General features: G+C 63.2%; 48 protein-coding genes (2 of these 48 cut by a window edge). 15 read left to right on the forward strand and 33 right to left on the reverse strand.

From position 1 onward, the window contains the following. On the reverse strand, nt 1-200 hold the start of the coding sequence (locus tag IPM16_09690; GenBank protein MBK9123374.1) for a hypothetical protein. It extends 1,369 nt beyond the left edge of the window; 200 of the gene's 1,569 nt are visible here — the first part of the coding sequence; its start codon is at nt 198-200; its stop codon lies off the left edge, out of view. 177 nt (nt 201-377) lie between these two features. Between IPM16_09690 and IPM16_09695 the strand changes: the two genes are divergently transcribed. Then, nucleotides 378-1,337 (forward strand): fructokinase, encoded by a 960-nt coding sequence (locus IPM16_09695; GenBank protein MBK9123375.1) that lies wholly within the window; start codon nt 378-380, stop codon nt 1,335-1,337. 150 nt (nt 1,338-1,487) lie between these two features. Here the strand turns inward: IPM16_09695 and malZ are convergent, their stop codons facing one another. Then, the gene (gene malZ / locus IPM16_09700) at nt 1,488-3,350 is read right to left on the reverse strand and encodes a maltodextrin glucosidase (protein MBK9123376.1); all 1,863 of its coding nucleotides are present in this window, start codon (nt 3,348-3,350) and stop codon (nt 1,488-1,490) included. Nucleotides 3,351-3,469: 119 nt separating this feature from the next. Between malZ and IPM16_09705 the strand changes: the two genes are divergently transcribed. Further along, nucleotides 3,470-4,255 carry an SDR family oxidoreductase gene (locus tag IPM16_09705; GenBank protein ID MBK9123377.1) on the forward strand — a complete coding sequence of 262 codons (786 nt, stop codon included), beginning with the start codon at nt 3,470-3,472 and terminating at the stop codon, nt 4,253-4,255. A 4-nt stretch (nt 4,256-4,259) separates the two neighbouring features. On the opposite strand, the gene IPM16_09710 is transcribed toward IPM16_09705, so the two are convergent. The 4 genes from IPM16_09710 to IPM16_09725 form a co-directional block, all read right to left on the reverse strand. Then, nucleotides 4,260-4,730, reverse strand: coding sequence for a hypothetical protein (locus tag IPM16_09710; protein ID MBK9123378.1), 471 nt, complete (start codon nt 4,728-4,730; stop codon nt 4,260-4,262). 8 nt (nt 4,731-4,738) lie between these two features. Continuing rightward, nucleotides 4,739-5,509, reverse strand: a complete 771-nt coding sequence (locus IPM16_09715) for a glucose 1-dehydrogenase (protein MBK9123379.1) — start codon at nt 5,507-5,509, stop codon at nt 4,739-4,741. Nucleotides 5,510-5,635: 126 nt separating this feature from the next. Further along, nucleotides 5,636-6,892 carry an oligosaccharide flippase family protein gene (locus IPM16_09720; GenBank protein MBK9123380.1) on the reverse strand — a complete coding sequence of 419 codons (1,257 nt, stop codon included), beginning with the start codon at nt 6,890-6,892 and terminating at the stop codon, nt 5,636-5,638. Next, entirely contained in the window at nt 6,885-7,187 is a 303-nt protein-coding gene (locus IPM16_09725; protein MBK9123381.1) for a zinc ribbon domain-containing protein, read from the reverse strand. The genes IPM16_09720 and IPM16_09725 overlap by 8 nt, the downstream gene beginning before the upstream one ends. A 171-nt stretch (nt 7,188-7,358) precedes the next feature. On the opposite strand from IPM16_09725, the gene IPM16_09730 reads away from it, so the two are divergent. Both IPM16_09730 and IPM16_09735 read left to right on the forward strand, forming a co-directional pair. Next, nucleotides 7,359-8,738, forward strand: coding sequence for a M20/M25/M40 family metallo-hydrolase (locus tag IPM16_09730; GenBank protein MBK9123382.1), 1,380 nt, complete (start codon nt 7,359-7,361; stop codon nt 8,736-8,738). A 15-nt stretch (nt 8,739-8,753) separates the two neighbouring features. Beyond that, on the forward strand, nt 8,754-10,121 hold the full coding sequence (locus IPM16_09735; protein ID MBK9123383.1) for a hypothetical protein: 1,368 nt from the start codon (nt 8,754-8,756) through the stop codon (nt 10,119-10,121). On the opposite strand, the gene IPM16_09740 is transcribed toward IPM16_09735, so the two are convergent. The 4 genes from IPM16_09740 to IPM16_09755 all read right to left on the reverse strand — a co-directional run bounded on the left by IPM16_09740 (nt 10,118) and on the right by IPM16_09755 (nt 18,590). After that, complete coding sequence (locus tag IPM16_09740) at nt 10,118-11,410, reverse strand: FAD-dependent monooxygenase (protein ID MBK9123384.1); 1,293 nt, start codon at nt 11,408-11,410, stop codon at nt 10,118-10,120. The two genes, IPM16_09735 and IPM16_09740, sit on opposite strands and share 4 nt — an antisense overlap. A 133-nt stretch (nt 11,411-11,543) precedes the next feature. Next, nucleotides 11,544-12,002: a nucleoside-diphosphate kinase gene (ndk, locus tag IPM16_09745; GenBank protein ID MBK9123385.1), complete on the reverse strand. Its 459-nt coding sequence runs from the start codon at nt 12,000-12,002 to the stop codon at nt 11,544-11,546. Between the two features lie 71 nt (nt 12,003-12,073). Next, nucleotides 12,074-14,302: a hypothetical protein gene (locus IPM16_09750; GenBank protein MBK9123386.1), complete on the reverse strand. Its 2,229-nt coding sequence runs from the start codon at nt 14,300-14,302 to the stop codon at nt 12,074-12,076. A gap of 28 nt (nt 14,303-14,330) precedes the next feature. Then, nucleotides 14,331-18,590 carry a tetratricopeptide repeat protein gene (locus tag IPM16_09755; protein MBK9123387.1) on the reverse strand — a complete coding sequence of 1,420 codons (4,260 nt, stop codon included), beginning with the start codon at nt 18,588-18,590 and terminating at the stop codon, nt 14,331-14,333. Between the two features lie 97 nt (nt 18,591-18,687). Between IPM16_09755 and IPM16_09760 the strand changes: the two genes are divergently transcribed. Beyond that, the gene (locus IPM16_09760) at nt 18,688-19,809 is read left to right on the forward strand and encodes a hypothetical protein (protein MBK9123388.1); all 1,122 of its coding nucleotides are present in this window, start codon (nt 18,688-18,690) and stop codon (nt 19,807-19,809) included. Here the strand turns inward: IPM16_09760 and yjjX are convergent. Together yjjX and IPM16_09770 are read right to left on the reverse strand one after the other, a co-directional pair. Continuing rightward, a complete protein-coding gene (gene yjjX, locus IPM16_09765) occupies nt 19,786-20,346 on the reverse strand; it encodes an inosine/xanthosine triphosphatase (GenBank protein MBK9123389.1) in 561 nt (186 codons plus the stop codon). The two genes, IPM16_09760 and yjjX, sit on opposite strands and share 24 nt — an antisense overlap. Before the next feature lie 4 nt (nt 20,347-20,350). Then, nucleotides 20,351-21,103: a CPBP family intramembrane metalloprotease gene (locus tag IPM16_09770; GenBank protein MBK9123390.1), complete on the reverse strand. Its 753-nt coding sequence runs from the start codon at nt 21,101-21,103 to the stop codon at nt 20,351-20,353. A 170-nt stretch (nt 21,104-21,273) separates the two neighbouring features. Between IPM16_09770 and IPM16_09775 the strand changes: the two genes are divergently transcribed. Beyond that, the gene (locus tag IPM16_09775; GenBank protein MBK9123391.1) at nt 21,274-22,419 is read left to right on the forward strand and encodes a mechanosensitive ion channel family protein; all 1,146 of its coding nucleotides are present in this window, start codon (nt 21,274-21,276) and stop codon (nt 22,417-22,419) included. Here IPM16_09775 and IPM16_09780 read toward each other — a convergent pair. Then, entirely contained in the window at nt 22,416-24,182 is a 1,767-nt protein-coding gene (locus tag IPM16_09780) for a putative DNA binding domain-containing protein (protein MBK9123392.1), read from the reverse strand. The two genes, IPM16_09775 and IPM16_09780, sit on opposite strands and share 4 nt — an antisense overlap. Before the next feature lie 4 nt (nt 24,183-24,186). Further along, the gene (locus tag IPM16_09785) at nt 24,187-24,516 is read right to left on the reverse strand and encodes a response regulator (protein MBK9123393.1); all 330 of its coding nucleotides are present in this window, start codon (nt 24,514-24,516) and stop codon (nt 24,187-24,189) included. A gap of 209 nt (nt 24,517-24,725) precedes the next feature. Between IPM16_09785 and IPM16_09790 the strand changes: the two genes are divergently transcribed. Beyond that, nucleotides 24,726-25,700 carry a 6-phosphofructokinase gene (locus tag IPM16_09790; GenBank protein ID MBK9123394.1) on the forward strand — a complete coding sequence of 325 codons (975 nt, stop codon included), beginning with the start codon at nt 24,726-24,728 and terminating at the stop codon, nt 25,698-25,700. Nucleotides 25,701-25,716: 16 nt separating this feature from the next. Here the strand turns inward: IPM16_09790 and IPM16_09795 are convergent, their stop codons facing one another. From IPM16_09795 to IPM16_09830, 8 genes are all read right to left on the reverse strand, one after another. After that, nucleotides 25,717-26,931, reverse strand: coding sequence for a phenylacetate--CoA ligase family protein (locus IPM16_09795; GenBank protein ID MBK9123395.1), 1,215 nt, complete (start codon nt 26,929-26,931; stop codon nt 25,717-25,719). A gap of 77 nt (nt 26,932-27,008) precedes the next feature. Beyond that, complete coding sequence (locus tag IPM16_09800) at nt 27,009-27,803, reverse strand: ABC transporter ATP-binding protein (protein ID MBK9123396.1); 795 nt, start codon at nt 27,801-27,803, stop codon at nt 27,009-27,011. A gap of 89 nt (nt 27,804-27,892) precedes the next feature. After that, the gene (locus tag IPM16_09805) at nt 27,893-29,263 is read right to left on the reverse strand and encodes an ABC transporter substrate-binding protein (GenBank protein MBK9123397.1); all 1,371 of its coding nucleotides are present in this window, start codon (nt 29,261-29,263) and stop codon (nt 27,893-27,895) included. A gap of 115 nt (nt 29,264-29,378) precedes the next feature. Next, nucleotides 29,379-30,491: a branched-chain amino acid ABC transporter permease gene (locus IPM16_09810; GenBank protein MBK9123398.1), complete on the reverse strand. Its 1,113-nt coding sequence runs from the start codon at nt 30,489-30,491 to the stop codon at nt 29,379-29,381. Between the two features lie 156 nt (nt 30,492-30,647). Further along, nucleotides 30,648-31,865, reverse strand: coding sequence for a branched-chain amino acid ABC transporter permease (locus IPM16_09815; protein MBK9123399.1), 1,218 nt, complete (start codon nt 31,863-31,865; stop codon nt 30,648-30,650). Then, on the reverse strand, nt 31,865-33,835 hold the full coding sequence (locus tag IPM16_09820) for an AMP-binding protein (GenBank protein ID MBK9123400.1): 1,971 nt from the start codon (nt 33,833-33,835) through the stop codon (nt 31,865-31,867). The genes IPM16_09815 and IPM16_09820 overlap by 1 nt, the downstream gene beginning before the upstream one ends. 5 nt (nt 33,836-33,840) lie before the next feature. Beyond that, nucleotides 33,841-34,614 carry an ABC transporter ATP-binding protein gene (locus tag IPM16_09825; GenBank protein ID MBK9123401.1) on the reverse strand — a complete coding sequence of 258 codons (774 nt, stop codon included), beginning with the start codon at nt 34,612-34,614 and terminating at the stop codon, nt 33,841-33,843. 159 nt (nt 34,615-34,773) lie between these two features. Continuing rightward, nucleotides 34,774-35,598, reverse strand: coding sequence for an alpha/beta hydrolase (locus IPM16_09830; GenBank protein MBK9123402.1), 825 nt, complete (start codon nt 35,596-35,598; stop codon nt 34,774-34,776). Between the two features lie 86 nt (nt 35,599-35,684). Here IPM16_09830 and IPM16_09835 point away from each other — a divergent pair, with 86 nt between their 5' ends. Both IPM16_09835 and IPM16_09840 read left to right on the forward strand, forming a co-directional pair. Beyond that, nucleotides 35,685-36,152 carry a YbjN domain-containing protein gene (locus IPM16_09835; GenBank protein MBK9123403.1) on the forward strand — a complete coding sequence of 156 codons (468 nt, stop codon included), beginning with the start codon at nt 35,685-35,687 and terminating at the stop codon, nt 36,150-36,152. 1 nt (nt 36,153) lies between these two features. Beyond that, nucleotides 36,154-37,167 carry a hypothetical protein gene (locus IPM16_09840; GenBank protein MBK9123404.1) on the forward strand — a complete coding sequence of 338 codons (1,014 nt, stop codon included), beginning with the start codon at nt 36,154-36,156 and terminating at the stop codon, nt 37,165-37,167. A 182-nt stretch (nt 37,168-37,349) separates the two neighbouring features. Here the strand turns inward: IPM16_09840 and IPM16_09845 are convergent, their stop codons facing one another. From IPM16_09845 to IPM16_09855, 3 genes are read right to left on the reverse strand one after another with little or no spacing between them, the layout of a single operon-like run. Continuing rightward, a complete protein-coding gene (locus tag IPM16_09845; GenBank protein ID MBK9123405.1) occupies nt 37,350-38,339 on the reverse strand; it encodes a hypothetical protein in 990 nt (329 codons plus the stop codon). 4 nt (nt 38,340-38,343) lie between these two features. Continuing rightward, nucleotides 38,344-38,787, reverse strand: a complete 444-nt coding sequence (locus tag IPM16_09850) for a response regulator transcription factor (GenBank protein ID MBK9123406.1) — start codon at nt 38,785-38,787, stop codon at nt 38,344-38,346. Between the two features lie 13 nt (nt 38,788-38,800). Next, on the reverse strand, nt 38,801-40,756 hold the full coding sequence (locus IPM16_09855) for a PocR ligand-binding domain-containing protein (protein MBK9123407.1): 1,956 nt from the start codon (nt 40,754-40,756) through the stop codon (nt 38,801-38,803). 207 nt (nt 40,757-40,963) lie between these two features. On the opposite strand from IPM16_09855, the gene IPM16_09860 reads away from it, so the two are divergent. Together IPM16_09860 and IPM16_09865 are read left to right on the forward strand one after the other, a co-directional pair. Continuing rightward, nucleotides 40,964-42,559, forward strand: coding sequence for an SH3 domain-containing protein (locus IPM16_09860; GenBank protein MBK9123408.1), 1,596 nt, complete (start codon nt 40,964-40,966; stop codon nt 42,557-42,559). A gap of 37 nt (nt 42,560-42,596) precedes the next feature. After that, complete coding sequence (locus IPM16_09865) at nt 42,597-44,255, forward strand: WD40 repeat domain-containing protein (protein MBK9123409.1); 1,659 nt, start codon at nt 42,597-42,599, stop codon at nt 44,253-44,255. A 127-nt stretch (nt 44,256-44,382) separates the two neighbouring features. Here IPM16_09865 and IPM16_09870 read toward each other — a convergent pair whose 3' ends face one another. Next, entirely contained in the window at nt 44,383-45,228 is an 846-nt protein-coding gene (locus IPM16_09870; protein MBK9123410.1) for a sulfurtransferase, read from the reverse strand. Nucleotides 45,229-45,390: 162 nt separating this feature from the next. Between IPM16_09870 and IPM16_09875 the strand changes: the two genes are divergently transcribed. Genes IPM16_09875 through IPM16_09885 form a run of 3 tightly spaced genes read left to right on the forward strand, consistent with a single transcriptional unit; the run spans nt 45,391 to nt 46,946 of the window. Next, nucleotides 45,391-45,603 (forward strand): hypothetical protein, encoded by a 213-nt coding sequence (locus tag IPM16_09875; protein MBK9123411.1) that lies wholly within the window; start codon nt 45,391-45,393, stop codon nt 45,601-45,603. Between the two features lie 5 nt (nt 45,604-45,608). Next, on the forward strand, nt 45,609-46,097 hold the full coding sequence (locus tag IPM16_09880) for an aminoacyl-tRNA deacylase (protein ID MBK9123412.1): 489 nt from the start codon (nt 45,609-45,611) through the stop codon (nt 46,095-46,097). 6 nt (nt 46,098-46,103) lie between these two features. Further along, complete coding sequence (locus IPM16_09885; GenBank protein MBK9123413.1) at nt 46,104-46,946, forward strand: DMT family transporter; 843 nt, start codon at nt 46,104-46,106, stop codon at nt 46,944-46,946. A 2-nt stretch (nt 46,947-46,948) separates the two neighbouring features. On the opposite strand, the gene IPM16_09890 is transcribed toward IPM16_09885, so the two are convergent. The 7 genes from IPM16_09890 to IPM16_09920 all read right to left on the reverse strand — a co-directional run bounded on the left by IPM16_09890 (nt 46,949) and on the right by IPM16_09920 (nt 55,614). Further along, nucleotides 46,949-47,359 carry an FHA domain-containing protein gene (locus IPM16_09890; GenBank protein ID MBK9123414.1) on the reverse strand — a complete coding sequence of 137 codons (411 nt, stop codon included), beginning with the start codon at nt 47,357-47,359 and terminating at the stop codon, nt 46,949-46,951. Further along, nucleotides 47,349-51,296 carry a tetratricopeptide repeat protein gene (locus IPM16_09895; GenBank protein ID MBK9123415.1) on the reverse strand — a complete coding sequence of 1,316 codons (3,948 nt, stop codon included), beginning with the start codon at nt 51,294-51,296 and terminating at the stop codon, nt 47,349-47,351. The genes IPM16_09890 and IPM16_09895 overlap by 11 nt, the downstream gene beginning before the upstream one ends. Before the next feature lie 24 nt (nt 51,297-51,320). Then, nucleotides 51,321-51,569 (reverse strand): YggT family protein, encoded by a 249-nt coding sequence (locus tag IPM16_09900; protein MBK9123416.1) that lies wholly within the window; start codon nt 51,567-51,569, stop codon nt 51,321-51,323. Between the two features lie 45 nt (nt 51,570-51,614). Continuing rightward, a complete protein-coding gene (locus tag IPM16_09905; protein ID MBK9123417.1) occupies nt 51,615-52,349 on the reverse strand; it encodes a YggS family pyridoxal phosphate-dependent enzyme in 735 nt (244 codons plus the stop codon). 81 nt (nt 52,350-52,430) lie between these two features. Next, nucleotides 52,431-53,489 (reverse strand): bifunctional DNA-binding transcriptional regulator/O6-methylguanine-DNA methyltransferase Ada, encoded by a 1,059-nt coding sequence (gene ada / locus IPM16_09910; protein MBK9123418.1) that lies wholly within the window; start codon nt 53,487-53,489, stop codon nt 52,431-52,433. Further along, nucleotides 53,486-54,628: a tRNA epoxyqueuosine(34) reductase QueG gene (queG, locus tag IPM16_09915; protein MBK9123419.1), complete on the reverse strand. Its 1,143-nt coding sequence runs from the start codon at nt 54,626-54,628 to the stop codon at nt 53,486-53,488. Before queG ends, ada begins: the two co-directional genes overlap by 4 nt. Then, nucleotides 54,628-55,614: a hypothetical protein gene (locus IPM16_09920; GenBank protein MBK9123420.1), complete on the reverse strand. Its 987-nt coding sequence runs from the start codon at nt 55,612-55,614 to the stop codon at nt 54,628-54,630. Before IPM16_09920 ends, queG begins: the two co-directional genes overlap by 1 nt. A gap of 207 nt (nt 55,615-55,821) precedes the next feature. Between IPM16_09920 and IPM16_09925 the strand changes: the two genes are divergently transcribed. After that, on the forward strand, nt 55,822-57,671 hold the 5' portion of the coding sequence (locus IPM16_09925) for an ATP-dependent Clp protease ATP-binding subunit (protein MBK9123421.1). The gene runs 613 nt beyond the window's last position; only the first 1,850 of its 2,463 coding nucleotides appear in the window; its start codon is at nt 55,822-55,824; its stop codon lies off the right edge, out of view.

Genomic DNA, 57,671 nt, shown 5'->3' on the forward strand with positions numbered 1-57,671 from the left:
AGCGGGTCGGATTCCGCAGCGGTGGGGTCTCCGAACAGCGCCTCGAGTTCATCGTCGTGCGGGGCGTCGTGGGCCTCCGGCTCGGGATGAGTCACGTATCCGCACCACACGCACGAGATTACTCCCCCACTCAGCCGGAATGGTTTGACGGCGCTGCAGTTCGGACAGCGTTCGAGTGCAGGCGTACTTGCGCTTGTCATGGTTCCCCCGCCGTTTGTCAGCGACGCTTCTATCAGTGTAACCGATGTCCCCGCACGCCCGAGTCGTCAATTCTTGAGGGAGCGGCCGGAACGTCCTCAACACTCCGCGCCCGATTGCTTTACACGGTGCGGCGCGTATGCCACAATCCGCGCCGATATGCGGTGCGAGACAGGAGACTGGCGATGACCGTCGTATGCATGGGTGAACTGCTGATCGATTTCGTCGCCAACGAGACGGGCGTCGAGGTCGGGCAGGCATCGGGCTTCATGAAAGCACCGGGTGGCGCACCGGCCAACGTCGCCGTCGCCATCAAGCGGCTTGGCATGGACAGCGCGTTTATCGGTCAGGTCGGTGACGATCCGTTCGGGCACTACCTCGCCGGCGTGCTGATCGAAAACGGTGTCGACGCATCCGGCCTGCGATTTATCACCGAGGCGCGTACACCGCTGGCATTCGTCAGCTTGAAGGCCGACGGAGAGCGCAGTTTCGTGTTCTACCGCCATCCCAGCGCCGACATGCTGATGACGCCGGACGACGTGAACTATGCTCTGATCGACAACGCGCGGGCGTTTCATTTCGGCAGCTTGGCGCTGGTCGCCGAGCCGATGCGGTCGGCCACGGTCGCGGCGGCCAGCTACGCGCTCGAAAAAGGCGTGTTAGTGAGCTACGACCCGAACCTGCGGCTCAATCTGTGGCCGAACGCAGACACCGCGCGTACCGAGATCACGAAGGCGCTCGCATACGCGTCGATCCTCAAAGTCAGCGACGACGAACTCGAGTTTCTCACAGGCGGCGACGTCTACGCGCTGTGGCGCGAATACACCCGCGTGATCGTCGTGACGCGCGGACGGCACGGCTCGGCGGCCTATACCCGCGACGGCACGTTCCTGCTGGCTGAGGGCCAAGGCGTCCCGACCATCGACACCACCGGCGCGGGCGACGCGTTCGTCGGCGCGCTGCTGGTCAAGCTGCTGTCATCCGAGGACTTGGACGGCCTGCTAGAGACGGCCACCAACCTCGGCGACGTGCTGCACTTCGCCAACACCGTCGGGGCCATCACGACGACCAAGCGCGGGGCCATCCCCGCTCTGCCGACCATGGCCGAAGTCGAGGCCCTGATGCACAGCGCGGGGTAACTAGCTGCCGAGCAGAAGGCGCAACCGGAAGCGTACAGGTCCCTCTGACGCGGCACCTGTCGGCTGCTGCGACAGAAGGGGTCAAACGCGACTGCGTTTCACCTCTTCTCCCTGAAGGAGAAGGAGTTGGGGGATGAGGGCCCGATCGCTCTAGTACCCAACCTCTAGCACGACCATCTCCAACGCAGCGACGTCGAGCGTGACGTATCCGTTGATGACGGTGTAGGCTGCCCCGCCGACCATATCCGTAAGCGTCGTGCCATCCGCTACGCCCGCCGCACGCACGTTAAGCTGGAACGCGCGATACGGCCCGTCGCCGCGATGCGCGATCACGATCACATGCTGTTCGGGCGATTGACGGCCGAAGGCATACGTGTTGCCCTGCGCATGCAAGTCCTGAAAACCGCCGGTTTTGAGCGCCGGACTGCCGCGCCGCAGCGCGATGAACGTCTTGTAGTGCGCCAGCAGGTCGTGATCCCACTTGGCCTCGTCCCACGGCATCGGCCGGCGGTTGTCCGGGTCGGTGCCGCCGGGCAGGCCGATTTCGTCGCCATAGTAGACACACGGCACGCCGGGATAGGTCATCAGGAGCGCGAGGCCAAGCTTGACTTTGGCCGTGCTGCCGCCGCACATCGTCAGGAAGCGCATCGTGTCGTGGCTGCAGAGCTGATGGAACTGCTGATTGGCGATGATCCACGGCACCGCCGCGCGGAAGCGTCGAAGCTGTTCGGCGAACGCGTCGGTCGGCATCGGCACCGGATCTTTGCTGCCCTCGGCCCAGCTTCCGCCGTCGTAACCGGCGATCCAGCGCCAGATCGGCACGTTCAGCCCTTGATAGTCCATCACCGCGTCGAACTCGTTGCCTTGCAGGTGCGGCGTACTGTCGAAGAAGTGCTCGCCGATCAAGTAGGCTTGCGGATTCTCCTCTTTCACCGCCGCGCGCATCCCGCGCCCGACCTTGTGGCCGACCTGCACCGCACCCTGCCGCCCCGCCATGTTCGCCACGTCAAGCCGCCAGCCGTCGATATTGAACGGTGGCCGCAGCCAATAGCGCAGCACGCTGCCTTGGCCGGCGTACATCTGCTCGCGCAGCTTCTCGCTTTGATAGTTGAGCTTGGGCAGCGTCCTGACGCCCAGCCACGACTCGTAGCCGTCCGGACGGCTGTGGAACGTGTAGTAGTCGGCAGTCGGCGCGTTCGGGTCTTCACGTGCGGCGATGAACCACGGATGCCGGTCGCCGGTGTGGTTATGCGTCACGTCCAGCATCAGGTACATGCCACGCTCGCTCAGCGCGTTGCGCAGATCGACAAGCGCCTGATCCCCGCCGAGGTGCGGGTCAACCGAGTAGAAGTCGTGGATATTGTAGCGGTGGTTGCTGTAACTCGGGAAAATCGGCGTCAGATAGACTGCGTTGACGCCGAGCGCTTCGAGATAATCGAGCTTTTCGCGTACACCGATCAAATCACCGCCGAAGAATTCGACTGCGCCCGACTCGCGCCACGGGCGCGGCATTTCGTCCCATGCCCGCCGCGTGACCTTGATACCACCCTCGTCCCAAGCGCCTTCCGGCGGCGTGATCGACGGATCGCCGTTGGCGAAGCGGTCGGGGAAGATCTGATAGAAAACGGCCTCGTGCACCCATTCCGGTGTCTGCAAGTCGGCCGCGAGGATGAAGTCGCCCCAGTCCGGGCCGTCATACTGCGCGATGCCGTTCTGATACAGGTGGAACGCGCCGTGCGGTGTGAGCAGCTTGAACCGATAGTTGTTGCGCGGCTGATGCACCTTGAGCGGCCCCTCCCAGAACACGCTCACGGCGTCCTCGCGGACGGGTGTCAACGCGGCAAAGTGCGCCTCGCCATCCGGAACCGTGCGGACAAATACCGCGGTCACCGGCGCATCCTTCGGCACGCGCACGGTGACAGTCACGACCTCGCCCAAGCGGGGGATCGGGTTGGAAACGTATACAGAAGATCCGTCGTGATGCACGCCGGATGCCCAATGCGGTGTGGTCATTTCCACCTCCCATGCGATAGGACCACGGCTTATGCTATCCGGTTGGCCGGGCGATCACAATGCCATCGCCGCTGTCTTCATACGGTAGAATGCACAAATCGCACACGGGAGCTTGTCGGATGACCGAAGCGGTCGATCGGAAGATTGTGTTCATCACCGGCGCGTCGAGCGGTGTCGGGGAGGCGTTAGCGCTGGCGTTTGCGGCGCGCGGATGCGCGGTCGCCGGCACCTCGCGCGATGCCGCCCGGCTTGACGATCTCGCGCAGCGAATCGCGGCGGCTGGCGGGCAATTTCTGCCGCTGGCGTGCGATGTCCGCGATCGAGCGTCGGTCCTTGCCGCCGTCGAAGCAGCAGTCGCCGCATTTGGCCGGTTGGATGTCGTCGTCGCCAATGCCGGGATCGGCCACCGCGGCAGCACCATCGACGCCGAATGGGACGATCTCGAAACCGTGCTGCGGACGGACATCGACGGCGCGCTGCATACGGTCCGCGCCGGGGTGCCACACCTGCGCCAGCACGGCGGGCATGTCGTCATTATCTCGTCGATCGTGTGGAATCTGGTGTCCCCGTTCGCCGCCGTTTATGCGGCGAGCAAAGCCTTCGTCGCCAGCCTTTCGCGCTCGATGCGCCATGAGCTGCGCGCGCACGGCATCCGCCTGATCGAGGTACGGCTCGGGCGGGTTGCCACCGAATTCAATACCCGGCGGCTCGGGGGCGGCAAACGCACGTCGGCAGGGTTCATCCCCGAGATGACGCCGGAGTTCGCCGCTGCTGCGATCGTACGCGCCGTGCTCGACCGGCACGCCGACATCGTCAACCCGCGCTTGATCGACCGCCTGATCGTCCTCGCCAACCGTCTTGTGCCGGACCTGATCGCGCGCTTCGCGGCGCGCCAATACAAGTAACGCGCTACTTCTTCCCGTTGGGCTTTTTGGGTGGCTTGGGAGACGCCTTGCACTGCCGTTCCAGCTCCAGCAGCAAACGGTCGCCGTTGTAGTAGTCGCCGCGCAGGATCAGCCAGAGGAACACCAGCAGGCCAGCCACCACGACGGCAGGGATCGGCGCGCCGGTGAGCGTCAAGAACGCGGCCACGATCGGCGTCGCGATCAGCAGTTGGCGCTGGCGCTGCGGGCTTAATCCGTCCGGGGCGCTGCCATAGATGATCGTCTGCCCGCCTTCGCGCACGATCTGGCCTTCGATCCACGTCTGGCGCTGGAATCCGAGTGCGACCGGCGCCCTCATGCCCAACGTGAATGTACCGGATTTCTCCGCCTTGCCGTCGATTTTGAGACGCGACGCGGTGCCGGGTTGGGCGATGCGTTCGTTCAGCGCCTTGACGCACTCGGCGATCGGGCGCTCGCTGTACAGGGTGTAGCGCACGTTCGGTCCTACAGCATCGGAATCGTCACGCCGCCGTCAACCACCATGACCTGCCCGGTCGTGTAGCTCGAAGCGGGCGACGCGAGGTACAACGCCATGCCGGCGATCTCGTCCGGCTCGCCGATCCGGCGTGCGGGCGTGCGCGACGTGACGGCCTCGAGGATGTCGGGGTTCGACCACAGCGCCTCGGCGAACTTGGTCTTGATCAGGCCGGGCGCGATCGCGTTCACCTGAATGTTGTCCGTCGCGAGTTCCATCGCCAATGTCTGCGTGAGGTTGATGACCGCCGCTTTGGTCGCGCTGTAAATGCCCTGCATCGTGCCCGGTCGCAAGCCGTTGACCGAGGCGACGTTGATGATCTTCCCTCCGCCACGCTGACGCATCATCGGCACGACGGCCTGCGCCAGCCATACCGGTCCCATGATGTTGACTTCCAGCGTCTTATGCCACATCGAGTCGGGCGCGTCGAGAAGCGTACCGAAATGCGGGTTGGTCGCGGCGTTGTTGACCAGCACGTCCACGCCGCCATAGTGCGCGGCAACAGCCTCGACCATCGCGATCAGCGCGGCTTTATCGCCGTTGTGCGCCGCGATCGGCAGCACGTCGCCGCCGTTTGCGCGCAACGTCTCGGCGACAGCGTCGAGCGCATCCTGCTTGCGGCTGACCAGCGCGACCTTCATGCCGGCCTGGGCGTACCGCGTGGCGATCGCCTGCCCGATCCCGCGCGACGCGCCGGTGACGATCGCGACCTTGCCTGTAACATCAAACAACTCAGTCATAACGCACTCTCCTCTGCCGGTTGCGATTATCCGACAGCAGCGGGCGAGTTTCAACCGACGCAACGCCATTGCAGACCAAGCGTTCCGCCTAATATGCCCGGGCGAGGCCAAGTGCCTTGCATTCGTTCAGGCGGGCACGTCGGTCGGTTCGGATTGGGGCATCTTGGGCACGGCGAACCACAGCACCGCCGCCGCGATCGACTCGCTGACCAGCGCGACCCAGGCCGCGCCCATCGGCCCGTAGACCGGAATCAGCACGATGGCCGCAACTCCCTGCCCGGCCAACGCCAGCAGCGACACGGTGTTCACCCAGTCCTCGCGCTTGTGGGCGTACCAGTACAGCCCGCGCAGGTATTTGAGCGACATCGGCAGCAGCGACCACGCGAGGATGCGCAGCACCTCGGCCGAGTCGTCGAACTGTTCGCCGAAGAACGCGCCGATCAGCACATAGGCAAGCAGCCATACCAGCGCACCGAACGACAATCCGTACGCGATCAGCCCGCGGCGCGCCCAACGGAACATCTGCTGGAAGCGTGCCGGTTCGGCCGCCATCAAAGTCAGGAACGGCAGAAGCGCGTCGAAGGCCGCCTGCGGCACCAATCGGCCGGCTTCGATGAAACGTGCCGAGGCCGCGTAACTCCCCGCCGCCTCCTGCGATACCTGCTGTTCGAGGATCAGCAGGTTCACGCGCATCTGCAGCGCGGCGATCACCGCGGCGATGGCGAACGGCAGCGCGCGGATGAGCAGCTCGCGGGTCGGCACAACCTCACCGGTCGGCGCTTCTGCGAACGCCACCCGCCAGATCGCATACCCGGCGGCGAGCTGGGCGGCGCTCGTGAGCGTGTTGACCCACAGCGCCGTCTCGACCCCATACCCGGAGCCGAATACGATCGCGGTCAGGACGACCTGCGCGGTCAACATGCCAACGTTGAGCGCGGCCGCGGGGCGCATCCGGCGCTGCGAACGAAACACCGCAGTAAACGACGACACCAGCGGGTTGATGACGATCAGCGGGGTCGAAATCGCGATGCCGCGCGCGACCGCCTCGCTGCCGGCCAGTACTGGCGCGGCCAGAAGTACGGCAGCGATCAGTGGCAGTCCGACGATCAGGCGCACGCGCAGGCCCGCCGCCAAGTAGGCGCGGGTCGGCGGGTCGTTCCGATATGCCAGATCGCGGCTGATCAGCGTGCCGACGCCGGCGTCGACCAGCAGGCCCAGCGGGAACACCCACGCGACCGACGCCGCGTAGACACCCAAGCCCGCCTCGCCAACCGCACGTCCGATCAATACGGACAGGCCGAACGCGAGAATCGCGCCCAGCACGTTGCTGCTCATCAGGGTCGCGATCGACCCGCGCAAGCTGCGCGGCGCGGCCTCAGTCATTGTCGAACAGCGAGGGTGCGTTCTTGCGCACGACATCTTCCCCCAGTTTGTCGCTGAGCTTCTGGCGCAGCTTGGGCGTCTCTTCGGCCCACTTGCTCCTAAGTTGTTCCTTGGATGCGCCGCGCGAATCGCCGGCGTTGGTCGCCATGCCCCCGGCCACCGCCGGCACGGTCGTGATGCGCTTGACCGGCGCGGCAAATCCGCATTTGGGGCACGGCGGCGCGTCCGCGTTCATCGCGTGATGCGCTTCGAACAGATGCCCGCAGTCCGGGCAGCGGTAGTCGTACAAGGGCATTCGCATCACCTCCACGGGTGTTTCGGGTGCTGCAAGTGTGTTGCGCAATTATACCTGAAACGGGCCGACGCGACGGTCAATCGCCGATCATGTGACGATTTGGCAACGTCACCTGACGTTCTGCGCATACAATGATAGAATCCGCGCTGTACGCTGAACGACTGAGCATCGATGAAACGACTCTTCACCCTATGCTTGCTGCTGGTGGTGGCGCTGGCAGGCTGCAATCTCGGCATGACCGATGACGCCGGCCCGGCAACTATACAGCCGCGCCCGCAGATCACCGATCAGCCGCTGCCGACGCTGGGCTACAGCACGCAGATTCCGCAGGTTGGCGGCACGCCGGCCCCGACGCCGATCTCGCAGATTTCCGGCGCCCAGCTCTACACGCTGCTCAATCAGGTGACGGCCAACAGCCTGCTCAATACGATCACAACGCTGCAGAACTTCAAGACGCGTCATGTCAACAGCACCCAGTCTTCGGCAACGGAGGGAATCGGGGCAGCAGCCAATTGGCTGTACGGCGAGTTCCTCAAGATTCAGGATCAGTCACGCGGGAACCTGCAGGCGTTTACGCATCCGTTTCGCGCGACGTTCAACGGGCAGACCACTGACCAGCGCAACATCGTCGGCATCATCAACGGCACGCTGCCGAACACACCGGCCATTGTCATTGGGGCGCATTACGACAGCCGCACCGACGACTTGACCGACGCGACCGGCGTTGCGCCGGGGGCGGATGACAACGGATCAGGCGTTGCCGCCGTGTTGGAGATGGCGCATGTCCTGAGCCAACTGCGCCCGCGCAGCACGATCATTCTCGTCCTTTTCTCGGCAGAAGAAGTCGATCGGCAGGGCAGCAAAGCGTTCGTGCGCGACTACATCAGGTTCTACAACATCCCCGTGCGGGTGATGATCAACATCGACACGGTGGGCAGTACCAACGACCGCTTCGGCAACGTCAACGACCGTGAACTGCGTATCTTCAGCGCCGGGCCGGACACGTCGCCCTCGCGCGACATGGCGCGCATGATCGACTTCATCACCGATAACCACAGCACCGACCTCAAGCTGATCTTCGTCGAGGACATCGACCGCGAAGGCCGCTTTGGCGACCACTTCTCGTTCAGTGAAGCCGGCATCCCCGCCGTCCGCATCATCGAGGCGCTAGAGGACAACGTTAACCGCGAAGGACGCGACTGGGTTCAATACGTCGAGCCGGAGTATCTGCGCAAGAGCGTCCGAACGTTGACCACGATGGTGCTGGCGCTGGCAGACGGCCTACCCTACCCCGAGACAGTTGTGTTGCGTGACAACGACGATGGAACGCGGCGGCTTGTCTGGGAAAGGGTCGAAGGCGCGACGGGTTACGTAGTCGCACTCCGTTTTCCAAACGATGTGACGTTTGAGCAGCAGTTCCCTTCCAGCCCGGAGATAACGGTCTACGACTGCGACTGTTTCACAGCCGATCGATATCGTAGTATCGCCGTCGCCGCGATCAACGAGAACGGGATCATGGGGCCGCTGTCGCCCGAGGTCGTCGTCCCGTAGTATGGAGCACGCCTCATGGGCATACGCCTAGATTGGGAGTCCGATTCGGCGTCGGCGGGCAAGTCCGCATACGTCGCCACGGAAGACCCCGCGCTTAAGCGCAAGCGGGCTGCGGCTCGCGCCAAGTTTCTGCTGGTGTTCACCGGCACAGCGATCGTATTCGGCGTGCTCGCGCTGGTCGTCACGTGGCGGTTGAACGAGGCCAACGCCTACATCGAATCACTGCTGCGCGACACCGTCGAGGCCGAATTTGCTGCGATGCGTATCGGCGACTGGAACGCGTTCAGCAGCATCCAGCGCAGCGCGTCCGAAGAGTGGCTAGCCGAGCAGCGCGCGCTCTTCGATGATGTGCAGATCGAGAAGACCAAAGGTACAGTACAGCTCGATGGGGCCGTGCGCTCCATCGATGTCGACGGCACGCGCGGCCGCGTGCTGGTTGATTGGGTTCGCAATGGCGTTGCCATCACACAGGCGTGGTTCTACTGGCGCTACGACGACGGCTGGCGGCATGTGCCCTCCGACCTGACGTTCTGGGGCGAACCGACCGAGCTGCGCGGTACCCTCGTCACCATCGCGCACCGCACGGTGGACGCCGCGCTCGCGCAGACGATGGGCGTGCGGATCGAGTCGTGGATTTCGAGCACGTGCGGCCCGATCCTCGAGTGTGGCGACCTACCGCACATCACGCTCGACATCCGGCCCGACTTCTACCTGACGACGCAGTGGGATGCCCAACAGCCGTGGCGGCTTCTCGTACCGTCTCCCTATGTCGGCGGCGCGTCATCGGCGGTGCCATTCAGCGGCGCGCTGCTGGTCAGCGTCGCGGACGCGATCGCGACGCGGCTTGTCGCGGTCTCGCTGGCGACCAGCCAACCGTACGATCCGGCTACGGATGCGGGTTACATCGCCAATGGTGTACGCCAGTGGCTCGTCGCGCGGTACGCCGGCTACGAGGCGGAGAGCTCGCCGATCGCCAGCCTTGCTGCCCAGCGTGGAACGCCTGCGCTCGGCCAAATGCTGCGCGCGCTATCGCCGGACTCGTCACTGCAAGTGCTCCTCGACGCAATGGGCACGACCGGCCCAAACAGCGGCGAGATCGACTGGCGTGACTTCATTCGGTACCGCATCGTGCTAGAAGCATCGCTGGTGGCGCGCGGTGACCCGAGCGTGTCGCGCCTGTACATCGAAGAGCTGCAAAGTCGCGCGACCGAACAGCGCATCGATCCGTCACAGCCGGTCGACGTGCGGCTGGCGCAAGCCGTGACCGCTCCAGACGGCTCACCTGCGCTGATCGCCTCCGTGATTGTCGGCGAGGGCGCAGACGCACGCGAGGAGTCGGTGTACTACTACTGGCGCGACGGGACCTGGCTGCGCGCCAGCTAAGCGGAACCGCGCAAGCGCCGTAGGCCATCGCGCACTGCGCCGCGCACGACCGCTGCGGCCATCAAGCCCGGCGTGAGCAGGCGCACCGCCTCAGCCGGCACCTGACGCGTGATGTAGCGGCCCATGACCTGTTTCAGAATCGGGTCGTCGCCCATCCAACGCGCCATCAGGTCGGTCATCGGCTGCGGTATCGTGGTATACAGGCTGGCTTGAACGCGGTCGAGCAACTGGCGATACATGCTGTACGTGCGAATTTGCACCGTCTCGTCGTACCATTCGAGCGCGTGCACCCAATCCATCTCGCCATCTCGCCACTTACGGATCGCCCAGCTCAGCGCTTTTGCCGTGTACACCGCGTTGTAGATGCCCTGCCCGTCCAGCGGGTCCTGCTGCACCAGCGCATCGCCGACCAGCGCCCATCCCGGCCCGCCGGCCTGCCGGTAAAGATTGCCGATGCGCTTGATGCCGCGCACGGACGTGACCCTCTCGGCGCCTTGAACACGGCGCCAAACGTCAGGCTGCTGTTTCAGGAACCGTAGATACAACGCCTCGCCGCTGTCTTCCTGTGCCTCAAAGATGTCAGATCGACCTTCGACAACGACGCCGCAGGTACCGTCAGCACTGTCCATCAACAGGTAGCCGATTCCCGGCTCGCCGCCGTACGCGGCCGCGACGGCGCTGCCGTCGTCGAACGGCGCCGTGCCGCGCCAGTACGCGTAGAGGATGGAGGTCGGATGCTCGTCGTGGCGCAGACGTTCGGCGGCGTTCATCTTGCGCGCCACTGTGCTGTAGCGTCCGTCGGCGCCGATCGTCAGCGTGGCGATAATGCGGTGAGTCGTCCTGTCCGGCGCGGTTGCGATCACACCATACGCGCGACCGTCTTCCACGATGACGTCGGTCACCGACCAGCCCGTGCGCCCGTCGACGGTGGGCATCGCCGTCGCCGTGTCCCACAGCGCCGCATCGAAGCGCGCGCGGTCGACGGCATAGGCATAACGGCGTCCTGCATATTCGGGAAGTTCAAAGGGGATCGTCACGCCTGCGCCAAGCGACTGTACCATGCGGGCAATGCGCGGCGTACCGGCCGCGTAGGCCGACTCGTCTGCACCAATCTCGTCAAGCATTTCAAGCGTGGATGCGTTGATCAGCGGACAGCTTACCGCTGGAAGACTTGGAAACGCGGCACGCTCCAAGAGAAGCACGCGCAGCCCTTGCCTGCCTAAACGCGCCGCCAACGTCGATCCCGCAGGTCGCCCACCGACAATGATCACATCGTAATCAGGACGCACGTTTAGCCTCACGATCTTTCTTGGTCATGCCGCCAAGCGTAGCATCAATCGCTGAAGCGCAGATGAACTGCAGCGAAATAGAAAGCGGCCCGCGAGAATCGCAGGCCGCTGAATGCGTGAGTGTCTCACGGGCTTAGTCAGGCCGGCAGATCCACTGGTCCGTGGCGCGTTCGTAGCTGATCAGCTCGGCATCGCTGAACCAGATCGGGACTTCGCGCGCGGCGTCATCTGCGTCCGCCGAACCATGAACGATGTTGCGACTGATGTGGATTGCGAGATCCCCGCGAATCGTCCCGGCAGGAGCCTCGTTAGCATGTGTGTCGCCGATCGTTAGACGGCATGCCTTGATTGCATCCAAGCCTTCCCACACCATGGCAACGATCGGCCCGGACATGAGGTAAGTCACCAACCCGGGATAGAACGGCTTTTTGATGTGCGCGACATAGTGCTTCTCGAGGATCGCCTCGGTCGCCTGCATGAACTTCATGCCGACCAGCTTCAGGCCGCGGCGTTCGAAACGGCTGATCACTTCGCCGATCAAGCCGCGCTGCACGCCGTCGGGCTTGACCAGAATTAGGGTACGCTCAACCATGATGACTCCTGTATCAGACATAACAAACGGGCCTGTTCAGCCCGTTTGCGTTCGGGTTCCTAATGGTGAGATTATAGCAGGTTGAGCGCGGCGCGGTAAGTGTCGAGCGCCTGCTGCAGCTTGCCACGGCGCAACAGTACGTCGCCGTACACGCGCAGCACTGCCGGGTTGGTCTTGTGGACAGGATCGCGCGTCACCCGCTCGACATCGATCTCGACTTCTTCCAGTGCAACCTCTGAGCGGATCAGCCGATCGTACGAGTCGAGCATCGCGTTGACGTCGCCGAGTTTAAGGCTGGCGCGCGCCTGATTGATGACGTTGGCTGCCTCTGACAGCGGGATCGCCGCAAGTCGTTCGGCCGCCGGGCGGGTTGGTTCGCTGCGGCGCGGGGCCGCCGTGCTCGGGGCCGGCGCGATGATCGGGGACGGCTCGGCCGGCGCTGCGTCAGCCGACGGTTCAGGATTGAGAATCTTGTACTCTTCCGTGCTGAGCGACTCGGACAGCCACGATGGCACAGTCCCGACTTCGTCGGACTCTAGCTGCGCCTGTTTCAACCAATCCGGCAGTTCGTCCTCGAGATTGACCGGTGTCGGCATCGCGGTCGACATCGCCGCGCCTTCGTCAATCGTTGACTCATGCTCCATCCAGCTCGGAATCGACTGCGGTTCTCCCGGTGGCAGCTCGTCCTCGACAGGCAGGTCCGCTGTTTCCAACTGAACTGCTGGCATTTCGACGGACTCAGGCTCATCTACTTCAGCCGACGACACCGGCTCGGTCGCGGCGCGCGCGGCCTCGACTTCGTGCGCTGCAGAGTCGTACCATGCCGCCAAGCGCCCCGTATCGGTCAGTCGCTCTTCGCGTTCCAATTCGAACGCTTCGACCCACGGATCATCCATTTGTACGCGGATCGCGCCGGTGTCGAGCGGTACAACCTCGATATCGCTGAAGTCGAGCTCGGGCGCTTCTTCGGCGGCCGGCTGTGCCGACATCTGGTTGAACATCTCTTCGAACTCGGCGCTTTGCTCGTCACTGACCGGCGCCGTGAGCCAATCCGGCAGATCGCCAGTCTCGGCCAACTCGGCGTCGGTCGGCGGAGGACCGACCTGTTCAACCAGCCAGCTCGGCAGATCTTCCTGTACAAGCACGGCCTCGTCATCGAGCGCCTCGGCCGCCTCTTCGTCCTCGTCAACGACGTCTTCGCGCTGAATACCTTGATCGAGCAGCGACCCCATCCACGCTTCTACGTCTTCAGGAGGTACATCCGCTCCGGTCTCCAGCGCATCGCTAACGTCGCCGAGTCCCGGCACTTCGATCGTCGGCAGTGCCGAGCGCACGGCAATCCCCGCCGCTACGTCGACATCGCTCGGCTCGTCATCCTCACGTACACCGAGATCATCGTCGCCGATGCGGTCGAAGAACGCATCGAGGTCGTCGCTGGCATCCAGCACTTCCTTGCTGGCGGCGGCTTGCTCGGCCAATCTTTCCATCGACTGCGTGTCGGCGAAGTCTGACAGCCAGTCCATCGAGTCGTTCAATACCGCCGATACCGCCGAGTCTTCGAGGATGTCGGAGTCTTCCAGCAGCATCTCCTCATCCATCTCTTCGAACGCGTCGGCCTGACCCTCGATGCCAAATTCGAGGTCTTCCTTCAGGGCCTCGGGTTCGTCGACTTCCGGCTCGCTGACAAGACTTTCGAGCCACTCAAGCTGATCGTCGGCGGCGGCAGGTTCGAAGTCGTCCAATCCTTCCAGACTACCGAAATCCAGCGAATCCAATGCACCGAGGTCTGGTGCAGCCTCAAGGTCCGGCATCCAGTCCTCGGCGATCTGACCTGCGTCGGAGATACCGCTCAGCGACGCCAGAATGTCGTCAGCTTCGGGTGCTGTTTCGACGGCGTCCTCACCGATCGCGTCGGGCAGCTCGAACTCGTCAGCTTCCGACACGCCGCTCAGTTCAGCAAGGAACTGCAGCGGATTGGTCGCGTCCGACTCGGGTTCGAGCTCGGGTTCGTGTTCGGCCTGCGGCTCGGGCGCCCCCTTCGTTTCGGAGCGCATCGCAGCGATCCGGGCCGCCCGAGCTTCGTCCTCGACCGCTTTCTTCTGTGCCCACACCTCCGGATCCATGCCATACGGGATATAGCCCGGTTCGTCAATTTCGACTGAACTCGGGTCGATTTCAGGGACGTCCATATCGGCCGACGTGGTCAGGCCTTCGGTCGCGCCTTGCCGCTTGGCGAGGGCCTCCATCCACGCCATCATCTCCTCTGGCGTCATGGAGTCGAAATCCGGCATGTTCTCCATCAAACGTTCCTCTCAGCGTCCCCGAACGCTAGTTCGTCTGGGCGTCGTCGTCGAAGCGCAGCCAATCCGGAAGCGCGTCGTCGTCGTTGTCCGCCGTAGCGACCGGCGCGCTGGTCTGCGTCTCGTCGCGCAGCACACGCAGCCACACGGGCGGTTCGTCAAACGGGAATCGTATCGACCTGCGCGAGGGCGCACCGACCTTCGGCGGCGCCAACTCTTCATCGACGATATTGGTCAGCCAGCTAAAGTCGCTCTTGCCTCCGTTGAAGAATTCGCCACTTTCATCGGAGTCGGCGTCTTCCTGTGCACCAACATTAACCTCCAACCCCGGCACCATAGCGTTAAGCCAGTCCGGCGAGTTGGCGGCGGAAGCGGTCAACGTCTCATCGACAGGCGGTTCGGGCTCAAGCAGGTCTGCGTCGTCCAAGATTTCTCCCGAGAGTTCCTTCTGCACTTCAAGCTGGCCGGAAGGCACGTCGGCATCGAGCATGGCGGCGACCGGCGTGCCGAGTTCAAGCTCGTTGTCCGGCTCCAGCTCGAGCGTCTCTACTGCCTCGGTCGATTCCTCGCCCTCGATGTAGCTCAATTCGTAGCTGGGCTCGCCGGCGTCCTCAAGCTCGGACTGAATGTTGGTGGCGTCGCCAATCACGTTCTGGCTGTCGTCCAGCCATTCCAGATCGCCCGAGTCCGCCGCGGCTTCATCAGCGGCAGGTTCGACATCCTTCAGCCAGTCGGGCGCATCGTCGTCAGGCTCGGCGGCCATGCGGCCCGTGTCAACCTCGGAGAACCAGTCGGGTTCCTGAGGGACGGGCACCGAATCCGCCATCTCCTCGTCTTTGTCCAGCCAATCCAGCGCTTCGTCAGCGGCTTCCGAAGCAGCTACTGCACCAGCACCCGCCGCTGTGAGCCAATCGGGGATGTCGCCATCTTCCGCTTCGGCATCTGCGGCCACAGCCGCAGGACGATCGGAATCGTCTTCGTCGACGGCGTTCAACCAGTCGAGTGATTCGCCGGCGGCGTCGGCGGGTTCACCTATCGCTTCGGCCGCTTCTTCGTCCGCCGAAGTGAGCCAGTCGAGCGATCCGTCCACCTGTTCGCCGGCTTCGCTCGCGACCTCGGCAGCGTCCTGCCCTGCTGTGTTCAGAAAGTTCAGAAAGTCGTCATCCGCGGCTTCGTCCTGTGCCCCGGTATCGCCCGTGACCCCGGACGGCTGCCACTCGGGCGATTCATCTGCGGCTTGCGCGGTCGCGGGCGACCAATCGGTTGAACTGTCTGCGTCGTCCTCTGCGCTGTCTGTTCTGGAGTCCGCCTCGTTCAAGGTGGCCATCCAGTCCGGCATTTCGCCGGAGTCGGCTTCACCCGCTTCCGCGGCGACATCTGCGCTGTCCTCAGGCTTGACCTCGTCCGGCGAGTCGCCGCTCAAGGCAGCAGCGCCAGCAGCGGCCGCCCCGGCAACGCCGATCCAGTCGGCCAGCTCAGAAACGGCGTCACCAGCTTCGGCCGGCTGATCTGGCACGGCATCACCCTCGAACGATTCGGGTTGAATCGGCATCGGTTCGACATCGTCCGATGCTTCCGCTGCCGGTTCGGCCTCGCTAAACAGCCACTCACCGGCCTCGTCAGCCGCCTGTGCCTCAGGCTCGGGCGACTCATCACGCAGCGCTGCTATCCAGTCCGGCACGTCTTCGCCTTCGATTTCATCTGCGCCAGGGTCCCAAAGGTCCGAAACGTTCGGATCATCCGCGGCAGATAAAGCCGCAGCCTCGGCCGCATCCACTGGATTCGACACTTGAGCGAGCCAATCGGGAATCGCTTCGTCCTCGTCTTCTTCTGAAGTTGGCGCTGCATCCCAGTCGATGTCGTCAGATCCCGAATCGGCCGGCGCCGTCGCCATCCAGTCGAATTCCTCCTTGGCCTGCGGGGCTTCGGGCTGAACGTCGCTGGGTTCGCTTTCAGGCTCTTCGCGCGGCGCTTCGTGGTCGCTCATCGGGCTGTCTCCCTCTACGTTTTCGCCATCTGCCTTCATAAAGGCCAGCAGTCCGGTCATACCTGTCGATGTCGCTGTCGGTTCTTCAGTCGTCTCCGGCGTCTTGCGGGGTGCGGCCGGGTCGACCAGCGCCTCGGTCGGCTTGTACGTGACCTCGACGACCTCGTCCACCAGCTCTAGCCCGTCCTCTTTTGCCCACGCGAGCGGGTCGGCCTCTTCATCGGTCTCGCCTTCAACCGTGACGCCCGCTTCCTGCATCCATGCGAGCGGATCGGCTTCAGCGGCATCCAGTTCGACGCCGTCTTCGACATCAAGCGCATCCGACCAGCGACGGCCCGGAGTTTCCTCGCCTTCGACCATTTCGATGTCGTCGTGTTCGCGCAGCCACGCGAGCGGATCGGAATCACTTTCGTCGGTCGCGCCAGCCTCAACGGCGGCCGCGGGTTCGATCGACTCGTCAAGTTCGCGCGCGACATCGCCGGAGTACGCTTCAAGCTCGCCGGTCGGGCTGAGCAAGTCCTCCAACTGCGGCATATCGTCTTCGCTTGCACCCTCAGACGCATACACTTCGTGATCGACCGTGCCGCTGCGCATCCACGCAAGCGGGTCCTCGGGGTCGATGTCGGCGACTTCGGGCGCGACGTTTTGCTCGTCCTGCTCGCCTGCCGCCGCCAGTAAGCCGGTCAGGCCGGTTCGCTCGGCTGAAAGGTCCGGGCGGGGTTCTTCGGTATCCAGATCGCCGAAGGCAGTGAAGTTCTTCAGGAATTCGTCGAAGTCTTCGATCGGCTCGGCATCCGCTTGAGCGTCGATCGCCGACATATCCAGCCAGTCCTCGGCTGCGGGCGGGGTCTCAGGCTCGGCGGCGGCCATTTCAGTCGTCGCGCGCTCCTGTTCCGCCTTCATCGTGGTCATCGACGGCAGCGTATCGCCTTCGTCGGCGGCCTGATCTTCGATCCACTGCTCGACCTCTGGCGTGACGTCCTGCGCGGTGCTCCACGCCGGCACGTTGTCGACCGTCGATTCGTCGGGCGCTTCCGCCCATGACAAGTCGAGATTCGCGTCAGCTGCGGGTTCGCTCTGCGCTTCGTCTTCGACTGGAGTCATCCAGTCGAGGTTGAACTCGCCATCCTCGGCCGCGGATTCTCCCTGCGCCGCGTCTTCGGCCGGTGTCATCCAGTCGAGATCGAACTCGCCGGCTTCTCCGTCCGCGAGCTGTTCGGCGGGTGCGGCACCCATTCCCGAGTCCACGGGTTGTGCACTGTCGGCAGTTTCGGCAGGCGTGGCAGGCTGCTCTTCAAAATTGAAATCTATAGGCTCCGCGGCTGCCTGATCCAACCAGTTGAGGTCGTCCGGCATTTCAATGGCATCGGCTACCCAACCCAAATCCCCAGCGTTGTCCTGATCTAGAACAGGCTCGGCCGACTCGAGCCAATCCGCGGTGGGTTCCGGCTCGGCAATCTGGTCCTCGGCTTCACTTGCATCGGCGATCACATCCAGCCAATCTGGCTGCGCGGCGGTTGATGCCTTGTTCGAGATCGCCCGGAAGTCGTACAGGGGAAGCGTAAACGTCCCGTCTGGAGGCGGGCCGCCTGATGCGATTTCATAAGCCACAAACGGGTCGGCGGATTCAACGCGCGAGATGAACTTCTGCGCGTCGCTGGACCGCCCCTGCTGCTTCCAAAACTCGGCAAGCAGCCGGTTGGCTTCGATGCAATCCGGCATCTTCTTGATGACATCTGTGGCAGACCGTGCGGCGTCGATTTCTGACCCGGACGACTGGTAGATTTGCGCGCGCAGCAGTTCCAGATCCGCGCGGCCCGGCGCGGCGTCAAGGGCGCTCTTGATCGTCGCCAATGCCTGATGCGCCAGACCGCTGCGCCACTGCTGGCGTGCGATCATGTAGGCTGTCTGTGGAAGTTTGGGGTTATGCTGCTCGCGAAAACTGCGATTGGCGTCGATCAGCAGATGGATGACGTCCTGATTGGTTGGTTCGTGCTCAAATGCGCGTTCGAGCAGCGCAATCGCCCGCTCACCATCGCCGCGCTGGCGGGCGACCCAACTCAAGCCCACATACGCATCCGTGCTGCGCGGGTCCATCCCGAGCACTTGCGTGAACGTGTTTTCCGCGTCCTTGTAATGACCGGCTTCGATCTGCGCCTTGCCCAGACGAACGAGTGCTTGCAGGTTGCGGGGAAACCGCGAGAGTATGTGCTTGGCGTGCGCTTCCGCTTCCTCGTAACTCCGCCGTCCCAGCAGATCATCCAAGTGGGCAATATAGGCTTTGAGCGTAATGTCCGCCATGAGTGTGTATGATCCCGCTGGTTGAAAATCACACGGTGCGTTGAGTATAACACAGACATTCGCACACGGCTCACAACCTCTCAATGGTATGACAAGATTGTTTTCCCTCGTAATTCTATTCGGTATCGTCGCCGGAACCCTCGGCGCACAGCCCGCCCCACCGACACTTGCGGACTTCTGGGATGGACGCGCGGATTGGGAACTGATCGCGGTCGACGTCGGGCTGCCAGTCGGTGAGTCCGATACGCTGCAACTGAGCGAGAACCACTTTCGATCGTACCTGCACGCCAGCACGCAGTCGGCCGGCGTAGTCGATCAATGCGGTGAGCCGGTCGCGTTCCCCGGGTGCTTGACGGTGTGGGAAAGCGCCGACGGCGGCATGAGCTTCAGCCTGCCGAACGCCGTTTGCCAGATGCCATGCGGCGCCTGCCCGTGCGACGATGCACGCGATCACACGTCCAGCACACGCGCGGCCCAGCAGTATCCCCGCGTGGTCTTCGACGGCGAGCAGTACTTGATGGCCTATGAATGGCACGCTCAAGTTATGCTGCGCAGGTCGCACGACGGGCTGGTGTGGTCGGACTGGTCGTACCTGCTGACCCCCGGTGGCACATTCCCGTCCAGCTTTGCGCCGTGCAGCGAGACCGAACGCATCGGCCCGCATCCGAATATCCGCGGCCAAGCCGACGACTGTCTGATCGGCGCGCCTCCGGGCCTGTACGTGGAAGGCGATACCGTCTATGTGTTCGCATCCGCGGGTTCGGCCCCCGCACACCTGCGGTGCTACAAGGGAGATCGGCGCGGCGATCTCTCTCAGCTCGAACTCTGCGACACCGATCCGCTGTTTGGCGGCGCACGCGAATACGGCCCAGTCGACCTCCGTGGGGCCGACGCAAACGCCTACTTCGACTTTCGTTATGTGTCGTCGGCCGATGTGCTCAAAGTCGGCGACCGCTACTACATGAGCTACGAGGGCATTCGCGGGCCGGAGTACCTCGAGGCGGGCATGGATACCCAGTACGGGCTTGGCTTTGCGCGCTCGCTAACCGGCGAGATCGACGGCCCGTGGGAGACTTTTCCGGGCAACCCCGTGCTTCAGGACATCGGGTTCTGGGTCGGAATCGGCCACGCCGACCTGCTGATCGTGGACGGCGAAACGCGCATGTACACGCAGACCGGCCCGGAAACGCGCGGGCTATACCGGCTCGTCTGGGTGTAGCGGGTTCAAGTGCGGGAACGTCAGGTTCGGGTTTCGAAACGGGATGAGGGCCATCGTGACGGCAGGCGCATAGTAGTCGGCGCGGGTGATCGCGTCGCCAGTAAGTAGGCCGATCGCGCCGTTCTGCTGTTTGCTGTTGCTGCGACCGAACACCTGATCGTCGGCGTCGCCCATCTCCATGCCCTGATCGATCAGCCGGGCGACTTCCAGCGGCACAAGGAACTGGCCGGTGCACGCCGTCCCGACATGCCCGCCCTCGCTCACAATTGCAACCCACGCCATCGCATACATTTGGCCGCTGTGGCGTTCGACGCCCCCTTCGATACCCACCGCAAACGGGGCATCCGGAAACGCATAGTGCGCCTGCCAAGCCCGGTTGAGCGCGCCGGTCAGCGTCTCCTCGATCCCAACCGGCTGATCCGACACGCCGGACGGCACGCTAAATCCCACAGCCTGAACCGTGCCATACAGCGGCGCGAAGCCCCGCACGGTGCTTTCCAACTTCACCGGATTGGTCGAAGCGACCACGATTTCCATAGCGTCACCCCACCAACGTCAACGCACGGACAAAGAAGAACATGCCGAGGCCGGCCTGAGCGAACATCGACGCTCGGGTCGAACCGGTCACCGCGCGAACTGCGCCGATGTAGATCCCGGCAAGTACCGGCAGGATCAGCGTGTACCACCACGCGATCCAATCCGCGCCGCCGGGAGTCGAGTATGCGACAAGGTGAAAAATGCCATACCACAGCGCGGTGATCAAGAAGCCCTGCACCGGGCCAAGCGTCGCGCGCAGTGCCGGATAAGCCACGCCTCTGAACACCAATCCTTCGGCCACGGGCTGAAACACAACCATCAGAAGACCGGCCAGAATCCACGTCGGGATCGCGTCGCCGCCAAACGGAAGCGGAAATGGGTTGAACAGCGGCGTGAACTCGGCGACAACCGAAGGCGTACCGGTCGCAAGCAGGCTGACCAGATCCAGCGCCGCACCCGCGCCGAAACTCAACAGCAGGATTAGCGGCCATCGTCCGATCGCCTGCGTAATCCCGAGTGCGGCGCCGTCCTGCGCAGTGCGGTTGCGCGTCAGCGTCAGATACAGCGCGATCAGGGTCAGGCCGATCACCCACGCGAGCACGACCCGGAACGGCGTCTGTTCACCGAACAGCGTCACGATCGTCGTGCCGATAATCACAGCCGCGAACGCCCCGATCGTAATGAGCGCGGCATAGATCACCGACCATGGCGGAGGCTGCTGCGGCCGGGCAATTGCCACCAAAATCTGACGGATCATCAAGTTACTCCTGCTCGTCCTTCACGACCGATAGCGTACCCGAACCGCGAACCGCCCGCAATCGCGGTCACAGTCCACTCATTCCGGTGTGCTATCCTCAATCCTTTGTGAATTACCCTAAAGTGCCACCGGCATGCTCCGGCGGCGCTCGCACGACAGAAGGAGTCGCAATGTTCGAACAGCTTCCCGGCTTGTCCAGTCTCTCCCCGGAAATCCGCGAGATCGTGCTCCGGGTGCTGGCCGTCATTATCGTCGTCATTCTGATCTACTTCTCACGCCGCCTCGTGACATTCGCCGTGCTGGCCCCGTTCAAACGATTGGCGGGCCGTACCAACTCTCAGACGCCAGAGAAACTCGCCGACATCGTCGGCGGGCCTGTCCGGTTGGTGCTGGTCGCGGCGGCGCTGCTCGTCACCGCCCGCATTGTCGTGCCCGGCGACGCTGTATTCAACGGCCTCGCGCAGTCCGTTTCGCGGATATTCATCCTGATCGGCGTGCTGCTGCTGGTCTACCGCTCGATCGACATCATACTTCCTACCAGCACGCACCTCGCGACGCTGACCGGCATTGTCATACAGGATCGGCTACTGCCATTCATCCGCGTCGGGATGAAGATCTTTATCATCGCGTTCGGCGGCGTGATCATCCTGCAAGAGTTTGGCTACGATGTCACTGGCTTGATTGCCGGCCTCGGTGTCGGCGGTTTGGCGCTATCGCTCGCCGCGCAGGATACGGTGGCGAACTTGTTCGGATTTGCGTCAATCATCGGTGACAGCCCTTTCTCGGTCGGTGACTACATCCGAACGCCGGACGTCGAGGGGATCGTCGAGCACGTCGGCGTGCGATCCACGCGCGTGCGTCAGCTTGATCAAACGCTGATCACGATCCCGAACAACGTACTTGCCAACAGCGCGATCAGCAATTTTTCGCGTATGCCCCGCCGCCGCATCGACTTCACCGTAGGCGTGACGTATCGCACGACTGCCGCTCAGATGCGTGTGCTGCTCGAACGTCTGCGGGCAATGCTCAAGGAGTGGCCCAGCGCCGACCCGTCCACCGTGCAGGTCTACTTTTCGAAGTTCAATGACAGCTCGCTCGACGTTCTCGTACGCTGCTATGTGCGCAAGCTCACGTGGGACGAGATGATGACCGAAAACGAGGCGATCATGCTGGGAGTCATGGAGATCGTGGAAGAACTTGGCTTGAGCATCGCCTTCCCGACGCGTTCGCTCGTCTTCGAGCCGGACGCGCGTGTCGTCGCGGCGCTCGATCGCGGTGAGTCATCCGGTGACGACCGTCAGCCGGATGAGGGTTAGTTGTCGTCGGAAATGAAGACCTGCCACGGCGACTGCTGCATCGCCGCGTCGCCCACCCCGTAGTAAATCCGAAGCGCTCCGTCCGGCCCGCGTTGGGCGAGGTCGTAACGCGTATCGCCCTTGCTGTTGTAGCGGCGCACCAGCCCGACCTCGCCGGCCCACTGCACCGAGTCTTCGGTGACAGGCTCGGACTCGGCCTGCTTGATCGCGTAATGCCACAACAGGCGCGACGAACTGCGTGTCACGTTGCGCACGATGTTGCCGTTTCTAAGGTCGCGCATCGCGTAGTATATGGTGCCGTCGCGCTCCTCGGTCGAGACGATCTCAACACCGGCGCGAGGCGGTTCGACCAGCTCCTGCGCGGGCGTGGCGGGCGGCGCAACGACCAGAGCGGGCACCTCGGCGGTGACTGTTGCGGTGGGCTGCTGCTCTTGGTCGGACCCGCTGCGCAGCGCCAACCCTTGCGTCACGAGCGTCACGATTTCGTCGCGCCAGGCGAGATTCGTCTCGGCTTCGTCGCGGACGTAGATCTTGCTGTGCTCGATCGCGTACGGGCGCTCTTCGCCAAACGGCACCTGAATGCGCACCACTGGCTTGCCCTGCGTTTCCTGCACGTCCATCTCGACGGCAATCTCCGGCGCGATGGCTTTGCGGATCTCGCGTTCCAACAGCTCCATCGTCGCACGCGCATCGGAGACGCCTGCCGGAGCCTTCTTCTTGTCCGCGCCGACGCCGACGTAGATCGTCCCGCCGTTGGTGTTGGCGAACGCGCACACGTCCCGAATCACGGCGGCCAATGCGCCGTTCTTGCGCTCGCAGGACTCGTGGAACGCTTGAATGACGCTCGGCCCTTCTTCGCGCGCAAGCTGCACGTAATCCTGCGGCTTGAGGTTCGGCTGGTAGGGACGCGAGCGCGAAAAGTCGGCGCTTTGAAACAGCGCCAGCAGCGCCGCGAAACTACGCTCAGGCAGCAGGAACTCGGTCACGCGTTCGCCGATACCAGGGTGCGTGACCCGCCCGTTGCGATCGCGTACCGTGTCAAGACGGTGGGCATCGCTGCCTTGAATACAACGCATCTTGCGCGGGTATTCGGCCTTCGTGCCATCGAAGAAGCGCGATGTCGCGCGCCGGTCGCGACGCGTCAGGTCGGTTACCTCAAGCGCGTGTAGGTTGCGATCCTGCGTGTAGGCGATGCGAGTCTGCCCCCCGAAATCAAGGCCGACCATAGCCACGCCGTGCGTGCTGTTGACGTGCGCCGCGATGCACAATCCGCCCGCTTCGTTGATCAGCCGGTACGCCGTCAATACGTCGGACGACGCGCCAACTTCGCTGCTGCCGACATCCATTGCGTGTGACGGCACGTTGAGCGCCAGCAGCAGATGTTCCAGTACGCGAATCGGCGTGTCCGGCGAAAAGATACCGAGGATGTGGAAGCCGAACGTGGCAGTGAACTCGAATCCGGGCAGCACGAGCAGCCTCTCGAACAGCCGGCGATACTCGGCCAGAAGGCGCAGTTCGTCGGCCTGCGCACGCCCCAATGACTCGAGGAACTCCAGTCGTTCGACCTCGCGCAGCATGGCGGAATAACCGGCGATGGTGTTGTGGTCGGTGAGCGCAATGATGTCGAGGCCGAGCGCGTCAGCACGCCGAAGAATATCGATATACCGAACGCCAGACTCCTGATAGTCGGCAGAGGCCGGCGTATGGAGATGCAGGTCGGCGCGGTACCACGTCTGCTGGCGCGACGATTTACGCGATGCCATAGGGTTAGGTGCGCGGGGCCGCAGCAAGCCGCCTGAGCGCGGCAATCAGGTCGTCGGGTTCGAATGGCTTGAGCAGAAATTCGGTCGCGCCGGCCTTGCGTGCCTCAGGCTCGATATCCTTGCCCGAAGCGACGAGCACCGGTGTAGAGGCTAGATGTTCGCGCTCGCGGAATTTCGAGATCAGCTCGAGGCCGGTCATATCGTTGAGATGGAAGTCGACCATCACGACGTCTGGGGACTGCTGTTCGGTGAGGGCAAGCGCCGCCGCCCCGTTTGGCGCAGACTCGACAGCGAAACCCTCCAATTCAAGCAGCATCTTGAGAAGCCGGGACATCTCGACTTCATCATCTACTATGAGCACACGGTTCAATACTACACCTCTATGTATCGCAGTGCTTGTTCATGAGACAGCACAGTCAATTATGTGAAGTGTACCCAAATCGGGGGGCAGTGTCTATTCCGCGGAGAATCGTCGCTTGTCGTGCGGCCCAAGCGTCGGTTATGCTTTTCGCAAGATGCGTCGCGCAAGGGGGATCTATGACAATTCGGCGGGTTGCGGTAATGACCAGCGGTGGTGACGCACCGGGCATGAACGCGGCGATCCGCGGCGTCGTGCGGGCCGGGCTGTACAACGGTTGGGAGATGTTCGGTATCCGCGAAGGCTTTGCCGGGCTGATGTCTGGAGACTATCGGCCATTGGGCGCCCGCGACGTGGGCGGGATCATCCAGCTCGGCGGCACAATGCTCGGGAGCGCGCGCGCGCCGGAGTTCAAGACCGCGGAGGGTCAAGCGCAGGCCGTCGCCAAATTGTCGCAGGCCGGTATCGATGCGGTCGCCGTGATCGGCGGCAACGGGTCGCAGACCGGGGCGCACGCCCTGAGCCAGCACGGCATTCCTGTCGTTGGCGTCGCTTCGACCATCGACAATGACTTGACCGGATCGGACATCACCATCGGCGTAGATACGGCGCTCAACATCGCACTGGAAGCTATCGATCGGCTCAAGACCACGGCGTCGTCGCACCGCCGCGCGTTTCTCGTCGAGGTCATGGGGCGCAACTGCGGATACCTCGCGCTCATGGCAGGAATTGCCGGCGGCGCCGAAGCGATCTGCATACCCGAGATCCCAGTCACCAATGAAGAGGTCGCGCGGGTGCTGCAAGATGCGTACAAGCGCGGCAAGACACATGGCATGGTCGTCGTGGCGGAAGGCGCGTCCAACGATGCCAACGAACTGGCCCAATATCTCCATCAGCAGACCAGCAACGGTGTCGGCTTCGAAGTCCGGGCGACGACGCTCGGGCACGTGCAGCGCGGCGGCATTCCGACCGCCTATGACCGTCTGCTCGGGTCACGCCTTGCGGCCCATGCGATGGACTGTTTGGCGAAAGGTCAGTACAACGTATTGGCCGGCCAGCTAAGCGGGAAAATGGCCGCTACGCCGTTGGCCGAAATCGCTGGCAAGACCAAGTCGATTCCCGCGGAGCTGTTCGAATTGGCCGAAGTGCTGGCGCGGTAAACACGCCACCCGCGCCCTATTCCCACGTGCGCAGATCAACCACCGTTCGGCCAGCCTCGAGCGTGCCGAGCGGTACGAACTCGACCACATCGACGCGCAAACGTGCCGCGTATTCGACCGCCTGCCGCACCGCGCCCTCAAGCGCCGCCGCGCCGGCCGGGTCTTCGACCTCGAGCCGCAGTGTGACGACGTCGCGGTTCTCGGGGCGTGTGATGACCGCCTGCCCGCCCTTGACGGTGTCTGCGAAACGAGCCAGCGCGAACCGGAACTGGTTTGGATGCAGGAACATCCCGCGCACTTTGACCGCCTCGCCGCTGCGCCCGAACAGGCCAAGTAGCTGCTGCCGCCCGTTGGTGCGCGCGTCAGGTTCGGCCGCCAGCGCGCCGAGGTCACCGGTACCGAAGCGAATCAGCGGATAGGCCTTGTTAAATACGGTCACAACCAGCTCGCCCACCTCCCCGCCGGGGAGAGGTGCGCCAGTCTGAGGGTCGCACGCTTGAATGTGCACAGAATCCATGATAACGAAACCCTGCACGCCGTCCATTGTGTACGCAACGAGGCCGATGTCGGCAGTGCCGTAAGCGCTGGTCGTCTTCATGCCGTAATCGCCCTCGAAGCGGGCCTTCTGAGTCGGCGTGTACGGCTCGGCGCTGAACAGCGCCTTTTTGATCGGGACTTCGTTCTTCGCCAGTCCCATTTCCTCGCACTTGTCGAGGATCGTCATCAGGTAGCTGGGCTGGCCGACAAAGCCGGTCGCGCCCAACCGCGTCATGGCGAGAATCTGGAGCTCGGTGTTGCCCGGGCCGGTCGGGACAACCGTTGCGCCGACCGCGCGCAGGGCGTCGTCGAGCAGTATGCCCGCCGGCACGAGATGATACATGAAGGTGTTCAGCACGCGGTCGCCGCGCCCGAACCCTACGTACCGGAACGCCTCAAGCGATGCTTCCATGCCGTCCGGATTGATCGGCTGCGGGTCGAAGATCGGCCCCGGCGAAATGTAAATCCGCGGCAGGTCGGCCGGGTCGACGGCCAGCATGCCGCCGAACGGCGGGTTGTTCTGATGCAGCTCGACAAGCTGATCCTTGCTCGTGACGGGAATCTTGCCGAGATCGGCCACACCTCGGATGTCCGCCGGTGTGATTCCGGCCGACTCGAACGTAAGACGGACTGCCGGCGCATTGGCATACGCGTGCGTGACGAGATCGTGAATGCGTTCATCAAGCCGGGTCATGCTGCGTACTCCTTCGTCTGTGTGTTAACCGCGTGCCACGATCAGCGTAGCTGCGAGGGGACGGCCCGATCGCTGCGTCAGCCTAGCCAGCGCTTGCGGCGCTTGTAATGCTTGACTTCGCGGTAGCTCTTCCGCTCGCCGAGCTGATTCAGGCCGAGGTAAAACTCTTTGATATCCTCGTTTTCGCGAAGCTGCGCTGCGGGGCCGTCGAGCACAATGCGGCCGTTCTCCATGACATAACCGTGATCTGCAATCGCGAGCGCCGCCCGCGCGTTCTGCTCCACCAGCAGCACCCCAACCCCGGACTCCTCGCGGATCTTGCGCACGATGGCGAAGATTTCCTCGACCAGCATCGGCGCCAGCCCGAGCGAAGGCTCGTCCAGCATGATCAGCTTCGGGTGGCCCATCAGGGCGCGGCCGATAACCAGCATCTGCCCTTCGCCGCCCGACAGATAGCCGCTGACCCGTTTGCGAAGATCCCGCAGGCGCGGAAAGAAATGGAAGACTTGTTCAAGATCGGTCTTGGCATGGCGCGCGCCTTGATACGCCATCGCTCCGGTCATTAAGTTCTCTTCGACAGTGAGGTGACGAAACAGCGGCCGGCCCTCGACCACCTGAATCAAACCGCGCCGGACGATGTCCTCGGCGGTCAGCACGTCGAGCCGTTCGGCGTGCCACGACACGCTGCCACGCGTGATCTCTCCGTTCTCGCCGCGCAGAAGGCCGCTGATGGCCTTGAGCGTCGTCGACTTGCCGGCGCCGTTCGGCCCAAGCAGCGACACGATCTGGCCGTCGCCCACGCTGAACGATACGCCGCGCAATACGAGGATCACACTGCTGTATATGACTTCTACGTTGTTGACAGAAAGCATCAGAATTCTTTGTGTGCGTGCCTATTCGGACGGTTAAAGCGGCCCCGGCCCGCCATTGCGACGGGCCGGAGCACAGGTTCAACAGGGCACTACATGCCCGGGCGCAAGTCCGGCGCGGGCGCAAAGTCCTCGAGCGGGATAAGCAGCGGGACGAACAGCGTCGTACCGTCGCCCGGATCGACCTTCAGGGCGTCGTCGCCGCTGGTAGCCGGCCCGGTCATGTCGGCGTTGACGTAGCGCAGCATCGCCATGCGGTTGGCGCTGGTCGAACGCAGACCTTCCGGGTAATTCAGGTGATACAGGTCGAGCGGATAGTAGTCGACGGCCTCGATGATGGAGTACATCAGCGCGCCATCGATGGCGTCAAGACTGCCGGCCTGATTTGCCGCCTGTGTATACAGCTCGGCGTAGGTATCGACCGTCGCCCAACCGAGCAGATACGAAATGTTCTGCTGCGGCAGCGTGCGTTCGTTGGCCGCGAACTGCGACAGGACCAACTGGATTCCCGGATGCTCGCGCTCGCTGTACCAACGGAACGGCAGCGAACCGACGTAGCCGTTGGCAGCGGGCAGGCCGTCGCTCCCGATCGACGAGCGGCTGAGCAGCGCGACCGACGTGTCCAACGCCCAGTTCACGCCCGCGAGCTGAACGTCGTCTTCCAAACCGAGGTCGACGACCGTCTTGGCGACGAGCGCCGGGCCGCTGGCGAGCGAATTGGTGTACAGGATGTTGGCGCCGTTATCGACGAGGTTCTGCACGTTGGTGCTGATATCGGTGGCCGACGGCAGGAAGTACTCCGGCGTATCGAGCACTTCGACACCCGCCGCTTCGCAATGCGCGATCGACTCGGGCTTGTAGGCGGCCTCACCGAACGCCCCCGGCCACGAGATGTAGCCGATAACCGGGTCCGGATACATCTCCGGGTTGGCGCCAACGAACTCGCAGAAGTCGCCGATCTGGTCGACATAAATTGGATTGCTGGCGAAGACCCAGCCGGGTGCGTCGGCGTTTTCACCGTACAGACCGTCGACCGAACCGGCCGAAATCAGTACGGGAATCTCATCCTCGGCCAACTGCGTGCGCAGCAGTTCGCTGTCCGCGCTGGCGTACAGGATCAACAGATCGGGCTTAGGATCACGGTTGCTGAAGTCGTCATACGCTGCCTGCGACTGAGCCGGATCGCCCGCCGTGTCACGGTTGATCTGCTCGAACGTCGCGCCGCACACGCCGCCGCGCTCGTTGTAGTAACTGATCGCGTCGCCCAAGCCCGCCAGCAGCGGCTGGGTGATGAACGCGAACGAACCGCTGATATCACCGAAGTGATAGATCGGAATCGTTTGTCCCGTCAGGTCGACTTCGCACGCGGTGCGCTCGACAAAGTCGGGCAGCCCTTCTTCCTGCGCACCGACCGGCACGACGATCAGCACGGCAAGAAGGATCAACAGAAGTGCTTTGCGCATAGGTCCCTTTATCCTTTCAAACACTTCAAGCTGCAGCAAATTGCAGCATGGCCCCGATTGTAGCGTGGACGCCGGACGTCAACCAAATACCCCCGGCACGCTCGGAAAGTCGGCGTCAATACGAGTACGGCCTGATCTTCCAACTGATCTTGAGAATCTCCCACCGATACGCCAGCCCCCTCGGCTCGACGATCAAGAAGATCAGCAGCGCAAGACCGAACAACAGCGGGTTCAGCGCCGCGAACACGTTCACCGGGTCGAGAAACGGCAGCAGTCCGGGCAGCGCGCTGTACAGCGGCGGAATGATTGCCGGAATGACGTTCTGGGTCAGCAGAATGACGAACGCCACTCCGAACATCGGCCCAAGCGGGAACCCTGCCCCGCCAATGATTAGCATCGCCAGCAGTTCGATCGACACTTGCGGCGCGAAGAACTCGAGCGAGATGTTGTTGGTGTGAAAGGCCATCAGGCAGCCCGCGATGCCCGCGTAGACCGCACTCAGGAAGAACGCCTGCAGCTTGTAGCTGAACACGTTGATCCCGAGCAGTTCGGCGGCCAGGTCGTTGTCACGAATGCTGATCATCGCGCGGCCTGTGCGCGTCCGGCTGATATTTCGCGCGGCCAGCGAAAGCGCCATGGCGATCGGGATGACGATGTAGTACATGGCGCCGTCCGCGCCGAAGCTGATGCCGAACAGGTCCGGAATAGGCACGTCCAGCGGGCGTGACCCGTTCGAGATGTGTTCGAGCGGATAGCGGAGAGTCCACGGGATGATGAACTGTGCCGCCAGCGTCGCCATGCTGAGGTAAAACCCTTTAACGCGCAGCGACGGTAGGCCGAACAGCAAGCCGATCAGTCCGGTAAACAGCGCCGCCGTCGGCAGGGCCAGCCAGAACGAAAAACCGAGCTGGCGCGCAAGATACGCCCCGCTGTACGCGCCGACCGCCATGAACGCCGCGTGTCCCAGCGAGACTTGCCCGGTGTAGCCGGTCAGGATATTGAGGCCCTGCACGGAAATCACAAGGATCGCGATGCGAATGATGGTGCCGACCAGCGACTGCGGAATCAGCGAGATGCCGAACGGTCCCTCCAGCGACAGCAGCGGGATCAGCAGCAGCAGCGCCACGATGCCGTACGAGACCGCCTTCTCGCCGCGCGTGCGGTTGAGCGCGATATCGTCGCTGTAGGTGGTGTCAAAAACGCCGGACGGGCGAATGTTCGAACTCATTCAAGTAGTCTCCAGAGCACGATCGTCAGTTTTCAGTGGTCAGGTGTCAGTCGTCAGAGGCCAGTGTCCAGATTTCTAGGGATCAATTCAGTTCTGACGTAATCGCGCAAATCGCTTTCTCCTGACGACTGACATCTGACTACTGACAAGTGCCACCTAAATTCGTTCAATTCGTTTCTGTCCGAACAGGCCATCGGGCCGGATCACCAGCACCAACATCAACACTAGATACGGCGCCAGTTCGGTGTCGACCTGAAGGCCGGGGAACAGACGACGGCTCATTTCCTGCACAAAGCCAACGACGATCCCGCCCACGAATGCACCGCCAATCGACTCCAGCCCGCCGAGCAGCACGGCCGGAAAGGCGTAGAACGCCAAGCCCGGAAGGTTTTGGCTCAGGCTCGTGGCGCCGCCCTGCGCGATCCCCGCGACAGCCGCCAGCAGTGCTGCGATCGCCCACGCCACGGCGAGGATTACGCGAACGCGCAAGCCGACCGACTGGGCAAGCTGTTGATTCTCGGCCGTCGCACGCATCGCGAGGCCGACGTTCGTAAACCGGAAGAACAGCACGAATGCGACGAAGGCCAGCACCGCCAACGCGAATGCCACGACCAGCTCGAGGTTAAATATGATTCGCGCAACGTCTAGCCACGTATCCGCTCCGTCGATGCTGAACCGTTCCGGCAGACCGATGCGCTTGAGCACATCGAACACCGGCAGCGGGATCTCGACGCTGCCCCATACCATCTGTGTCAATCCGTGCAGAACTTCGCCCACAGCAAGGGTCATCAGCACGGCGGTGAACAGCGGTTGTCCAATCAGGGGGCGGATCGTAAAGCGTTCGACCGCCAGCCCGAGTGCCGCCGCGCCAAGCCCGCCGCCGATAAACCCGCGGATCAACTGCCACTCCTGACCGGGCAGCAGAAGTACCGCGGTGAGCACTGCCGTACCGACCGCGCCAACGACCAACCGGCGCGGATCGCGCAGCATTCGCCACCCGTTAAGTGTAACCAGCATAAACACGACGAACGCGCTGAACAGAAAGGCGGGTACCAGTAAGACCTGCGTGACGCTGAAGAACGCGTGGAAGATCAGGCCGCCGGCCAGCATCATGTAGCCGTGCGCGAAGTTGAAGACGCCCGAAGCCTTATTGATGATCACGATGCCGAGGGCGACGAGCGAATACACCCCGCCGACCAGCACACCGCGAATCGCCGACTCCACCAACCGCCCGGGCTTCTGTGCCATGCCGTATGGCGCCAGCCAGATCAGGAACGCCAGCACTGCCGCTGCGATCAGGAACCACTTGATCGCACGCCGGGCATCGAACGCAGAAGATGGGGTCGGGTTCTGTGTCTGTGCAAACGTGGACATCAGCCGACATCCTCAATGTGAACCGAGGTCTCGACCCGTCCCGTTCGACCGTCCCGGTACTTGACCTCGGCCGATACGGTCACGCTATCTTTACCGGAGTACATCGCCTCGATCATGTCGGCATAACGCTGTTCGAGGGCGCCGCGCCGGAGCTTTCGTGTGCGGGTCAGTTCGGCCTCGTCGGCGTCGAATGCCTTGTGCAGGATCACGAATCGCTTGATACGCGCGGCAGCCGGCAGCGATGCGTTGACTGCCTTCACCTCATCGCGGATGATTTTGTACACCTCGGGCTTCTGCGTCAGGTCGACGTAGGTCGTGAAGTGAACGCGATTCTTCTCCGCCCAGCGGCTCACATTCTCGAAGTCGATGATCACGATCGCCGTAACGAAGTCCTTGTCGCTCTCTCCGATCGCCATGACATCCTGAACGTATTGACAGAACTTGAGCCGGCCCTCGATATACTGCGGGCTGAATTTCTCGCCGCTCCTGAGCGTGATCAAATCCTTCACGCGGTCGAGGTAAATCAGGTGGCCGTCGTCGTCGAAGTAGCCGGCGTCGCCAGTCTTGAAGTAGCCGTCTTCGTCAAATGCCTCTTCGGTCTTGTCCGGCATCTTGTAATAACCGGCGAACACCGTACGGCTGAAAACACGAATCTCGTTGTCCTCGGCAATCTTGACCAGCACGCCCGGGTTGGGTTCGCCTACGGTCGCCAGCTTGACCCGGCCGACCAAGTGCTGTGTCGCGCCCTGCATCTCGGTCGAACCGTACAGACTGCGCAGCTCGACGCCGACGGCGCGGAAGAAACGCAGCACCGACGGGCTGAGCGCCGACCCTGACGTGAACGCGTGGCGCATCCGGGTCATCCCGATCTTGTCGCGCAGCGGGCCGAGCACGGCGACTTGTCCAAGCCACTGCAAGAACTTCAAATGCGCGGGGATAGGCTTACGCTCGTCCTCGAGGTCGATCACCTGATACGCGATCGGCAGGAAGCGGTTGAACAATGCACGGTTGATCCAAAAGCTGTCGTTGACGCGCATCTGCATGGTGCGCGCCAGCCCCTCCCACAAGCGGCTCGGGAACAGCAGTGACGACGGCGCGATCTCGCGCAAATCGTGCTGTACCGTCTCCGGCCCTTCCGGGAAATTCACCTTGAAGCCGTTGAGCGCGTGGGCGCCGACGCCCAGCGATTGCTCGGTGATCCACGCCAGCGGGCTGAACGACACGTAATCGTCTTCTGGTGTAAACGGGACGGTCTCGCGCGTTTGCCACGTGGCGTAGAGCAGGTTGCGGTGGCGGACCATCGCGCCTTTCGGCACGCCGGAGGTGCCGGAGGTGTAGCTGAAAATCGCAATATCCTCGGGGCCGCCTTGGGCGACCATCGCCTCGAACGCGCCGGGATGCTCCTGCCCGTACTTGTGACCCATCGCGAGCACGTCTTCGAAGCGGATCAGCCACGGGTCGTCGATATTCCACATGCCGCGGTCGTCCCAGTAGATGACCTTGCGGATGTTCGGGAGTTGGTCCCGCAGGGCCAGTGCCTTGTCGACCTGCTCCTGATCGTGCGCGAACAGAAAGACCGAGTCGGAGTGGGTGACGATGTAGCCGAGTTCCTGCAAGTTCGCGTCGGTGAAAATGGCGACGCTGATGGCGCCAGCGGCATGAATCGCGTACTCCGCCCAGTAAAACTCCGGATCGTTCTCGCCGATGATGGAGACTTTGTCTTCGCGCTTTAGGCCCAGCGCCGTTAGGCCGAGGCTCAAATCGACGACCGTCTTGAAGTTGTGCGACCACGTGTATTCCTGCCAGATGCCATAGCGCTTCTTGCGCATGGCGACGCGGTCGCCCATCTGCCGCGCAGTGACGACGAACGCCTTCGCCGTCGTGTCGCGGTCGGCCGGTATCGGTTCAATCTTGTCGTACGGAACGGTAAAATAAGGTTCTGTCTTGTGTGCTTTTTCGACTGCAGCCATCGCGCCTATTCGTTCTCCTGCCCCAAATACGCCCGGATGACCGCCTCGTTCTGGCTAATCTCGGCAGGCGGCCCCTCGGCAATCTTCTGGCCAAAATCGAGCGCGACGACGTGGTTCGAAATGTCCATGACCAGCCCGACGTCATGCTCGATGAGCAAAATGGTGGTACGGCGCTGTTCATGGATGTCGAGGATGAACCGCGCCATGTCCTCTTTTTCTTCTTGATTCATGCCGGCCATCGGCTCGTCGAGCAGCAGCAGCTTAGGCTCCAGCGCCAGCGCCCGTCCCAGTTCGACTCGCTTGCGAAGACCATAGCTCAGCGTGCCGACGATCGACTTGCGAATGGCCTCCATCTCGAGGAATTCGATGATTTCCTCGACAACCGCGCGGTGTTCGATCTCCTCGCGCCGTGCCGGCCCGATAAACAGCGCGCCGGATAGCATGTTGCTCTTCATGTGTAGGTGCCGTGCGGCCATCAGGTTGTCGAGCGCAGTCATGTTGGTATACAGCGCGATGTTCTGGAACGTGCGGCTGATCCCGAGCTGTGCTCGCCTGTATGGTGGAAGTTTCGAGATGTCTTGCCCATCCAACAAAATGCGGCCGGTCTGCGGCTTATAGAAGCCGTTGATGCTGTTGATCAGGCTGGTTTTTCCGGCGCCGTTCGGGCCGATTACCGACACGATCTCACCTTCGCGCACGTCGAAGCTGATGTGCTGAAGGGCTTTAATCCCGCCAAACGAGAGCGAGACGTCGTCAATATGCAGTTTGACAGAACTCATGTACGAATGAAGACCTCAAGGTTGCGGAAATGTCAGCACTATTCCACACTATACCCACAATCGTTCTGGTGCGGCAATAACGGGTAACAACTGTCGACGGCGTTGTACCAGCCTCTTCGAGGAGCCCGGCCGCACGTGCGGCATGCTCAATTGCGTGACCTAGCCATGCGCGTCCAGCCATGCAGCAATCTCGTTCAGCACGTCCTGTTGTTCCGGCTCGTTGTGGACTTCGTGATAAGCCGCCGGAATTGTCCGTAGAGTCTTGTCCGCGCTGCCGATGTGGTCGTACAGGTACCTGCTTCCCGCCAGTGGCGTTATGCGATCTGCTTCACCGTGGACAATGAGCACGGGTAGTGTGATCGACGCGACCGATTGACGGGCACGCTCCAGCGCTTCAGCTCCGTGGACAGCCATGGCGAGTCGGGTGCGCTCAATTACATTCAGGGGATCGGCCTTGTAAGCTTTCACAACCGCCTCGTCACGGCTCACCGAGTCCGCATCGATCGGGATGGCCTTGAAGTTCGGCACAACGCGGGCCGCAGCGCGAAGCAATGTCTGCACGAAGCCCGGAAACTTCTTGTCAAACCACAGGGGCGACCCGGTAGATACCCAGCCGGCTAGACCGTCGGGATGCTGCGCGACGAACAACGTGCTGATCAGCGATCCCATGCTATGTCCGTAGATGAAGACAGGTACACCCGGATGGCGCGATCTGACGTCGTCGACCCGCGCCTTGAGGTCGGCGACCGGCTGATCGAACGAGTCGAACATTGCCCGCTCGCCTTCACTTCTCCCGTGGCCGCGATGATCGTGTCCGTACACCGCGTAGCCGCGGCGATTCAAGAAATCGACGACGTGCGCATATCGGCCGATGTGTTCGTTAATTCCGTGGACGATATAGACGACGCCTTTCGCGTTCTCGACCGGTGAATCGAGTGTGTGCAGCTTCAAGCCGTCGAATGTGCGTGTAGTACCGGTCTGCATGGCGCGTCCCTCCGGGTGATGAGACTTACTCTAGCCGATCCGCCGTGCAGTTGCCAAGCACGCGCCCCGCACGACATAATGGAAGCATGTTCAACAGCGCACGCACCCCCGAATTCGATCCGTCGCTTGACGCCGTAGCCGCTCGCGTCGACAACGTGCTGCGAACGCTAGGCGTTGACCCCGGCCTTGCGCGTCTGCCCAACACCGGCGGTTACAATATCGTGTGGCAGTTCCAGCGCGGCTCGGCGTTCATCGAAGTCCAACTCGTCAACGAGGGCGGCCGGCGCTACTTCCAAGTCTGCGCGCCGATCATGCACGTCCCATCCGATAACCTGCTGCGCCTTTACCGGCGGCTTCTGGAGTACAACATGCAGTTGAGCGGCGCGGCATTCGCGGTCTACCGAGATGTCGTGTACGTCGTCAACGAGCGTATGCTGGAAGGTCTGGACGACGCAGAAGCCAATGTGATGATCAGCAACGTGGCCGGTTTTGCCGATACGCTCGACGATAAGCTCGTGCGCGAATTCGGCGGCCGACTGTACGGGCAGGTGTGACGTGCGCAGCATCGCCGCCGTCTTGCTCATCGCCGCGCTGCTCGTAGGCTGTCAGCCCGCGAACAACGCCAGTCCGCTGCCGACAATCATGGCGCTGCCTAGCGCCACCGAGACCGTGCCGCCCAGCGACACCCCGCCGCCCTCAGCGACGTTCACGCCCAGCCCGACGCCAACCGGCCCAACGCCGGACGTAACGCTCGTGGCACAGGCCACTGTCACGTCGACGGAAACGCCCGAGCCAACCGAAACGCCGACAGAAACCCCGTCCGAGACGCCCACCGAGACGCCGTCGTCGGACGCTGCTGCAACCGCCACGTCGAACGCCACTGCCACGCAGACATTCACACCGTCGCTCACCGTCACGCCCAGCCTGACGATCACTGACACGCCGACACGTACCCCGACGCCGACGCCGTGGCCCACCGAACCGCAAGGGCCGCTGCTCGCGTTGGCGATCCTCGCGCTGTCCTCGACACCTGCGCCGCCGGTCACGTTGGTGCTGGCAACCGCAACCGGCTTCGTCCCACCGAACCCGAACACCACGCTGTGCCTGCCGCCGCCCGGTGGATTCGCGGCAGTGTACGCCGCCGATCCGGTGCTGGCGTCGCAGATCGGGTGCAGCGTGGGCGGCCCGTTGAGCTACCCAGCAGCAGTCCAACGGTTCGAGCGCGGCATGATGATCTACGTGGGTGAAAGCCCGGCAGCGGTCTACGTGCTGTACAACACGGGGAACTTCTCGCACTACAACGACACGTGGGTCGATGGCGTCGATCCAGTCAGCGGTGGCGAGATCCCGCCGCCGGGGCTGTTCGAGCCGATCCGCGGCTTCGGCAAGGTGTGGCGGTCATTCCCGGACGTGCGCAACGGCCTCGGATGGGCAATCGAGAACGAAGCTGGTACCAGCGCCACCGTTCTCGCATTCAATGCAGGCAAGATGATCGCGCTGCCGAACCTCGGTCAGGTCGCGGTGCTTGCCAATTTCGGAAACTATAGACTGCTGCCCGGAACGTCCTGACAGCCGTTTGAGAAGTAATGTGGAGGCGTTGCTTGCACAAGGTGTTTACACCCCTTGGCCCATCTCTCCGGAATTGTCGGCGCATGCGAGGACATCCGCCAGCAAGGGAGGCCGGAGAGCGAAAGCCTTACGGAAGGGGTTGGGAGAGCGTCCCAACCTGAAGTCTTATTTTCGAATTACTTCTAGGTCGGAGTCTGCTTGCGGGCACGCGGCGCACGGCGCGGCGTCGCCGGCACGTCGTTCGCCCGGCGCACACTGAGCAGCATCATCTGGGTATGACGCGCCTCAAGCAGAAGCATCGGATGCTCGGCGCTGTCGACGATCTGCGCCAACATATCCAGAAGCCGCTGATGGATTTCATCCGGCACGCTTGAGCTTTCACGCACGGCGGACAACGCGCGCAATGCCTCGCGCCGCAGCATCATGTCGCGCTCGGCCCTCAGCGGGTCGAACGCGGCCGGCTCGTCGTCAAGCGGCGCAGGATACAGTGCAAGCTCCATCAGCGTCACGACCGCCTTGGTCGACTCCATCACGTCGTCGCTTGTGCACAACACGCTGTGCCGGCGCACTTCGAGGAACTGATCCACGGTCGTGAGCTTTGCCTGCGCGCTGCGCGACTGGCTGAGCAAATCCTCGGCCTTATAGCTCAAGTCTTCGACCTCGCGGCGCTGCTCCTCGATGGCATCCTGAAGCCGGCGCGCGCCGGCGTCGCGCTCAATGTCGCGCGCTTCGGCCAGCGCGATCTTGTTGAGCGCCTCGTTGACGCGGGCTTCGGTGCTGCGCGCTTCCTCACGATATTCGCGCACGCGCTCCGCCGAGTGGGCGGCGTTGCGCTCGGCCCGTTCGGCCTTATCCGTCAACTGCTCTACCGTGCGGCGGTTCTGCTGGAAGATGTAGACGACCACGCCAAGCGCCAGCGGCAAGATCAGCGCAATGATTCCCAGCACGACTTCGAGCAAGCTGAGGATACGGTCGGCCTGATCGAGCGCCAGCGTCGCGCGCTCGTCAGGCGTGATGCCCGGCGTGGTCATCGTCGCCGGGCCAAGCCGGTCAATCCCCAACATCAGCGCCACGATCAGCACAAACACCACATACACCGCCAGCACCACGATGAGCGACACGCGCAGTACGCGCTGGCCACGGGATTCGGCGGTTCTTGTCGTCTGGCTCATGAGGCTAGGTCACTTTCTTGATGCGGTCGATCAGGTCGACCGGCAGAAACGGCTTGGTGAGAAAGCTCACTTTGTTGCGGTACTTGCGCTCCTCTTCGCGGATACGCTCGCGGATGTTCGGGTCGCGCACAACGGACGTGAAGATGATCGGCACCTCGATAAGGTTCAGCTTGCTGCGAATCGTGCGGTGCAGGCGCATCCCGGTCTCGACCGGATTGGTGAACTCCTCCCGGTCGGCGGGCCCGCCGCTGCCGGGCATCAACATATCGAGCACGAGAACGCGAAATGAGTCGCCTTCGCGGCGGAGGATCTCTAGTGTCTCGTCGACCGTCATCGTTTGGACGACGTCGTATTTTCGACGTCGCAGTGCATCGACATTGGGTTGAGCGTACTCCGGCTCGTCATCCAGCACAAGCACTCTGACGACAGCCGATCCGTCGTTCATCATGACAACAAACCTCCTAGTGGTCGGCTGCGTTTTTCGGCAGCAGTGGAAGCAGTACCGTAAACGTGGTGTGCCAGTGACGCGTTCCACCGGTCGTCCGGCCGCGACGCGACGGGTTGGCCGTCAGCGTTCCGCCGTGCGTCTCGACAATCTCGCGCGCTACATACAGACCGATGCCGGTTCCCGGCGCATGTCGCGCGGTCGCCCCGTCGGAGCGGAAGCCGTATTCGAAGATGCGCTCGACGTCCGGCGATGAAAGCTCGATCCCCTCGTTGTGCACTTCGATCATCGCCATCTCGGCGCTGATTCCGCCCACAACCCGAATCTCGGTACCGGGGAATGAGTACTTCACGGCGTTGTCGATGAGGTTGCCGATCGCATGTTTGAACAGATTGTCGGTCGTGATGATCTTCAACCTGCCATTCAACGGGATGAAGCTGTCAGTGTCGACGTTGAGCCGGCCGATCTTGCGAAGCTGCGCCGGGCCTTGAAAGTCGCGCGCTATTTCGATCATCAACGCGGCAACGTCGCCGATGATGGCGTACTCCCAATCGACATTCGACTGCGACTTCGGGCTGATCGCCGAACGCAGCAGGTTGGCAGCAAGGCGCGCGCCGTTGTTGGCACTGTACATCACGTCGTCGACGCGGTCGACAAACCACTTCAGGTCGCCCGGCGTCCAGCGACCGAACGACTCCGGATAGAACTCCTGAAGCTCGTGTACGAACTCCTGAATGTTCGAGGCGTGCCCGCGCACGGTCCCGAACGCCTGTGTGAGCTGGTGGCTGACCTTCTCCAACCACACGCGCTGGGTGTTGAGCGCGTCCTTGCGCCGGTCGGCCAGTCTGCGGTTATTGAACGCCAAACCGATGGCCGCGGCGAACTGCTCCAGCATCGTCATCTCGATGCGGTTGCCGTTGTCGATCTTGAAGCCGCCCCCGGCGATGTCGTCGTGCTCGTTCATGAAGTACGCCAGCACGCCGTGCTGTTCGCCGAGGTTCAGCTTGATCTTGAAGACCTTGTCGATGCGCTGCGCAAACGATGTGCTCCACTCTGCGATGCTGCGGTGAATGGCCGCCGGCTTTTCGGGATCGGCGCGCACGACCGAGCCCTTCAAGCCCTGCATTTCGTCGACCGTCACCGGGTCCAGTTCGTACATACGGCCTTGAAACTCGTCGGGCAGCCCGGAGATCACGACCGCAATATGCTTGTCGCGGCGCGACCCGCGCCCCGGCACCAGCACCATGCCGGCCATCGCGCCGATCAGCGCACGCATCTTATCGACCGCACGCTCGGTGCGCGCCCAGAATTGGTCCCACGAGATCGTGCTGTCGTTCAACTGCTCCGACGCCACGCGGATAATCTCGCTCGCCTTGAGCTGATGGTGTTCGGCGCGCATCTTCTTTTGGTAATCGAGCCGTTCTGCCCCCAAGCGCGACACCCAATCGGCCAGATGCTTCACGCGGGCGCTCTTTTCGTCCAGTTCGGCGCGGCTGACCGTCCGGATGTGATCGACCTTCGACGTCAGCACGCCTTCAGGCATGCCCAGTTTCGCCTCAAGGTCGTTGGCGCGGCGCATCACGACGCCGTGATCGCCGGTATCGCCGACCAGCACCTGCCCGAAGAATACGGTCGCCACCAGTTCGCCATCGACGCGAATCGGTACGGCCACGTCGGTCAAACCGGCATGGCACTTGTACAGCATGTGCGCGGATTGATTGGTGCGTGCACGGCGCGCCATCTCGGTATCATGCTCGCGGCACAGCGCGTCCCCGTCGGGATACGCGCGGAGGGCACTGCAAAAGCCGCAGAAACGCTCGCCCTCGATCGCGTCGTAGAGATACTCGTTGGTGTCTGCCAGCAGTACGTCGTACGCGCCCTCCCAGCGGCCGAGCGCACCCTCCAGCATCAGCCGGAAGGCCTCGACATCGCCGATCAGTTCGACGAACCGCGACTGTTTGGTCTCAATCACGTCTTAAGCCCTGTTCGAATTTCAACAATCATAGCATCGGACGCGCGCAGCGGGTCAAACAATGACGGCCGCCCCTCGAATTTGCTCAGTTCGTGGGGGTGGCTGACGATCGCCCGATGAACCGCGCGTTTGATTTGGAAGCACTCCGGTGCATCCTGTACAATGCCGTTTCGAGAAACGTTGGGAAACTTTTGCCGAGGAGATGAGATGAGATTGGCGCGCGTTCTTGCTGTAATGACGTTATGGTTGCTGGCCGTGAGCGCGGTGTCGGCACAAGGGACGATCACGTCGGCGGTGGTGCCGACCAACGTTCGCAGCGGCCCCGGTACCGAGTGGCGCATTCTTGGCACTGCTCCCGCCGGTACGACAATCGCGCTAGACGGGCAGGCATTCGGCGGGAACTGGGTGCGCGGCATTACGTCCGGCGGTTTGGTGGGCTGGATGTACCGCGAGAACCTCGCGATTGACGGTGGCGCGGCCGCGGGCTTGCCGCCGGTTTATCTTGAAACGCCGTTCAACCTTTCTGCGCCGGCACAGCAAGGCGACATCGGCGGTGGCGGCGGATCGATCTTCACCGCGAACGCGCGCCTGAACATTCGCAGCGGCCCGGGAACGCAGTGGCGCCTGATCGGTGGGCTGGAAGTTGGCCAATCGTTCAACGTCGATGGCAAAGACTTCAGCGGCACGTGGGTGCGCGGCATCACGCCCGAAGGTACGATCGGCTGGGCGTTTGCGCAGTATCTGAGTGGGGCGGTCGGTGGACTGCGTGTCGTCAACCGCGACGCGCCCTTCTCGCTTTCTGCTCCGGCGGGCGGCAGTGCCCCGGCAGAAAGCGCGCCCGCCTCGCCCGACATCCCAGTCTCGAACGCGGCCCCGGTGCGCGGGTTCAACCTCGGCGGCCACGTCCGCAACCTGAGCGAGAACACGGTCAACTGGATGCGTGTCGCCGGCATGTCATGGGTCAAGAAGCAGGTCGTATGGGAGCCGGGTAACGATCCCAACGGCGTGGGCGGCCTGATCAACGAGGCGCACGGGCACGGATTCCGCATCCTGCTCAGCATCGTCGGCAAACCCGACAAGGTGAACGATCCCGGTTATTTCGAGGCCTACGCCGCGTACGTCGGTGGCGTCGCCGCGCTTGGTGCGGACGCCATCGAAGTGTGGAACGAGCCGAACATCGACCGCGAGTGGGCGGCGGGCAGCATCAACCCGGCACAATACACCGAGTTGCTGAGGCAGGCGTACAATGCGATCAAAGGCGCACGGCCGGAAACAATCGTCATCAGCGGCGCTCCGTCGCCGACAGGATACTACGGCGGGTGCACGCCGTGGGGCTGCGACGACAAGCCGTTTGTCGAAGGCATGTACGCCGCCGGCGCGGGCCGATACATGGACTGCATCGGCATCCATTACAACGAAGGCATCTTGCCGCCGAGTGCCAGCAGCGGCGATCCGCGCGGGAACCCGAACCACTATACGCGCTACTATCCGACCATGGTCAGCACCTACATCAATGCCTTCCGCGGGACGAAGCGGCTGTGCTTCACCGAGCTGGGCTATCTGACGCCTGAGGGTTACGGCCAACTGCCCGACGGCTTCCTGTGGGCTGCGGACACGTCGCTGGCCGAACAGGTCGCGTGGGTCGATCAGGTCGTCAGCATCGCCGCGGGCAGCGGGCGCGTGCTGCTGATGATTATCTGGAACGTGGATTTCGAGAACTATGGCGGTGGCGATCCACAGGCGGGCTACGCGCTCATCCGCCCGGGTGGGGATTGCCCTGCGTGTCGTGCGCTCTCACAATAGAGGGCAAGTGCTGCGTGTCCTTGCAAAAGGAGGACTCATGCGTAAGCTGCGAATGATAGGGGTGGTACTGGCGATGATCTTCGCCGGTGCAGCAACGGCTCAAGGTGCGCCGGAGCAGATTCAAGACGCGTTGTCGGCATTCAACCAACGCCTCGGTACGGCGCTCACGCTCAACGACTTCTTCTGGACGTGGGAGCAGTCGACGTTTCCGGACAGCGCGCTCGGCTGCCCTGCCGAAGGGGCACAGCCGGTCGCCGGTACGGTCGTCGGGTATCGCTTCCTGTTCACCTATGCCGACGTGACGTACGAGTATCGCGTGTCGGCCGACCGTACGGTGACGGCCTTCTGCGGCACGGTGAACCAATCGTCGCAGACAGGCGGTGAAGACATCGCCGGGGTCGTCGACGACGTCGCCGAGCTGTCGAACTCGCTGTGCCCGGCACCCCAGCCCGGCAGCGCCTACCCGCGGACGCGGCTCGCCCCGGGCATACAGGCGCGTGTAATCGGTGGTACGCCGAACAACCTGCGCAGCGAACCGAACGTCAATGCGCAGTTGCTCGGCCAAATCCCGAATGTCGCGACCTTCGATGTGCTCGCCGGGCCAATCTGCGATCCGACTGGCATGTTGTGGGTACAGGTGAACTACAACGGCGCGATCGGCTACACCGCCGAAGCGTCCGGGCAAGATGTCTATCTCGAACCGCTGCCGCCCACGATCAGCGGTACGCCTGTCAATGCTCTCACCGTCGCGAGCGCGGCGCAGTGGCGCGAATACGCCAAACTGCAAGGCAATTTCGGCACCGGGCTGATGTGGTCTTCGACCGGCAAACTGGCCGTCACCGGCGACGCGGGCGCGGAAGGCTTGTGGCTGTACGAACAGGGCGCGATCGCCGCCGCTCCCCGCACGATTCGGTCGGTCGACCGATTCGTCCGCGGCGTGTTCTCGGATCAGCGCGAAACGCTCGTGCTCGGGGCAGCCGACGGCAGCGTGCACATCTGGGACCTCAGCCCGTCGAGCAATCTGATCGAGCGGCTCGTGCTTAACGCACACAATGCGGCGGTTTCGGCCGTGGCGATCAGCCCCGACCTGCGCCGAATCGCAACTTCTGGCGGGTATGCGTTTGCCAGCGTGCAGCAAGACGACAATCTCTACGCCGTGTTGGTGTGGGACATCACCAACGTGTCGCAAGTGTACGCGCTGCGCGGACATACCGGCGAGGTGACCGGCGTGGCCTTCAGCAGCGATGGCCGCTCGATAGCCACGTCAAGCCTCGACGGATCGGTGCGCATCTGGGACGCGACATCAGGGTTGCAGACAGCCCGCGTCGACAGCGATATCCCCGCCACCGCGATGGCCTACAGCCCCGACGACTCGGTGCTGGTCGTCGGTTATCAGGACGGGGCGACTCTGGCGTTGGCGCTGGTCGGCAGCTTGAGCGCCGGACCCGTGGTGCCGACCCACAGCGCGCCGGTTACGGCGTTGGCGTTCAGTGGCGACGGGATGTTGTTGGCGTCCGCTGCTTCGGACGGATCGGTCGGAGTCCGGGACGGAAACCAGCTGCTGACGTCCGACCCGCCGGTCGTGTTGGGCGGTGTCAACGCCGGAGCCATCTCCGCGCTGGCGTTCAGCCCGGATCGTACGCTGCTGGCATCGCTTGGGGCCGACAACACGATTCGGCTGCTGGCCGCGCCGTAAGCTATCACGGCAACGACAGAGGGGCGGCCAACCGGTCGCCCCTCGTCATAACAGCGATCGTCGCGGCCGGAAACCAACCGCGATCCGGCGCGCCTTCGCCTTTCCCCTTGAACCTTGCCTCTTGCCCCTATTCGATCGGCAGCGAGTCGTCGTTACCCCACTCTTTCCAGCTGCCGTCATAGACCGAGCCGCCGTCGAACCCGGCGAGGCGATACGCAAGCAGCGCGAGGCTGGCGCTGACCCCGCCATTGCAATACATCACGACATCCTGATCGTCGGCGTCGACCCCCACTTCGCCAAACAGTGCGCGCAGCGTTTCGGGCGCTGGCATCCGCCCGTCCGGGGTCGCGAGCGCCTCTTTGATGGGCAGGTTGACCGCCCCGGGGATATGGCCCTTGCGCTTAGCTCGCGCAGACTCGCCACGGTACTCCGCCGCTGAACGCACGTCGATCAGCGCCGTGTCGGTATGCAGCGCGCCCTCAACCGCGTGCTTGTCGCGCCGGATCGGTGCGTCGAGGCGCGGCACAAACGCGCGCGGCGTGACGAACGGAACGCGCGCCGAAACAGGACGGCCTTCGGCGGTCCACGCGTTCCACCCGCCGTCGAGGATCGCCACGCGCCGGTGGCCGTAGTAGTGCAGCGCCCACCACATGCGTGCCGCGAACATCCCGTTGGCGTCGTCATATGCGACGACCATGACGTCCTCGTCTATACCGAGCGCCGACATCAGCGCTGCGAACTTTTCCGGTGGCGCGATCTGTACTTTGCCCGGACCGTCCACCGTGATGTCGGTCACCCAGTTCACGAAGCGCGCGCCGGGGATATGCGACTCGGCGTAAGCCTCGTCATGCGCGAAGTAGTGCGGAAGCGGCTCGGTCGCCGGGATGACATGGCCGCGAATGTCGATCACGACCACGTTCGGATCGGCCAAATGGGCTTCGAGCCATTCCGTACTGACCAGCAGGTGCGACATCGTGTCTCTCCAGATCGCTCTATTTGGCCTGGCTAGTGTGCCGGTTCGAACCGCTATTGGCAATACCGCGCCGAGATGTCACATAGGAGTTGGGGGGCCCGCCGTGGTACAATTCGCGGCAGAAGCGACTTGCCTTACACGATGGAAAACAAGGAGCGTCCGATGCGTTCCATCACGCGAATGATTGGGTTGATCGCCATCCTACTGCTGACGGCGCTTCCGGCGCTGGCACAGGAGGTTGCAGAAGCGGCATCCACCGATACACCTCAGGGTCTGGGGCTGCTGATGCTGCTGATCGGATTAGGCGCCGTCGCCGCGGTCGGTTTACTGATGTCGCGCCGCGAATCCTCCGGTTCTGACGACGAACTGGTCTAGGCTGTATGCCGGTCAAGCTGAACTCGATGCGGGTGCTCGAACAGGCGAAGATCCCGTACGAGATCCTCGAATATCCCGACATCATCAAAGACGCGGAAGAAGTGGCCGAGGCAATCGGCATTCCGTACTGGATGGTGTACAAGACGCTCGTGGTGCAGGCCGAGGGACAACCCAAGCCGATGCTGGCCGTCATCGCCAGCGAACGGCAGCTCGACCTCAAGAAGCTGGCTGCCGCGTCCGGCGTAAAGAAGATTCGCATGGCCGCGCACAAGGACGCTGAAGCCCTGACCGGCCTCAAGGTCGGCGGCATCAGCCCGTTGATGCTGCGCGACAAGAACTGGATCGTCTACCTCGACCGCCACGCCGCCGACCTCGAACACGTTGCCATCAGCGCCGGCCAACGCGGCATGCAAGTGCGCGTGCCGGTCGTGCCGCTGCTGAACCTGCTGCGCGCCCGCCTTGCCGACATAACCGTAGACGAGGAAAGCGCCTAAGACTCTATGTCTGCAGAAATCTTGACCGCCGTCCTTGGCTTGTCGTCGGGCCTGCTGTGGGGAACCGGCGACTTTTTTGGTGGGCTCGCCTCGCGCCGCATTTCGGCGTATACGGTCGTGTTCTTCGGTCAGGTCATCGGCACGTCGCTGCTGATCGCCATTGTGCTGCTGATCGGCTTGCCACTGCCGCCGGCTGGCGACCTCGCGCTTGGCGGCGTTGCGGGCATCTTCGGCACCATCGGGCTGCTGTTTTTCTACCGTGCGCTCAGCGTATCGAAGATGAGCGCCGCCGCACCAGTGACGGCCGTGTTGGCAGCCGCCATTCCGGTCATCTTCGGGTTTGCGCTCGAAGGCGTGCCTCACGTCATTCAATTCGTCGGCATGGGGCTTGCATTCGCCGCTATCGCGCTGATCGCGCGCGAAGGTGAAGGCGGCGCACCGGCCTTGTCGCAGCTGCGCTTGCCGCTGTTAGCCGGCTTCGGCTTTGGCATGTACCTCATGCTGATCGCGCGGGCAAGCAGCACGAGCGCGCTGTGGCCGATCCTGATGGGCCGCTTCGCGTCGGTCACGATGATTGGGCTGATCGGGTGGAAGTTGGGCCAACTACGCCGGCCAAACGGCGCAGAAATGCGCCTGATCGCGGCATCCGGCGTGTTCGATACGCTCGGCAACTCGCTCTATGCGCTATCGGCGCAGGTCGGACGCGACGCGGTCGCTGCCGTGCTGTCGTCACTGTACCCCGCAGCGACGGTCGCATGGGCGTGGGTGCTGCTCAAGGAACGCCTGCGCAAACACCAACTGCTCGGTGTCGCGTTCGCGCTAACCGCCGTCGTGCTGATCGCGCTCTAGCGTCAGTCGTCGAAGTTCATCGGGACATCTAGCCGGATCCACGTCCGCCCCACACGGAACAGCGACCCCGGCCGCAGCGCAACGCGCTCCTTAATCGGTTCGGCCTGCTTCTCGACGTACGTGCCGTTCCGGCTGCCCTGATCCTCCAGCCAAAACGTGATCGAGTGCGGGGTTTCGGTGTCTTCGGTGTCGGTGCCGGCCTCGTGTTTGCAGATCAGCTTGGCGTGCAGGCGCGACACCTGACTGTCGAACGGCAGGTGGATCTCGCTACCTTCGCGGCGGCCCATCGCAAGCGCACGCTCCTCTCCGGGGGCGGGCTGTGTGAACGTCAACGTCTTGCCGTCCAACGGCCCCGACATATACGTGACCGAAACCTCGCGGCGATAGCCCCGGCGTGGCGACTTATAGTTCATTCAACCGCTCCTTGCTTGCCTGATGGCGCGGATCGGCTTGCAGGGCCGACCGATAGCGGCGCTTTGCGCCCTCGATGTCGCCCATGCGCATCAGTGCCTCTCCATAGTTATACCAGAACCACGGATCGCCCGGCGCAAGCGTTGTCGCCTGTTCATAGCAACTCAGCGCCTCGTCGTAGCGTTCGAGGGCGTACAGGCTCATGCCCTTGCCGTTCCAAGCCCACGCATAGCGCGGGTCGAGCAGCAGGGCGCGTTCGTAGCTGCCGAGCGCGTCCTGATAGCGGTGCAGGCGGCGCAGCACCTGCCCGTGACGCGCCCACGCCACCGAGCTGTCAGCGGCGTAATCGATCAGCGTGGTCGCGACTTGCAGCGCCTCGTGCGCCTTGCGCATGTCCAGCAGCAGGTCGATCTGGTTGATGCGATACCACAGGTTGTTGGGGTCTTCGCGCACCGCGCGCTGATAGCTCAGCAGCGCGTCGTCGCGGCGGCGCAGCTCGCGCAGGGTCAGCGCTCGCCCGTTCCACGCCCACGCATAGCCCGGCATCACCTGTACGGCCTTGTCGAATGCAACCAGCGCGTCCTCCAGCTTGCCGAGTTTACGCAGCGCGTGGCCGCGTTTGGCCCAACTTTCCGCATGGTCGGGTCGCAAGGCAAGCGCGTGTTGAAGACTCTCGATCGCTTCCTGTGCGCGGTTGAGCGCGAGCAGTTCTTCGGCGCGGTTATACCACAGCCACGGGTCGTCCTGATTCAGTTCGAGCGCGCGGTCGAACGACTTCAACGCTTCGGCATGACGGCCGTACTCGCCGAGTGTCAGGCCGTGACCGCCCCACGCCCACGCGTCGTCCGGATCGAGGTCGATCGCCCGCGAATAGGCGACCATCGCCTCGTCCAATCGACGCAAGCGGCGCAGCGCCTGCCCGTACTTGCCCCACAGCTGACCGTTATTCGGGTCGCGCTGAAGTGCCTGTTCGAGCAGTTCGGCCGCGGTCTGATTCTTGCCGATCTGGCTGAGCAGGTCGGTTTGCTTGGTCGTGTAGAACGGATCGTCGCTGAGTTCCACCGCGCGGCGGTAGGCATCGAGCGCCTCGACGTGCTGCTCCATCGCCTCGAGCGTCGCGCCCAGCTCGCTCCATGCCGACGCCAACTGGTCGGCCAATCGGACCGCGGTGCGGCAGGCGTCTAGCGCGCGCTCGTAGTCGCCCAATTGGCGATAGGCTTTGCCCAAACGTGTCCAGAATCGCGCGCTCGCCGGGTCCATCTCGACCGACCGGCGCAGCGGTTCGATCGCCTCCGCACTGCGATCCATCAGCAGCAGCACGTTGCCTTGATTGAACAGGTACCACACGTCGTCGGGCGCTTGATCTGCAGCCTGCCGGTAACACTCAAGCGCTTCCTCGTAGCGGCCGGTCTGCTCAAGCACGACGCCGCGTCCGTTGACGGCCCACGTCAGATCAGCGTCGATCGAAAGTGCGCGATCGTACGCGCTGAGCGCCTCGTCATACCGTTTTAGATAGCGCAGCACTTGACCCAGTTTCGCCCAGCTGAGCGCATAGTTCGGGTCAAGTTCGGTGGCGCGCCGGGCCGGATCGAGCGCGTCCTGCACCTGCCCGAGGTCGATATACATCTCGGTCAGGCTGTACCAGTGCATCACGACGTTGGGCTGATAGCGCGTAGCCCGCAAGAAGCTGTTGAGCGCATCACGGGTGCGGCCGAGCATTTTCTGCGTCAGGCCGAGGCCATTGTGTGCCCACGCGTAGGTCGGGTCGAGCTTGATGGCCTGCTCGAACGCGCCAAGCGCCTCCTCGGGCCGGTCGAGCTGCCGCAGCACCTGGCCCAGCCTCGCCCAACTGGACGAGTGCGCCGGGTCGATTTCGACCGCGCGGCGCAAGGCATCCTCGGCGTCCGCCAGCCTGCCGAGGTTAAAGTACGCGCTGCCCATGTTGTGCACATACCAAACGTCCTCGGGGTGCATCTCCGACGCCTGCCGGAAGCACTCGAGCGCCTCCTCAAAGCGTCCCATGCGCTCGAGGATGACGCCCTTTCCGCTGAGCGCCCACGCATACGCCGGCTGAATCTCCAACGCGCGGTCATAGCACACCAGCGCATCTTCGTAACGTTCGAGCAGGCGCAGCGTGCGCCCCTTGCGCGCCCATGCGTAGCTCAGCCCGGGCTGCTTGGCGATCGCTTGATCGAACGCCTGAAGCGCCTGCTCATAGCGACCAAGCTCGGTCAACGAATAACCTTTGTCGACCAGTTCGCGCGCCGCCAGCGGAACGCCTTCAGGCTCGGGCATCGGCTCGCTGCCGGTGATCTCGACGGTAATGTCGCGCAGCACGTCGGCGATTTCGTCCCAAGTCTGCGGGCGTTCCTCGCGGTCCTTCTCCAAGCACCACAGCACCAACGACCGCAGCGACAGCGGAATCTTCTGCTCCATCGCCTCGTCAAACTCAGGCTGTTCTTCGAGGTGCGCGCGCTTGAGCTCCGACTTGTGGCGGTACGGGAATACGGTCTTGCCGACCAGCATTTCGTAGAGCACGCATCCGAAAGCATAGATGTCCGAGCGCAGGTCAAGCGACGGGTCGTTGATCCACTGCTCCGGGGACATATACGCATACGTGCCGACCACGGCATCGGCCCGCGTGAGGCGATCGCTCGGGTTCACGGTCGGGTCGGCGGTGATCGGGCCTTCGTCCGACGCGCTGCCATCGTTCAACACCGAGTACACCAGTCCGAAGTCGGTGACTTTGGCGGTGCCATCGTGGGTGACAAGGATGTTGGCCGGCTTGATGTCGCGGTGCACCATACCGGGGAACTTGGCGGCTGCGTGCCGCATCGCGCGTGCGATCTGTAAGGCGAAATCGACGGCGTTCTCAAGCGTCACACGCCGGTGCTTGATCCAATTGGAGAGGTCCGGACCCAGGTTCTCAGGTCCGCTGACATGCTCGAGCACGATGTGCGGACGGCCGCCCACGGTATGCACGCGGCGCGCCTGCACAATGTTCGGGTGCTTTTCGAGTTGAATCCACGTAAGGGCTTCTTTGTGGAAGCGAGTCTCGGCGCGCTTGTTGTTCCAAAACCGCCCCTGAAACGTCTTGACTGCGGCCGGCTCGTTGCGCTCGTGGTCGTAACACAAGTAGACGACGCCCATGCCGCCGTAGCGCACCGTCATCACCTCGCCCACGCCCTCGATGATCTCGCCAACACCGAAATCACGCCCGAAGTGAGCCTCGGGGGCGATATCGAGCGACGACGCCAAGTGGCTTGAAGGGGGCGGGAACGCGCTGGCTTCGGCGGTATGCGACGGGGCCGAGTCGAAACCGCGCGGCGGCAGCATATCCTGCGAGATCAGGTTGTCGACGCCAAGGTCCACGCGGGTCGCGTCTTCAGGATGCGTCGCTGGCCGGACGTCCGCGCGCGCCTGCCCCTGATGTCGGCGCTCGGCAGCTGTGACTCGATCGCGATAGATCGTCAGCATGCGGTCGATGGACGTCACATCGACGATGTGAGAGGCGTGCGGGCCGTCTAGCAGCGCCGCAGCCCACAGCGCGACCGAGATATTGCGACGTGACGGAAACTGCAGTGCCGTGGCGACTGTCCAATCCACGAAATGCGCCGCCACGGCTTCAGCCGCGGCGCGGTCTTCCGGCGTCTCTGCAACTTGCTGCGCGCGCCGGTATGCGGTCAGTGCCTTTTCGGCATACGTCGCCGACATGTGCGCGTCGTAGGCATTGAACGTCAGTTGGGCACATGCATCGCCCAGCGCAAACACGTCGTCGATGTGGCTGCGGCGCACCGCCACCCGCCCCAACCAGCGCACGTTCGCATCGGTATCGTAGACAAACGGGTCGCGCTCGTCGGCCGAATTGTCGGCATCGAGTGCGGCTGTCATAGCCGAGTCCAGCGGAAGCGGGGACCGGCCGGAAATCGGAACGTCCATCGCTTCGCCCTCCTAATGAGCGTGCTAGATTCGCAGCACGGTCTGGATAGCGAAGATGATCAGGATGACGACCAGCGGACTGATATCCATGCCGCCCATCGGGCCGACGAACTGGCGGATCGGGGCCAGCACCGGTTCGGTGATTTCGTAGATGAAGCGGACGATCGGGTTGTAGCGATCGACCTGCGGGAACCAACTGAGCAGCACCCGTGCCAACAAGACCAATTGAAAGACGTTGAGCAGCAGCCCAATCAGCGAAAGGAAAGTACCCATCTCAGATCCTTTGAACTGTGAATACGACCGGTTAGATAGCGCCCGCTAACGTTCTCCAAAGATTGCGCGACCGACGCGGACAATCGTCGCACCCTCTTCGACCGCGACCTCATAGTCGTCGGTCATTCCCATACTGAGTTCGGGCAGCGCCACGCCCAAACGCTGTTCCAATTCGCCGCGCAGCCCGGCTAAGCTGCGAAACACCGGCCTGATTTCTTCGGCGTCGTCGGCGATCGGCGCCATGGTCATCAGCCCGCGCAGGTCCAGCCCCGGAAGCGCGACGGCCTCCCGAAGCTGCGAAACCAGCGTATCCAACACCGCAGGTTCGCGCTCCCAGCCAAGCCCATCGAAACCGGACTTGCTCGTTTCGCCACTGACGTTCACCTGCGCCAGCCACGGCAAACGTGGCCCGCCGATCAGTCCGACAGCGCGATCAAGCTTCGCCGCTAGCGGCGCGTCATCGACCGAGTGCACCAGCCCGAACAGTCGCTGCCCCTGATAGGCGACCACATCGCGAGCCTTGCGGCTTTGAATATGACCGACCATGTGCCACATCGGCGGGACATCGAGTTCGGCATTCACCGCGACAATTTTGGCGTTCGCTTCTTCGACGCGATTCTCACCGAAATGACGAATACCCGCAGCGTAGGCTTCGACAACCTGCGCAGCGGGCTTCGTTTTGCTCACCGCAACGAGCGTCACGGTGGCCGAGTCGCGGCCCACGCGTTCGCACGCGCGGATGATGGTGTTTTCGACTCGCCTTACGTTGTCAGAAATCATGCCACCCGCGCTGCCTATCCGGTCTGCAGCCTGACCGGAATTATGGCACCGCGCGGGTGGACTGGCAAGATGTACCGTAGACTAGTCGCGTTCAGCCTGCAAAATGGCCCGTTTGCGGCTGGGGCCCCACTTGTAGCCGCTGATCGTACCGTCGCTCTTGACGATGCGGTGGCACGGAATAACGATTGCGGCCTTGTTCGACGCGCATGCGGACGCAACCGCGCGCACCGCTCTCGGCTCACCGATGGCCTGCGCGATTTCCGCATAGCTGCGCGTCTCGCCGCGCGGGACGGCTTGCAGCGCGCGCCATACGCGCCACTGGAATGCGGTCGCCTGCACGTCCAGCGTGACCTCAAGCGCCGCGCCATGCTCGACGTGTTCAAGTATCGCACGTACCACCGAACCCAGGTCGGCATCGGTTTCATGCTGCGCGTGCGGGAATTCGGCGTGCAGTGCCTCGTGCGCCTCGTGCACGTCTTCATACAGCCCGATGGCACACACACCGCGATCTGTCGCAGCGACGAGCATCGTCCCCAGCGGCGTCGCGACCGTCGTGCTGCGAACAGTGACCCCTACCCCGCCGCGCTTGTAGGCCGCCGGCGACATCCCCAGAGCACGCGCCCCGCCCTCGTACGTGCTGCTCGCCGAGACGAACCCGGCGTTCAACCCTGCATCCAACACGGTCGCGCCGCTGCGCAAGCCGGTCTTGAAGCGGGCGACCTTGAGCGCTTCGGCGTACTGCTTCGGTGTGACACCCAGCACGTCGCGGAAGGTGCGCTGAACGTGCTGCGGGTCGTACGCGAACTCGGCCCCGAGGTCGGCCAGCGTGGGTTCGCCGCCGTTGTCCAAATGCCCGGCAATGAAGTCGGCCACCTGCTGCGCGAGCTGCGCCTGCGGGTCGACCACATCGGCGTCGCGCGGGTGGCAGCGCTTGCAAGGGCGGAATCCGTGCTGTTCGGCCGCTGCAGGGACGGGAAAGAACGCGACGTTTTCGCGCCGGGGCTGGCGTGACTTGCACGACGGACGGCAGTATACGCCAGTCGTTGCGACGGCATAGACAAAGCTGCCATCCTGCGAACGATCGCGCGTGGCGACCGCCTCCCAACACGCTTCGGGATCAAGCTGTATCGTATTCATCATCGCACTGTTCCTTTTCCGCTCCACCGGATAGGTCCATTATCCGCCCAAAGGCGGTCGTGACGCTTCCGGCATTTGGACGTGCAATTCATGCGCTGAGCCGCGCCAGTGCCCACTGCGCATGTTCGCGAATCAGCGGGTCGGCACCATCCGCAAGCACCCGCAGCGGCGGCACGACCGTGACACTCCCGCTGTTCCCCGGCCGCGATACACGCATTTCGTACCATCCGTGCACGGTCTATGCGTTCCACCGGCGATCCGGCAAACCGGCGCTGAAAGCCGGCATCGTCCAACGTCAACAGGTCGATCAGCAGCGGCGCGGCGCGATCGTGCGAATCCGGGGCGAATGCGGATACATGCGTGATCGGGGCGAATCGCTGCCACGGGCACACGTCCTGACACACGTCGCAGCCGAATACCCAGTTACCCATATTGGGGCGCACGTCCGAAGGGATGTCGCCCTTGTGTTCGATCGTGAGATAGCTGATACACAGTCGCGCGTCGAGCACGTACGGCTTGGGAAACGCCGACGTCGGACAGGCCGTCAGGCAGCGCGTACACGTGCCGCAACCCGGCGACGGTGCCAACGGCTCGTCGTAACGGTCCGCCTGTGCGTCGGTGACGATGACCCCGAGGAAAAACGCGCTGCCCCGCCGTGGATGGATCAGCATCGTGTTTTTGCCGACGAAGCCGAACCCGGCCTGCTGCCCGTGGCTGCGTTCGAGGATCGCCCCGGTGTCGACATACCACTTGGTCGCCGGAATCCCGCCGAATGTGCCGTGCTCGAGTTCGGCCGCGACCTGCTCAAGCGCCGCGCCCATCACATCGTGATAGTCCTGCCCCCACGCGTACATGGCAATGCGGCCGCGCAGCGGATCGCGCAGCACCTCCTGCGGCGGGCCAACGGTCGTGTAATCCAGCCCGACGACGATCAGCGAGGACGCGCCAGACAAGATCACACGCAAGTCGCGTCGCCGCGCCACGCGGTCAGGGCGCGCCATGTAGCCCATCGTCCCGTGCATGCCGGCATCGATCCACGTCAGGTAGCCGTCCAATGTCGGCGACGGCACCGCTGGCACCACGCCACAGAACGAGAAGCCCAATTCTCCGGCGCGCCGTTTGATTTCGGACGACCGCAGCATCACGGTGACGAGTCGGCTTCCGACTCGTTGTCTTCGGCATCGGCGATCACGTTCGCTGCGAAGCGCAACGTCTCCGCCTCGGGATCGTCCTCGGCCAAGAAGTTATCAGGCACGTTCAGGCCGCGCTCACGCAAGAAATCGATCATGTTATCGCGCGTGGGCGCCGTTGGAGCGTCCTCAAACCGTTCGCGCAGATCGGCGAGATTGCGCACCATCCACAGGAACAGGTCAGCTTCGGTCCGGTCGGGATATTCGTCCATGATCCGGTACTTGCGCATCACGGTGACGACCGGCCGGTACACGTTGTCGTACCAGTCGGCCGCCGCGGTATCGAGGCTCACCGGCGCTTCGCGGACGTGCCCGAGGAAGTTGCGGTGGATTTCGATCAATCCCAACAGGTCGGGGTAGCGCGTCGCATCGCTCAGCCTCAGCGACTGATGATGGATGCGCGTGCTCGCCAATCCCGTTTCGTTGCGGAACGCCGAATACGCCGCCGCTTCGTCGATATCGCGCTCGCTCATGCCGGCATGGAACGGCACCGGCGTCGAGAGTTCTGTCACGTGCGCTTGGATGGTCTTGGCGCCGAGCTGTTTGGCGACCGACACGCGGTGGTTGCCGTCACGCACGAAATACACGTCACCAACCCGATATACTTCGATCGGTGGCAAGCCCATCTGTCCACTGGCGGCGGCATACACTCTGCTCCAGCGGTCTTGGCTGACGTTATGACGGGGCAGAAACGAACTGTTGAAGTCGCGGTATCGTCCGACGCTCCCCTTGATTTGATCGATCGGGATATCGTGCAGTCCCCGATAGCTTTCCTCGCGCAGATGCAGCTTGGCGCGGATCTCGTCAAAGCTCAGAAGCTCGGCGGATTTGCCGCGGAGCAGCCCGAATATGTCCTGCCAGAACGCGCGGCTACGCGCGCTTTGATATTTCTGTATACCGTCAACCAGATTCGCCCGAAAGCTCTGATCTTCGGACATTCAGTCTCCTTGAGACTAGAGACGTCATCTAGAAGTGTATGCCGCATAAAGATTGCGGGCAATAGGCATTCGTCACCCCTTCACCACCGGTAAACATGGCACATATACACGATTGACAACCGCTCACCGGTCTGCCAGCGCGATCCGGGCGAGACTGGTATAATCTTGCGCAGTGGCCGCGGGCCGGGGGTCTATCGTTTGGACGAAATGCCAGATTTCCCAGAGATTGAATTGAAGGAACGGTGCCGCCAGTTCCTCGCCGATGCCGCCAGCGAAGCGAATCGCATGGCGCACGACTATATCGGGGTCGAGCATGTGTTTATTGCCATGACTCGCGGTGACACCAGCCTGACGAGCAGTCATCTCATCAAAGCCGGGCTTTCCCCGCGCGAGGTGCGCAACGCGATCAAGACCGAAGTGCGCAACGGCGACGGGCCAACCGTGGGTGAACACAAGCTGACACCGCGCCTCAAGATGGTCATGTCGATCGCGGTGATGCATGCCGAACAAGCCGCCAAGTTCCACCCGACCGACTATCACATGCTCACGGCCGTATTGCAGGAAGGCGAAAGTGTGGTCGTCCGCAAGCTGGTCGAGCTAGGCCTCGACGTCAATGCGATGCTGGCCGATCTGGTCGCCAATCCCGAAGACGGCGGCGACGAGGGCGGTGATGGGGGCACAATTCGCAGCCTGCTGCGCCGCTTCGGCCAAAGCGATGACGACTTCGACCCGTTCGACGGCCCGGACGATTTCTTCGGTGACGAGGACGTCGAAGAGCTGCTCGCCTCTGCATCGGCGGGCATCCGTGCGACGCCGACCCCGCTGCTAGACAAGTACGGCCGTGACCTGATCGCGCAAGCGCGCGCCGGCAAGATCGGCCCGGCAATTGCGCGCGAGGCTGAAATCCGCGCGATTGCGCGCACGCTCAGCCGCAGTAAGAAGAACAACCCGCTGCTGGTCGGCGATGCTGGTGTCGGCAAAACGGCCGTCGTCGAAGGTCTCGCCTATGCGATCCAGTCGGGCAGTGCGCCGGCATCCCTGCTCAAATGGCGCATCGTGCAGATCGAGATCGGCGCGCTGGTCGCCGGCACGAGCCTGCGCGGCCAGTTCGAGGAACGCCTTCTCGGCATACTCGAGGAAGCGAACAACAGTGGCAACGTGATCCTGTTCATCGACGAAATTCACACCATCGTCGGCGCGGGCGAGACGATCGACAGCAACCTCGACGCGGCCAACATTCTCAAGCCGGCGCTGGCACGAGGCGAACTGATTTGCATCGGCGCGACAACCCACGAGGAATACCGCCGCGCGATCGCCCGCGATCCAGCGCTTGAGCGCCGCTTCCGCGTGATCGACATCGCGGAGCCCAGTATCGAGGACAGCGTGCAGGTGCTGGTCGGCCAGCAGGCTCGGCTCGAAACGCATCACGGCGTGGTGATTCTCCCCGAAGCCATCGACTCCGCTGTCACCATGTCGGTGCGCTACCTGACCGATCGGCGCCTCCCAGATAAGGCGCTCGATTTGCTGGATGAGGCGTGCACGCGGGTCATCATTCGCACCCGCGATCCCGAGATCGAAAGCAGCACGGTCAACGAAGTCCATGCCGACGACGTCGCCCACGTCCTCAGCGAGTGGACAGGCATCCCGCTGACCGAACTCACGCGCGACGAACGGCTTCGTCTCGCCCACCTCGAAGACGAACTGCTCGAGCGCGTAATCGGTCAGGACAAGGCAGTCATCACCGTCGCCGATGCGATCAAGACCGCGCGCGCCGGCCTCAGCAACCCGAACCGGCCAATCGGCGTGTTCCTATTCCTCGGCCCGTCCGGCGTCGGCAAGACCGAACTGGCCCGCGCGCTGGCGCTGGCATTGTTCGGCAGCGAAGAAGCTATGCTGCGCCTCGATATGTCCGAGTTCCACGATGCCCATACGGCCGCGCGGCTGATCGGCTCGCCCCCCGGCTATAAGGACGCGAACCGGGGTGGTCAACTCACCGAAGGTCTGCGCAGGCGGCCGTTCTCGGTCGTGCTGCTGGACGAGATTGAGAAAGCCGCGCC

The organism is Candidatus Flexicrinis affinis (assembly GCA_016716525.1).
GTDB classification, from domain to species: Bacteria; Chloroflexota; Anaerolineae; order Aggregatilineales; family Phototrophicaceae; genus Flexicrinis; species Flexicrinis affinis.

What these genes read in the sequence shown, in the direction of transcription:
- IPM16_09785 (MBK9123393.1), bottom strand. Translation starts at nt 24,516, where the DNA reads ATGTCCCGGCTTCTCAAGATGCTGCTTGAATTGGAGGGTTTCGCTGTC.
- yjjX (MBK9123389.1), bottom strand. Translation starts at nt 20,346, where the DNA reads ATGGAAATCGTGGTCGCTTCGACCAATCCGGTGAAGTTGGAAAGCACC.
- IPM16_09850 (MBK9123406.1), bottom strand. Translation starts at nt 38,787, where the DNA reads ATGATGAACGACGGATCGGCTGTCGTCAGAGTGCTTGTGCTGGATGAC.
- IPM16_09705 (MBK9123377.1), top strand. Translation starts at nt 3,470, where the DNA reads ATGACCGAAGCGGTCGATCGGAAGATTGTGTTCATCACCGGCGCGTCG.
- IPM16_09725 (MBK9123381.1), bottom strand. Translation starts at nt 7,187, where the DNA reads ATGCCCTTGTACGACTACCGCTGCCCGGACTGCGGGCATCTGTTCGAA.
- IPM16_09780 (MBK9123392.1), bottom strand. Translation starts at nt 24,182, where the DNA reads ATGGCATCGCGTAAATCGTCGCGCCAGCAGACGTGGTACCGCGCCGAC.
- IPM16_09835 (MBK9123403.1), top strand. Translation starts at nt 35,685, where the DNA reads ATGTTCAACAGCGCACGCACCCCCGAATTCGATCCGTCGCTTGACGCC.
- IPM16_09870 (MBK9123410.1), bottom strand. Translation starts at nt 45,228, where the DNA reads ATGTCGCACCTGCTGGTCAGTACGGAATGGCTCGAAGCCCATTTGGCC.
- IPM16_09730 (MBK9123382.1), top strand. Translation starts at nt 7,359, where the DNA reads ATGAAACGACTCTTCACCCTATGCTTGCTGCTGGTGGTGGCGCTGGCA.
- IPM16_09890 (MBK9123414.1), bottom strand. Translation starts at nt 47,359, where the DNA reads ATGAACTATAAGTCGCCACGCCGGGGCTATCGCCGCGAGGTTTCGGTC.
- IPM16_09820 (MBK9123400.1), bottom strand. Translation starts at nt 33,835, where the DNA reads ATGGCTGCAGTCGAAAAAGCACACAAGACAGAACCTTATTTTACCGTT.
- IPM16_09895 (MBK9123415.1), bottom strand. Translation starts at nt 51,296, where the DNA reads ATGGACGTTCCGATTTCCGGCCGGTCCCCGCTTCCGCTGGACTCGGCT.
- IPM16_09880 (MBK9123412.1), top strand. Translation starts at nt 45,609, where the DNA reads ATGCCGGTCAAGCTGAACTCGATGCGGGTGCTCGAACAGGCGAAGATC.
- IPM16_09830 (MBK9123402.1), bottom strand. Translation starts at nt 35,598, where the DNA reads ATGCAGACCGGTACTACACGCACATTCGACGGCTTGAAGCTGCACACA.
- IPM16_09865 (MBK9123409.1), top strand. Translation starts at nt 42,597, where the DNA reads ATGCGTAAGCTGCGAATGATAGGGGTGGTACTGGCGATGATCTTCGCC.
- IPM16_09805 (MBK9123397.1), bottom strand. Translation starts at nt 29,263, where the DNA reads ATGCGCAAAGCACTTCTGTTGATCCTTCTTGCCGTGCTGATCGTCGTG.
- IPM16_09715 (MBK9123379.1), bottom strand. Translation starts at nt 5,509, where the DNA reads ATGACTGAGTTGTTTGATGTTACAGGCAAGGTCGCGATCGTCACCGGC.
- IPM16_09905 (MBK9123417.1), bottom strand. Translation starts at nt 52,349, where the DNA reads ATGATTTCTGACAACGTAAGGCGAGTCGAAAACACCATCATCCGCGCG.
- IPM16_09815 (MBK9123399.1), bottom strand. Translation starts at nt 31,865, where the DNA reads ATGTCCACGTTTGCACAGACACAGAACCCGACCCCATCTTCTGCGTTC.
- IPM16_09770 (MBK9123390.1), bottom strand. Translation starts at nt 21,103, where the DNA reads ATGATCCGTCAGATTTTGGTGGCAATTGCCCGGCCGCAGCAGCCTCCG.
- IPM16_09825 (MBK9123401.1), bottom strand. Translation starts at nt 34,614, where the DNA reads ATGAGTTCTGTCAAACTGCATATTGACGACGTCTCGCTCTCGTTTGGC.
- IPM16_09800 (MBK9123396.1), bottom strand. Translation starts at nt 27,803, where the DNA reads ATGCTTTCTGTCAACAACGTAGAAGTCATATACAGCAGTGTGATCCTC.
- ndk (MBK9123385.1), bottom strand. Translation starts at nt 12,002, where the DNA reads ATGGTTGAGCGTACCCTAATTCTGGTCAAGCCCGACGGCGTGCAGCGC.
- IPM16_09810 (MBK9123398.1), bottom strand. Translation starts at nt 30,491, where the DNA reads ATGAGTTCGAACATTCGCCCGTCCGGCGTTTTTGACACCACCTACAGC.
- IPM16_09900 (MBK9123416.1), bottom strand. Translation starts at nt 51,569, where the DNA reads ATGGGTACTTTCCTTTCGCTGATTGGGCTGCTGCTCAACGTCTTTCAA.
- malZ (MBK9123376.1), bottom strand. Translation starts at nt 3,350, where the DNA reads ATGACCACACCGCATTGGGCATCCGGCGTGCATCACGACGGATCTTCT.
- IPM16_09875 (MBK9123411.1), top strand. Translation starts at nt 45,391, where the DNA reads ATGCGTTCCATCACGCGAATGATTGGGTTGATCGCCATCCTACTGCTG.
- ada (MBK9123418.1), bottom strand. Translation starts at nt 53,489, where the DNA reads ATGATGAATACGATACAGCTTGATCCCGAAGCGTGTTGGGAGGCGGTC.
- IPM16_09750 (MBK9123386.1), bottom strand. Translation starts at nt 14,302, where the DNA reads ATGGAGAACATGCCGGATTTCGACTCCATGACGCCAGAGGAGATGATG.
- IPM16_09920 (MBK9123420.1), bottom strand. Translation starts at nt 55,614, where the DNA reads ATGTCCGAAGATCAGAGCTTTCGGGCGAATCTGGTTGACGGTATACAG.
- IPM16_09755 (MBK9123387.1), bottom strand. Translation starts at nt 18,590, where the DNA reads ATGGCGGACATTACGCTCAAAGCCTATATTGCCCACTTGGATGATCTG.
- queG (MBK9123419.1), bottom strand. Translation starts at nt 54,628, where the DNA reads ATGCTGCGGTCGTCCGAAATCAAACGGCGCGCCGGAGAATTGGGCTTC.
- IPM16_09720 (MBK9123380.1), bottom strand. Translation starts at nt 6,892, where the DNA reads ATGACTGAGGCCGCGCCGCGCAGCTTGCGCGGGTCGATCGCGACCCTG.
- IPM16_09775 (MBK9123391.1), top strand. Translation starts at nt 21,274, where the DNA reads ATGTTCGAACAGCTTCCCGGCTTGTCCAGTCTCTCCCCGGAAATCCGC.
- IPM16_09795 (MBK9123395.1), bottom strand. Translation starts at nt 26,931, where the DNA reads ATGACCCGGCTTGATGAACGCATTCACGATCTCGTCACGCACGCGTAT.
- IPM16_09845 (MBK9123405.1), bottom strand. Translation starts at nt 38,339, where the DNA reads ATGAGCCAGACGACAAGAACCGCCGAATCCCGTGGCCAGCGCGTACTG.
- IPM16_09735 (MBK9123383.1), top strand. Translation starts at nt 8,754, where the DNA reads ATGGGCATACGCCTAGATTGGGAGTCCGATTCGGCGTCGGCGGGCAAG.
- IPM16_09885 (MBK9123413.1), top strand. Translation starts at nt 46,104, where the DNA reads ATGTCTGCAGAAATCTTGACCGCCGTCCTTGGCTTGTCGTCGGGCCTG.
- IPM16_09860 (MBK9123408.1), top strand. Translation starts at nt 40,964, where the DNA reads ATGAGATTGGCGCGCGTTCTTGCTGTAATGACGTTATGGTTGCTGGCC.